The organism is Lacinutrix sp. YIN62 (genome assembly GCF_057219185.1).
Genome location: NZ_JBXVVH010000012.1, coordinates 1 through 57671, shown reverse-complemented (window position 1 = coordinate 57671; position 57671 = coordinate 1). Strand labels below are relative to the sequence as shown.

46 protein-coding genes and 2 tRNA genes (1 of these 48 running past the window's edge) are annotated in these 57671 nt (G+C 33.0%); 22 read left to right on the top strand and 26 right to left on the bottom strand.

Features of this window, described 5'->3' with window-relative positions; all coding sequences use genetic code 11:
• From AC2D8I_RS09605 to porU, 7 genes are all read right to left on the bottom strand, one after another.
• Positions 1-466, bottom strand: partial view of an SDR family NAD(P)-dependent oxidoreductase gene (locus AC2D8I_RS09605; protein ID WP_484705786.1) — the 5' portion only. Its footprint begins 218 nt before the window's first position; only the first 466 of its 684 coding nucleotides appear in the window; its start codon is at positions 464-466; its stop codon lies beyond the left edge, outside the window.
• Positions 459-1412 carry a M28 family metallopeptidase gene (locus tag AC2D8I_RS09600; RefSeq protein WP_484705785.1) on the bottom strand — a complete coding sequence of 318 codons (954 nt, stop codon included), beginning with the start codon at positions 1410-1412 and terminating at the stop codon, positions 459-461. Before AC2D8I_RS09600 ends, AC2D8I_RS09605 begins: the two co-directional genes overlap by 8 nt.
• A gap of 117 nt (positions 1413-1529) precedes the next feature.
• The gene (locus AC2D8I_RS09595; RefSeq protein ID WP_484705784.1) at positions 1530-3128 is read right to left on the bottom strand and encodes a 2-oxo acid dehydrogenase subunit E2; all 1599 of its coding nucleotides are present in this window, start codon (positions 3126-3128) and stop codon (positions 1530-1532) included.
• A 3-nt stretch (positions 3129-3131) separates the two neighbouring features.
• Entirely contained in the window at positions 3132-4130 is a 999-nt protein-coding gene (pdhA, locus tag AC2D8I_RS09590; RefSeq protein ID WP_484705783.1) for a pyruvate dehydrogenase (acetyl-transferring) E1 component subunit alpha, read from the bottom strand.
• Between the two features lie 112 nt (positions 4131-4242).
• The gene (gene cdd / locus AC2D8I_RS09585) at positions 4243-4725 is read right to left on the bottom strand and encodes a cytidine deaminase (RefSeq protein ID WP_484705782.1); all 483 of its coding nucleotides are present in this window, start codon (positions 4723-4725) and stop codon (positions 4243-4245) included.
• Positions 4726-4818: 93 nt separating this feature from the next.
• Positions 4819-6066 carry a type IX secretion system outer membrane channel protein PorV gene (gene porV, locus AC2D8I_RS09580; RefSeq protein WP_484705781.1) on the bottom strand — a complete coding sequence of 416 codons (1248 nt, stop codon included), beginning with the start codon at positions 6064-6066 and terminating at the stop codon, positions 4819-4821.
• Positions 6067-6099: 33 nt separating this feature from the next.
• Positions 6100-9978: a type IX secretion system sortase PorU gene (gene porU, locus AC2D8I_RS09575; RefSeq protein ID WP_484705780.1), complete on the bottom strand. Its 3879-nt coding sequence runs from the start codon at positions 9976-9978 to the stop codon at positions 6100-6102.
• A 609-nt stretch (positions 9979-10587) separates the two neighbouring features.
• Between porU and gldJ the strand changes: the two genes are divergently transcribed.
• The gene (gene gldJ, locus AC2D8I_RS09570) at positions 10588-12270 is read left to right on the top strand and encodes a gliding motility lipoprotein GldJ (protein WP_484705779.1); all 1683 of its coding nucleotides are present in this window, start codon (positions 10588-10590) and stop codon (positions 12268-12270) included.
• 131 nt (positions 12271-12401) lie between these two features.
• A complete protein-coding gene (locus AC2D8I_RS09565) occupies positions 12402-13685 on the top strand; it encodes a UDP-N-acetylmuramoyl-tripeptide--D-alanyl-D-alanine ligase (RefSeq protein ID WP_484705778.1) in 1284 nt (427 codons plus the stop codon).
• A 15-nt stretch (positions 13686-13700) separates the two neighbouring features.
• Here the strand turns inward: AC2D8I_RS09565 and AC2D8I_RS09560 are convergent, their stop codons facing one another.
• Entirely contained in the window at positions 13701-14483 is a 783-nt protein-coding gene (locus AC2D8I_RS09560) for an alpha/beta hydrolase (RefSeq protein WP_484705777.1), read from the bottom strand.
• 709 nt (positions 14484-15192) lie between these two features.
• Here AC2D8I_RS09560 and AC2D8I_RS09555 point away from each other — a divergent pair.
• On the top strand, positions 15193-17949 hold the full coding sequence (locus AC2D8I_RS09555; RefSeq protein WP_484705776.1) for a reprolysin-like metallopeptidase: 2757 nt from the start codon (positions 15193-15195) through the stop codon (positions 17947-17949).
• Positions 17950-18355: 406 nt separating this feature from the next.
• Here the strand turns inward: AC2D8I_RS09555 and mazG are convergent, their stop codons facing one another.
• From mazG to ruvX, 4 genes are all read right to left on the bottom strand, one after another.
• Positions 18356-19129 carry a nucleoside triphosphate pyrophosphohydrolase gene (gene mazG / locus AC2D8I_RS09550; protein WP_484705775.1) on the bottom strand — a complete coding sequence of 258 codons (774 nt, stop codon included), beginning with the start codon at positions 19127-19129 and terminating at the stop codon, positions 18356-18358.
• A 158-nt stretch (positions 19130-19287) separates the two neighbouring features.
• Positions 19288-19710 carry a DUF5606 family protein gene (locus AC2D8I_RS09545; protein ID WP_484705774.1) on the bottom strand — a complete coding sequence of 141 codons (423 nt, stop codon included), beginning with the start codon at positions 19708-19710 and terminating at the stop codon, positions 19288-19290.
• A 55-nt stretch (positions 19711-19765) separates the two neighbouring features.
• Positions 19766-20356 carry a peptide deformylase gene (gene def, locus AC2D8I_RS09540; protein ID WP_484705773.1) on the bottom strand — a complete coding sequence of 197 codons (591 nt, stop codon included), beginning with the start codon at positions 20354-20356 and terminating at the stop codon, positions 19766-19768.
• 12 nt (positions 20357-20368) lie between these two features.
• Positions 20369-20779 carry a Holliday junction resolvase RuvX gene (gene ruvX, locus AC2D8I_RS09535; RefSeq protein ID WP_484705772.1) on the bottom strand — a complete coding sequence of 137 codons (411 nt, stop codon included), beginning with the start codon at positions 20777-20779 and terminating at the stop codon, positions 20369-20371.
• Between the two features lie 312 nt (positions 20780-21091).
• Between ruvX and AC2D8I_RS09530 the strand changes: the two genes are divergently transcribed.
• A complete protein-coding gene (locus tag AC2D8I_RS09530) occupies positions 21092-21907 on the top strand; it encodes a 2,3,4,5-tetrahydropyridine-2,6-dicarboxylate N-succinyltransferase (protein ID WP_484705771.1) in 816 nt (271 codons plus the stop codon).
• Positions 21908-21986: 79 nt separating this feature from the next.
• Here AC2D8I_RS09530 and AC2D8I_RS09525 read toward each other — a convergent pair whose 3' ends face one another.
• A complete protein-coding gene (locus AC2D8I_RS09525; protein WP_484705770.1) occupies positions 21987-22748 on the bottom strand; it encodes a lipopolysaccharide kinase InaA family protein in 762 nt (253 codons plus the stop codon).
• A 125-nt stretch (positions 22749-22873) separates the two neighbouring features.
• Between AC2D8I_RS09525 and AC2D8I_RS09520 the strand changes: the two genes are divergently transcribed.
• Entirely contained in the window at positions 22874-23941 is a 1068-nt protein-coding gene (locus AC2D8I_RS09520) for a glycosyltransferase family 9 protein (protein WP_484705769.1), read from the top strand.
• A gap of 96 nt (positions 23942-24037) precedes the next feature.
• On the opposite strand, the gene AC2D8I_RS09515 is transcribed toward AC2D8I_RS09520, so the two are convergent.
• Positions 24038-24877 carry a glycosyltransferase family 2 protein gene (locus AC2D8I_RS09515; protein WP_484705768.1) on the bottom strand — a complete coding sequence of 280 codons (840 nt, stop codon included), beginning with the start codon at positions 24875-24877 and terminating at the stop codon, positions 24038-24040.
• A gap of 57 nt (positions 24878-24934) precedes the next feature.
• Positions 24935-25540: a glycosyltransferase family protein gene (locus tag AC2D8I_RS09510; protein WP_484705767.1), complete on the bottom strand. Its 606-nt coding sequence runs from the start codon at positions 25538-25540 to the stop codon at positions 24935-24937.
• A gap of 50 nt (positions 25541-25590) precedes the next feature.
• Here AC2D8I_RS09510 and AC2D8I_RS09505 point away from each other — a divergent pair, with 50 nt between their 5' ends.
• The 13 genes from AC2D8I_RS09505 to uvrB all read left to right on the top strand — a co-directional run bounded on the left by AC2D8I_RS09505 (position 25591) and on the right by uvrB (position 45180).
• Positions 25591-26328, top strand: coding sequence for a glycosyltransferase family 2 protein (locus AC2D8I_RS09505; protein ID WP_484705766.1), 738 nt, complete (start codon positions 25591-25593; stop codon positions 26326-26328).
• A gap of 870 nt (positions 26329-27198) precedes the next feature.
• Positions 27199-27945, top strand: coding sequence for a glycosyltransferase family 2 protein (locus AC2D8I_RS09500; RefSeq protein ID WP_484705765.1), 747 nt, complete (start codon positions 27199-27201; stop codon positions 27943-27945).
• Positions 27946-28006: 61 nt separating this feature from the next.
• Positions 28007-29077, top strand: a complete 1071-nt coding sequence (locus AC2D8I_RS09495; protein WP_484705764.1) for a glycosyltransferase family 4 protein — start codon at positions 28007-28009, stop codon at positions 29075-29077.
• A 41-nt stretch (positions 29078-29118) separates the two neighbouring features.
• On the top strand, positions 29119-29679 hold the full coding sequence (locus AC2D8I_RS09490; protein WP_484705763.1) for an L-threonylcarbamoyladenylate synthase: 561 nt from the start codon (positions 29119-29121) through the stop codon (positions 29677-29679).
• A 15-nt stretch (positions 29680-29694) separates the two neighbouring features.
• Positions 29695-31113 (top strand): CCA tRNA nucleotidyltransferase, encoded by a 1419-nt coding sequence (locus AC2D8I_RS09485; protein ID WP_484705762.1) that lies wholly within the window; start codon positions 29695-29697, stop codon positions 31111-31113.
• A gap of 190 nt (positions 31114-31303) precedes the next feature.
• Complete coding sequence (locus AC2D8I_RS09480; protein ID WP_484705761.1) at positions 31304-32320, top strand: COX15/CtaA family protein; 1017 nt, start codon at positions 31304-31306, stop codon at positions 32318-32320.
• A gap of 38 nt (positions 32321-32358) precedes the next feature.
• Positions 32359-32874 (top strand): IS1096 element passenger TnpR family protein, encoded by a 516-nt coding sequence (locus AC2D8I_RS09475; protein WP_484705760.1) that lies wholly within the window; start codon positions 32359-32361, stop codon positions 32872-32874.
• 396 nt (positions 32875-33270) lie between these two features.
• Positions 33271-34170, top strand: coding sequence for an ABC transporter ATP-binding protein (locus AC2D8I_RS09470; RefSeq protein WP_484705759.1), 900 nt, complete (start codon positions 33271-33273; stop codon positions 34168-34170).
• Between the two features lie 29 nt (positions 34171-34199).
• Positions 34200-35036: an ABC transporter permease gene (locus AC2D8I_RS09465; protein WP_484705758.1), complete on the top strand. Its 837-nt coding sequence runs from the start codon at positions 34200-34202 to the stop codon at positions 35034-35036.
• 95 nt (positions 35037-35131) lie between these two features.
• A complete protein-coding gene (locus tag AC2D8I_RS09460; protein ID WP_484705757.1) occupies positions 35132-38470 on the top strand; it encodes a T9SS type B sorting domain-containing protein in 3339 nt (1112 codons plus the stop codon).
• Between the two features lie 373 nt (positions 38471-38843).
• Complete coding sequence (locus tag AC2D8I_RS09455; RefSeq protein ID WP_484705756.1) at positions 38844-40682, top strand: T9SS type B sorting domain-containing protein; 1839 nt, start codon at positions 38844-38846, stop codon at positions 40680-40682.
• A 143-nt stretch (positions 40683-40825) separates the two neighbouring features.
• Entirely contained in the window at positions 40826-43159 is a 2334-nt protein-coding gene (locus AC2D8I_RS09450; protein WP_484705755.1) for a T9SS type B sorting domain-containing protein, read from the top strand.
• Between the two features lie 17 nt (positions 43160-43176).
• On the top strand, positions 43177-45180 hold the full coding sequence (uvrB, locus tag AC2D8I_RS09445; protein WP_484705754.1) for an excinuclease ABC subunit UvrB: 2004 nt from the start codon (positions 43177-43179) through the stop codon (positions 45178-45180).
• Between the two features lie 38 nt (positions 45181-45218).
• On the opposite strand, the gene AC2D8I_RS09440 is transcribed toward uvrB, so the two are convergent.
• Positions 45219-45617, bottom strand: a complete 399-nt coding sequence (locus AC2D8I_RS09440) for a TerB family tellurite resistance protein (protein ID WP_484705753.1) — start codon at positions 45615-45617, stop codon at positions 45219-45221.
• A gap of 174 nt (positions 45618-45791) precedes the next feature.
• On the opposite strand from AC2D8I_RS09440, the gene AC2D8I_RS09435 reads away from it, so the two are divergent.
• A complete protein-coding gene (locus tag AC2D8I_RS09435; protein ID WP_484705752.1) occupies positions 45792-46052 on the top strand; it encodes a DUF1456 family protein in 261 nt (86 codons plus the stop codon).
• Positions 46053-46112: 60 nt separating this feature from the next.
• Here the strand turns inward: AC2D8I_RS09435 and sucC are convergent, their stop codons facing one another.
• The gene (gene sucC / locus AC2D8I_RS09430; protein ID WP_484705751.1) at positions 46113-47306 is read right to left on the bottom strand and encodes an ADP-forming succinate--CoA ligase subunit beta; all 1194 of its coding nucleotides are present in this window, start codon (positions 47304-47306) and stop codon (positions 46113-46115) included.
• Between the two features lie 193 nt (positions 47307-47499).
• On the opposite strand from sucC, the gene lysA reads away from it, so the two are divergent.
• Positions 47500-48732 (top strand): diaminopimelate decarboxylase, encoded by a 1233-nt coding sequence (gene lysA, locus AC2D8I_RS09425; protein WP_484705750.1) that lies wholly within the window; start codon positions 47500-47502, stop codon positions 48730-48732.
• A 188-nt stretch (positions 48733-48920) separates the two neighbouring features.
• On the opposite strand, the gene AC2D8I_RS09420 is transcribed toward lysA, so the two are convergent.
• The 8 genes from AC2D8I_RS09420 to proS all read right to left on the bottom strand — a co-directional run bounded on the left by AC2D8I_RS09420 (position 48921) and on the right by proS (position 54124).
• Positions 48921-49493 carry a hypothetical protein gene (locus AC2D8I_RS09420; RefSeq protein ID WP_484705749.1) on the bottom strand — a complete coding sequence of 191 codons (573 nt, stop codon included), beginning with the start codon at positions 49491-49493 and terminating at the stop codon, positions 48921-48923.
• 442 nt (positions 49494-49935) lie between these two features.
• Positions 49936-50607, bottom strand: coding sequence for a uracil-DNA glycosylase family protein (locus tag AC2D8I_RS09415; RefSeq protein WP_484705748.1), 672 nt, complete (start codon positions 50605-50607; stop codon positions 49936-49938).
• A 26-nt stretch (positions 50608-50633) separates the two neighbouring features.
• Positions 50634-51392: a peroxide stress protein YaaA gene (gene yaaA / locus AC2D8I_RS09410; RefSeq protein ID WP_484705747.1), complete on the bottom strand. Its 759-nt coding sequence runs from the start codon at positions 51390-51392 to the stop codon at positions 50634-50636.
• A gap of 215 nt (positions 51393-51607) precedes the next feature.
• Positions 51608-51859, bottom strand: a complete 252-nt coding sequence (rpsT, locus tag AC2D8I_RS09405) for a 30S ribosomal protein S20 (protein ID WP_484705746.1) — start codon at positions 51857-51859, stop codon at positions 51608-51610.
• A 30-nt stretch (positions 51860-51889) separates the two neighbouring features.
• Positions 51890-51961 (bottom strand) — tRNA-Glu (locus AC2D8I_RS09400).
• 158 nt (positions 51962-52119) lie between these two features.
• Positions 52120-52371 carry a 30S ribosomal protein S20 gene (gene rpsT / locus AC2D8I_RS09395; RefSeq protein ID WP_484705745.1) on the bottom strand — a complete coding sequence of 84 codons (252 nt, stop codon included), beginning with the start codon at positions 52369-52371 and terminating at the stop codon, positions 52120-52122.
• 30 nt (positions 52372-52401) lie between these two features.
• A tRNA-Glu gene (locus tag AC2D8I_RS09390) sits at positions 52402-52473 on the bottom strand.
• Between the two features lie 172 nt (positions 52474-52645).
• On the bottom strand, positions 52646-54124 hold the full coding sequence (gene proS / locus AC2D8I_RS09385) for a proline--tRNA ligase (RefSeq protein ID WP_484705744.1): 1479 nt from the start codon (positions 54122-54124) through the stop codon (positions 52646-52648).
• Positions 54125-54224: 100 nt separating this feature from the next.
• Here proS and AC2D8I_RS09380 point away from each other — a divergent pair, with 100 nt between their 5' ends.
• Complete coding sequence (locus tag AC2D8I_RS09380; protein WP_484705743.1) at positions 54225-55163, top strand: hypothetical protein; 939 nt, start codon at positions 54225-54227, stop codon at positions 55161-55163.
• A gap of 38 nt (positions 55164-55201) precedes the next feature.
• Entirely contained in the window at positions 55202-56719 is a 1518-nt protein-coding gene (locus tag AC2D8I_RS09375) for an OmpP1/FadL family transporter (protein ID WP_484705742.1), read from the top strand.
• A gap of 482 nt (positions 56720-57201) precedes the next feature.
• On the opposite strand, the gene AC2D8I_RS09370 is transcribed toward AC2D8I_RS09375, so the two are convergent.
• On the bottom strand, positions 57202-57671 hold a 470-nt coding region (locus AC2D8I_RS09370), incomplete at its 5' end, for a T9SS type B sorting domain-containing protein (RefSeq protein ID WP_484705741.1).

The following is a 57671-nucleotide window of genomic DNA, read 5'->3' as shown; positions in this document are numbered from 1 at the left end:
AAGTAATAATTGCACCTTTACTGGAACTATAAGATGATAATCCAGGAAATTTCATACTCCCTTGCACACCGCCCATAGAACTTATGGTTACAACATGGCTAGCCTTATTAAAAAAAGGAAGTAAGACTCTTATCATTTCTGCGACCCCAAAAACATTAGTCTTATATACTGTTTCAAAATCTTGCATTGTTGTTTCTGAAAAAGGTTTATTTAATAAGGTCCCTGCGTTGTTGATTAAAACATCAACATGTCCCCACTCTTTTTCAACAAATTGTGTTACGTTCTCATAATCTTTAGTGTTAGATAAATCGAAAGCAAAAGCATATACATTTTTAAGGTTTAAAGCTTCTATTTTCGCCTTATTTCGGGATAGCGCTAATACCTTGTGTCCTTGGCCAGCTAGCAATTGGACTAATTCAAAGCCAATACCTCTGCTTGTTCCCGTTATTACAATATTCTTAGTCATACATCTTAATTTCTCGCGTTGGAGTATTCGTCATTTTTTTAATTGCAGGAATAAGCTTACTTATTACGCTTGCCATATGCTCATAATCTAACTTATCAATCTCATCGTCAACATGGTGATAATACACATAATCATCTGATGTTGAAATTGTTTGTGCTGGCACATTAAACTCTAAATAAAAAGGATAATTGTCTGATCGCTTAAAAAGTTGATAAGTCTCTGCCATTTCATAAAACCCTATAAACTTTGGATCTTTTGTATAATCGTTTAATTTCTCTGACATATTAGACAATTTATGCCCCGTGATATAAGCTTGAAAATCTTTATCTACCATAGGTACGCCTAACATTTCGATATTAAACATTGTATACAAATTCAGGTCTTCGGATTTTAATTTTTTCGCCAAATGTTTAGAGCCCAGCAAGCCCATCTCTTCAGCTGAAAACAGCACAAACATTAAGCTACGTTTATTATTTTTATTTGCCGCAAAATATTTTGCTATTGCTAATACCGCACTTGTTCCCGCAGCATTATCATTAGCACCATTTGCTATTGAATCATTATCAACCGCTTTAGCGTGACCAATATGGTCATAATGCGCTCCAATAATAACAACTTCATTTTTTAACTTTGAATCATTCCCTTCAATGTAACCGACTACATTAAAAGCATCTAAATCTCTTGCTTTAAAGGGGTCACGATAAGTTTCAAAATAAGGTTTTATTCCAAAAGATTTAAATTGTTCTTCTATATATGTTGCAGATTTTTCTATTCCTTGAGAACCTGTTTCTCGCCCTTTTAACTCGTTTGAGGCTAAAAATGCAACTGTTGTTTTTACCTCTAAGGCTGTTAGCGTTACCTCTTTTGACTTTTCAGAACCTTTATTATTAGACGTTTTACATCCAAAAAAGGCTAATGCGATACCTAATACAATTATTTTTTTCATATCTGTTATTATTTTATCCCCTAAAGCAAGGTTCCGTTTATATTTATTTTTTAAAGATAAAATCCCAAGTCAACGAATTGGCTTGGGATTTTTTATAGATTATTATATCTAATTTCATTAGACTAACATTGTTACTGGGTTCTCAATGTATCCTTTCAAGGTTTGCAAAAACTGTGCTCCAGTTGCGCCATCAACTGTTCTATGATCGCAAGCTAAAGTTAATTTCATTGTATTACCTGCAACAACCTGTCCGTTTTTCACTACTGGTTTTTCTACGATTGCACCCACTGATAAAATAGCCGAATTAGGCTGGTTTATAATCGAAGTAAAGCTTTCAATACCAAACATTCCTAAGTTAGAAATCGTAAATGTACTGCCTTCCATTTCTTGAGGGCTTAACTTTTTACTTCTAGATCTCACTGCAAAATCTTTAACAGCTGCTCCAATTTGTGGCAATGTTTGCTCATTTGCAAATTTAACAACAGGAACAACCAAACCATCTTCTACAGCCACAGCTACTCCTATATGCACATGGTTATTTAATTTCATTTTATCTGCCATCCATTGTGAATTAACTTGTGGATGTTGACGTAATGCTAAAGCACATGCTTTAACAATCATATCGTTATACGATATTTTGGTATCTGGTATCGAATTGTATTGTGTTCGGAAAGCTATAGCGTTTTCCATATCGAACTCTACATTCAAATAGTAATGAGGTGCTGTAAATTTAGATTCGGCCAAACGTTTAGCTATTACTTTACGCATTTGCGAATGCTTCACTTCATCAAAATTTTCTTGACCCGATGCTACAAATTTAGCAACCGGTACAACAGATTGACCTGCTGTAGGAACATATCCTTCTATATCACGCTTAATAATTCGCCCATTTTCACCAGAACCTTTAACTTGAGCAAGGTTTATCCCTTTTTCCTCCGCCATTTTTTTAGCTAAAGGCGACACAAATATACGCCCACTAGAGGCATTTGTTGTATCTGGAACATCCACTACTTCTGTACTTACAGGTACTGTTTCCGACACTTTTAAATCTGCTTTAGGGGCTTCCGTTTTTAAATCAGTAGTACCTCCTATTTTGAAGTTTTTAGCAACTGCAGAAACATCGGTTCCTTTAGGGCCTATAATTGCTAAAAGCGCATCTACCTTTGCTGAATCTCCGGCTTCTAATCCTATATGTAATAATGTCCCTGCATTAAAAGATTCAAACTCCATTGTTGCTTTATCGGTTTCGATTTCAGCAAGAATATCTCCTTCTTCAACAGTTTCACCTACTTTTTTTAGCCAAGTTGCGACAGTACCTTCTTCCATTGTATCACTTAATCTTGGCATAGTGATTACAATTACTCCTTCAGGAAGCGCTGTCGTTTCTTGAGTAGGCGTGTTCACCTCATCTTTTTCTTGTGTTTCTATTGTTTCTTCTTTAACAGAATCGCCACTCAATAGTTTAGAAATATCTTCTCCTTCTGCACCTATAATTGCTAAAAGTGTATCTACTTTAGCAGTATCCCCTTCTTCTACACCTATATGAAGTAAAACGCCTTCATTGAAAGACTCAAACTCCATCGTTGCTTTGTCTGTTTCAATTTCGGCTAAAATATCCCCTTCTTCTACTTTGTCTCCTACTTTCTTTAACCAAGAGGCAACGGTTCCTTCTTCCATCGTGTCACTTAGACGCGGCATGTTAATTACTGTAGCCATAATTTATATTTTATGCTGAATGAATGGGTAATCTTCTTGTTCATAGACAGCATCATACATTACATTTTTATCTGGGTAAGGCGATTCTTCTGCAAATTTTTCACATTCTGAAACAAGATCCTTAACACGCTTATCTATTTCTTTAATCTCTTTTTCTGTAGCATATTTCTCCTCAAGTATAACATCTTTTACTTGTTTAATAGGATCAATTTTCTTGTATTCCTCTACTTCTTCTTTGGTTCTGTAATGCTGCGCATCACTCATTGAATGCCCCCTATATCGGTATGTTTTAACCTCCAAAAATGTTGGGCCATCGCCACGGCGTGCTCTAGAAATAGCTTCATCAAACGCTTCAGCTACTTTTATAGGATTCATCCCGTCAACAGGTCCAGAAGGCATTTCATACCCTCTTCCTAGTTTCCATATATCTGTATGATTTGCTGTACGTTCTACCGATGTTCCCATTGCATACCCATTGTTTTCACAAACAAAAACCACAGGTAATTTCCATAACATTGCTAGATTAAATGTCTCATGAAGCGACCCTTGTCTTGCCGCACCATCACCAAAGCAACATATTGTTACTGCATCTTGATCGTGATATTTATCACCAAAGGCTATCCCTGCTCCTAGCGGTATTTGACCTCCAACGATACCATGTCCTCCATAAAAGCGATGTTCTTTAGAGAAAATATGCATAGAACCTCCTAATCCTTTAGATGTCCCTGTTGCTTTTCCGTATAATTCTGCCATTACGCGCTTAGGATCGACTCCCATTCCAATGGGTTGTACGTGATTCCTATACGCAGTTATCATTTTATCTTTAGTCAAATCCATAGCATGCAAAGCTCCTGCTAACACTGCTTCTTGACCATTGTATAAGTGAAGAAATCCTCTTACTTTTTGTTGAATATATACTGCAGCAAGCTTGTCTTCAAACTTTCTCCAGAACAACATATCTTCATACCATTTAAGGTAAGTCTCTTTTGTGATTTTTTGCATTGGTAACGTTTTCTTTAAAAATAAACGAATAACAAAAGTAACACTTTAGTTAGTAATGAAAAAACTGTTATTCGTAAAATTTTAGAAGATTCCTCTTCATTATTTCAAAATATTATAGTGCTGATTTATCAAAAACCAGCGGTAACAAATTTGCTAACGAGTTCGATTTGGCTACTGTTCCTGTTTCTCCCATAAAATAAATCTCTATAGATTCCTCTTGTTTTATCTCGTATTCGGCTATTGCTTGCCTACAAGCGCCACATGGAGGAATTGGCGCTGTTGTTTTTTGATTTTGAGAAGCTGCAGTTATAGCCATTTTAATAATTTGAGCTTTAGGGTAAGTTGCACCCGCATAATAAATAGCTGTTCTTTCTGCGCATAAGCCTGATGGGTAAGACGCGTTCTCTTGATTACTCCCCAAAATCACTTCTCCATTATCTAACAATAAAGCTGCTCCTACATTAAACTTGGAGTAAGGTGCGTATGCTTTATTTCTAGCTTCTACCGCTTTCTTCATTAAATCTCTTACACTTTCTGATAGTTCTCCTATGGAATCATAGACATATAATGTAGATTCTATTTTTACTTCCTTCATAAATCGTTATACCTAATATTTTCTAATACTAATTTAGACAAAAAAACTATTGCTTATCGCAATAGTTTTTAATATTCTTAAAATATTGTGCTTTTAATATTCTGAATACTCTCCTGCCCCTAAGTTAAATGTTAAAGAAAAGCGCAATGTATTTTCCAATGGGCTTTGCACATTAGATGACGAGAATAAATAAGACAAATCAACATTTATCACATTATATTTAAACCCAGCTCCTAAAGCAAAAAATTTACGTGCTCCTTTACTTTCATTTTCATTAAAATACCCTGCTCTAAAAGCAAAAGAATCTTGGTATAAGTACTCTGCGCCTAAGGCATAAGTAAATTCTTTCAACTCTTCGCTAAAACCACCAGGAGCATCTCCAAAGGATTGAAAAACTCCAGAAATAAAACTGACATCAGGATCTTGTCCTTCTATTATTACATCATTATTTACTGTCGCACCTAATTCGTCAACATCTTCATCATAAACGCCATTTCCATTATTATCTACAAATTCCACTTCCGTCCCATATTTTGGAGGTGTAGGTACTAATAATTTAGAAACTTCTGCAGTAACTGCCACTTTATTATATTGATCAAAAATAAAATCAAATCCTGCTCCTATTCGCAAATTAGTAGGTTGAAAATTATCTTCACCGCCTTCATCATACTTAAATTTAGGCCCTAGATTTTGTATTGCAAATCCTGCTCTCCAACGCCCATTAAAATCATTATAAGCTTCTTCCTCACTTTGATAATACCCATTAATATCCACGCCAAAAGTACTCGCTGCACTGATATCTTGATTATCAATATTTAGTTTTAAATCTGAACGTAAGTACCGCATTGCAACCGACATTCCAAACTGATCACTCAACCGCAATGCATAAGAAACATCTAATGCCAGTTCATTGGGTTTTTGGATTAATGGTTCTGAATTTGCCGATTCAACAAATTCAATTTCACCTAAACTAAAATAAGTCAAACTTGCTCCAAAAGCACTTTGCTCATTTAATCTATTAAAATAAGACAAATATCCAATACCGATGTCATTAACTAATTTACTTAAATAAGGCGTATAACTTAAAGACACCCCTGCTTTTGAGGTCGCAAATACATTTTTAGATGAATTCCATTTTTGAGCAAAAGCATCTGGAGAAGTAGCAACTCCCATATCTCCCATTCCTGCAGATCTTGCGTCTGGGGCTATCAATAAAAACGGCATCCCTGTAGTTATCACTCTACTATCCTGATTATTAGGTATTATAGTAGTAGGGGTGGCTTGTGCACTCATTTTTAACACAATAAGTAGCACTATAGCTAATATGATATTATTCTTCATAGATTCATTTTATTTTACAAATATAATTTTTTATTAAAGGATTACAAGTTTCTCAATTTTTTCCACAGTTTTGTTTGTCACACTCGAATGCACTGTTAGCTTATAGACATATGTTCCTTTCCCTATTTTATCACCATAATCATCTCTACCGTCCCATATAATATCCCTAGAGGTTGAACTAAAATCCCCACCTCGAGCCCCAACACTCTGTCCGTTTAAGGTTCTAACTAATTTCCCTGACACTGTAAATATTTGTACAGAAATATCTAAAATCTCCGAGCTATTATGGTTAAACCAAAACTCTGTATAATTAACAAAAGGATTCGGATAATTCAATACATTATCTATTACCAAGTGCTCATTCTCATTAAAAACTACAAACTGTAACTCAGCTGTTGAAGAATTATTATATACATCCCAAGCTTTTACTGTTAAAGTATGTAGCCCTGGCTCTAAATCTCTAAAAGGAAAACTAAGACTTCCTCTAGTATAATCGTCTATTTCTGTAGAATAATAATTATTCAACACAAAGGGATTTACTTCATCTCCATCTAAAATAGCAACAATATCATGCCCTATACCGCTAGCCGTATTGATTCCATTTTCATCTTGAAGCTTAACCAACAAATTTGGAGATTCATTGGTCACTCCTCCAGGCGCAAAATTTTCATCGTTCATAAATAAATTAATAATTGGCCCTATATTATCCTCTGGTGCGTTCTCATTCAGTCCACCAATTTGCAAGGTATTTATTGTAGCTCCTGTTTGATCTGATAATGGAATATCCCTTGAAGCATAAAAACTAGCTTTGCCATACCCAATAGGAATACCAATATCTCTTGGCACTACGAAATCAAATTCAAACTTCCCGTTTACTACAGAAGCTTGCCCTCTAAACACCACCACACCTAAAGTTTCATAATCTAAAATAATAGGACTCCCGCCAGATGTTACATTATCATTCCCTAAAGTTTGACGTTGTATTGGCTTATCATAAATAGTTGTTGTCACAACCCCATTATAATTTGACAATAAATTTCCTTCAAAATCTGTTACTTCTCCAGCTAATTTTGTATAACTCAAAGCTTCCAATACATCTGTAGATTCTGTAACTGGCACATCATTTACCTTTGTTAATCTTACATTTGGTTTCGGAAATGCCAATCGCATTGCTGGATCACCAATAAAAAACACCAAATACTTTTGACTTATTCCAGCAATGGCAGGATCATTTTTCGTTAAACGCAAAGCTTCAGCAATAGTTGGGTATTCATGATCACTATAAGCATCTGTATCGTTAAAAGAAAACAAGTAGCTTTCTAGTACTTTATTAAAGACAATCCCAACACTTACAAATACTTGACGTGTAGTTGTTATTAATGCAACTGCACCTCCATCATTATTCCAATACACTAACTCTCCTGCCGTCTCTTTCAATGGATTATCAAACTTAGTATATTCACATGTTACTGTTACAAAACAACTTAACCTAAATTCATTACGAAGTGCTAACACATCTGGTTTTTGAAAAAATCGTTCGGAAGCAAAACCATCCTCTCCTCCATGTCCAAAATAATTAACCACTAAAGCGCCATTTTCAACAGCATTTGATATTGCTGTTGTTACATCTGGATAACGGTCTCCTCCTGCCGAAGCCTGCTGTTGAAAAGCATCTGAATGAATTTTAACGACATTTATAAATGGCTTTTCTGCCGTTACTTCATCCCCAATCTGATCCGTAGTATTTTGCAAAGAACTCTCCCATGCTTCATCAACATCGTCTGAGATTACTACAAAATTATTCCTCCAACTACCAAAAGCTTCTCTAGAATAATAGGTTGCAACCTTATCTACCGCTTGTTTTGCCTTTAAAGGAGAATCTGCCAAAATTCGCCCAATAGCGATATCTAATTTGTCTGTTGCTTGTAAATTTCCTTCGGTATCATCCATCATTCCATAAAAATCATCGGAAACGAATGAATTTGTTAAATTAAAACTATTGTATGCATTCCATGTAGGTAAATTATAAGTATTTGAAGATATACGGCCTTTATAATCAAAAGAACTATCGCCAAATAAACATAAATATCGCACTCTCTTTTCTGGTGTACTAGCATTATCGTATACGTACTTAACAAAATTTCGAATTGCTGAAATATCCATATTACCGCTGCTAAACTCAGCATAAATAGATTCAACGGTCAAAACTTTTACATTTAAATTATTTTGCACCCTATTTATCGCTGCTAATCGTTTGGCTTGCGCGTAATGAGTAGAAGGCGTTACAATAAGGTAATCAATATCTTGAAAAACGCCTTGGCTATTTTGAAAAACAGTTCCTTTTATATTTTGATTACTTACAGTACTATTTATAGGTTCTAAAGGTTCATAAAAATCTGAACTAGTCACAGCTACAAATGTCTTAAGCTCTCCCAAAGAGGTTTTAAAGCTCATGGATGAAGCACCTCCATTTTCTATTTTTGTAATATTATTCAAATCTGTAATATTCCAAATTTGTGATACACTTGCTGTATTACTTACATTATATTGAGCAATTCCTGCCCCTCCAATTGTAGTTTCATTATTGAACTTAAACTGATTTCCAGCAAAAGCTAAATTCCGTGTTGCTTTAAGTGATATATAATCTAAATAGCCTACTGCACTAGGGTTTCCTAATTTATCATAATCTATTTTTAGTGTTACATTATCTGAAGCTGAATTAACAGTTCCAACAAAAGAGCCTTCAGAAGCAAGGTTAGGATCTAAAGCTGCAGGAATAAAAAAGGTCCCCACAAGCACGTTATTCAAGCGAACCTGCATATTAGAATTATTTGCTGATGTAGATGCTCCAATCACCTTAATATCAACGGGTATTGATGACACTAAATTAGGAAAATTAAACCCGAACGTTTTGCTCGTTTCAACATCAAATTCATCTCCAAACCAACGTCTTCCTACAAAAGCCAAACTCTTCTCATCTACTTCATGATATTGGTAATCTTGAAAAGTGTTAACAACCATATCTACAGAACCAGAAGCTTGTACCATAGGCTGTATGCGCTTCCCAGGCCCGTTTCCTACATTTATATAATAATAAACGGCATCTATATATGGATTTATATTTGTATTTATAGTTATATCATCAACATTCCCTTGTGGCCCTTCACCATAGAACAAAACATAATCCCCATCATTAAACACTCCATCGCTTTCTCCGACCACTGTTATAGCATTTTCAACAGGATCTAAAGGATAATTAATAGCATTGCTATATGGCAACATTTTCCCTCCATTTCCATAAATCCTTATACTTCGTGGATCCAATCCTTCAGTATTTATCCCTAATGCATCCAAATAAGACTTACTTAATTTAAAAACCCCAGATTTATCTATAGCGAACTTATACCATGATCCATTACGTAACACAGAATTAGAAATAGCCATTCGTTGAGTCTGTGAAGCTCTTGAACTTCTATTTGAAGTTTTATAATTAATAGTAAAAGACTCTACTTTTTTAAAAGTGCCTTTACCGTCTTTAATTATGGCAGACACCTTTAACATAGCATATAGCTTATGTCTCGCTTTTGAATTTTTTAAAGAATATTGAATTTCATTAGGAATTGTTTTAGTACTTATCCCTTCTAATTCTAAACTTGATATAGAACTATAAACGACATTACTTATAGCTATAGAACTTTCGTCGATTGGTGTATTCACTACCCACTGTTCTATATATTCTACCCCTTTATCAAGACTGTAATGACAATGTTCTTTAGGAGAGAAAACAGGTACCTTAAAAAGGTAACTTTCTGTAGCTATTGTCTGAGCATCCTCCCATATTAAATTAACCTTTTTTTGCTGAGAAAAAGCAATAGCACAGGTTAGCATTACAAATAATAAATTCTTTTTCATTAACATAAATAACGTAATTATTTAAGTGTTATTATCGGTTTTTATAAAATTATTTAAAAATCGGAGCAAAATTACGACAATAATTCTAATATAAAACAACTCACAACAGCCATAAAATCTTATATTTCACTTTTAATTAAACGACTAAAAACTGAAATGCTTCCCATTGTCTTACTTAGATAAGACACCATAGTCTTTTCAATTTTATAAAACAACGCATCCTAATTATGATGGTTCGCTTTTAAATCTGTGAAAACAATTCCTTTAACCGTATTTTATCTTTAAACTAAAATATACTTTTAAAATTCATTAAAAGTAGGAACTATGCATTTAAACCTGTTATTTTATTATTAATATCAAAGAAACTCACTAATACTTTTAATTTATTTCCTAATTATTTCATAAAATATTTCATAATTATGATACTAAATAATTCTAAAGAGCGTTATCCATTTTAAAGAACGATAAACCACGAAAAACATCGTTATAAAGCAGATAAACAGGATGAAATGCGATTTTTTTTGTTCAAATTTCTCAATTTAACCTTGCAGAGTTACGTATAATTGTTATATTGCAACTCCAAAAAACATAATTAGCTTACTTAAACGTATGAATATGAAAAAAGTAATTGTATCAAGGCTTATTCTAATTTTAGCGATTTCGCTAACCTTGGTAGGTTGTAAAAGATCTGGAGGTGGCTCCAACACATCAAGAGCAACTGGATGGCAAATTAATGCTCAAGAAGGGGGTTTTCAATACAACACCAAATTTAAAGAGCAAGAAACGGCTCCAGGACTAGTATTTGTTGAAGGCGGAACTTTCACTATGGGAAGGGTTCAAGATGATGTTATGCATGACTGGAACAATACTCCAAACCAACAACATGTTCAATCGTTTTATATGGACGAAACAGAAGTTACCAACAAAATGTATATGGAATATCTACATTGGATAAAAACTGTTTATCCACCAGAAGATGAAAACTTCAGAAAAATATATGATGGCGTTGTACCGGATACTTTAGTATGGAGAAATAGATTAGGCTATAATGAAGTTATGACCAATAACTACTTGCGCCACCCAGGTTATGGAGAATACCCTGTTGTTGGTGTAAGCTGGATTCAAGCTGTAGAATTTGCAAACTGGAGAACAGATCGATTTAATGAATTAAGTTTGCAAAAAGAAGGCTATTTAAAAGAAAACAGCCAATATGAAGCAACTGCCGATGCTAATTTTAGCACAGATACCTACATAAATACTCCAACACAAACTTATGGCGGTAATGAAGATATTTTAAGAGGTGGCAACTTAAGACCCCAAGTAGATGCTGATGGAAACGAAATAAATGTTTTTGCATCTAGACAAACAGGAATCATTTCTCCTAAATACAGACTTCCTACTGAAGCTGAATGGGAATATGCCGCTTTAGGTCTTTCTGAAATAAGAAGCTACAATACCTATAGAGGTAGAAAAAAATACCCTTGGAATGGACAATATACACGTTCAGGAAAACGTAAAGTTCGTGGAGATCAATTGGCAAACTTTAAGCAAGGAAAAGGAGATTATGGAGGTATCGCTGGATGGTCCGATGATAATGCCGATATTACAGCCCAAGTAAAAACTTACGCACCAAACTCTTTTGGTTTGTATGATATGGCTGGAAATGTTGCAGAATGGGTTGCCGATGTTTACCGTCCTATAGTAGATGATGACTTTAATGACTTTAATTACTACCGTGGAAATGTTTACACAAAAAACGCCATTAATGATGATGGTACAGTAAAGATTGTAACTACCGAAGATATCGTTTATGACACTTTAGCAAATGGAAAGGTAATTGCAAGAGATTTACCTGGTGAAATTGCTCAAGTTCCTGTAGATATGGATGAAACTTATTTAAGAACAAATTTTGATACTAGTGACAATAGAAACTTTAGAGATGGAGACAAACGTTCTTCACGTTATTACTCTGATAGTTTTGATGAAGAAGAAGGTGCTGAACAAAACCAATCTTCAACTAGAAAAATGTATAACTCTCCTAAACACTCTGTAGAGGTTGATTCAACAGGAAATATGATTAGAGAGTATGACAAATCTGATAAAAGAACCTCTCTTATTAATGATGAAGTACGTGTATATAAAGGAGGATCTTGGAAAGATAGAGAATACTGGTTAGACCCAGCGCAAAGACGTTATTACCCGCAGAATATCGCTACTGATTACATTGGCTTTAGATGTGCAATGTCTAGAGTAGGTTCTAAATCTAAAGGACATAACAAAACTAAAAACTAAGTTTAAATCATATAAATATTTAAAAGTCCTAACAATTAGTTAGGACTTTTTTTTATACATTTATTTTTTCAAACACAATTATTACCCGCTTTCAACACTTTAAAAGCCTTTACTAAACCACTAAAAACGATATGACAATTAAAGCATTACACGCGCTATTTTTACAATGTAATAACGCATCTACAGATACAAGGAAAGTACAAGCTGGTGATATGTTCTTTGCTTTAAAAGGAGAGAATTTTAACGGTAATTTGTTTGCAAATCAAGCGCTAAAAAAAGGCGCCAAATACGTGGTAGTAGATGACGAAAAACACCAATTATCTTCTCAAACCTTATTAGTTAAAGATGTATTACAAACACTTCAAGAATTGTCCGCATATCATCGTGAATACTTAGGTATACCGATACTAAGTTTAACAGGTAGTAATGGCAAAACAACAACCAAAGAACTAATTAACGCTACACTCTCTAAAAAATATAATACAACAGCTACCATTGGCAATTTGAACAACCATATTGGTGTACCACTCACCTTACTTTCTATGAATAAAAACACCGAAATAGGTATTATAGAAATGGGAGCAAATCATTTAAAAGAAATTGAATTCCTCTGTTCTATTGCGAAACCCGACTATGGCTACATCACAAACTTTGGGAAAGCCCATCTTGAAGGCTTTGGAGGAATAGATGGCGTAATAAAAGGAAAAACAGAACTTTATAGCTACCTCAAAACCAACAACAAAATTATTTTTATAAATAGCAATGATGAAAAACAATTAGCACATTCTAAAGGCGCAAAAACAATTACATTTGGCGAAACTTACACAAAAAATGATGTCGTTATAAATTTTATTCAAGCGCAACCTTTTGTAGAGGTGGCATTTAATGATCAAAATATCGAAAGTCAATTAATTGGTGAATATAATTTTAATAATATATCAGCTGCCATTTGTATCGCTAACTATTTTAAAGTAGAAGATTCCGCTATAAAAGCAGCAATAGAAGATTATATTCCAAACAACAATCGCTCTCAAGTTATAAAAAAAGCTTCACATAAAATTATTTTAGACGCTTATAACGCTAACCCTACAAGTATGCAAGCTGCTTTAAACAACTTTTCTAACCTTAAAAGCAAAGTCAAAATTGCTTTTCTAGGCGATATGTTCGAACTTGGAGACGCCGCTAAAAATGAACATCAAAATTTAGTAGAACTGGTTTCATCACTTAACATTGACACTGTGATTTTAATAGGAGAACACTTTAACAAGGTTACAATTAACGCCCCTAACATTCTAAAATACCAATCCTTTGAAGCTCTTAAATCTAATTTTAAAACGATTTCTATAAAGAATGCAACATTACTAATAAAAGGCTCCAGAGGCATGGCATTAGAACGTATTTTAGACCTACTTTAAACGCCCCATTTATTGTTATGATTTCAAAAAAGTCTTGAAAGCCTTCCAATACCCTTCTGTCCCTAATGTTGTATCCCATAGTGCTCTTGAGCCATGAATACCTTTTTCTATAGGCTTATAATGAGTTAGAACCCTACTATTTATTTGGCTTACCAAAACAGATAAAGCAGAGGTTTCGCTCATAGAAGCAGTTACAAATACAGGTTTATTGATACCTTTTATGCGTTCTTGAATATTCACCTCATTAAAATACTCACCAGGGCTAAAAGCGGCTACTTTATTTATTTTATCATTTTTAGTCGCTATTAAAAGTGCTAAAGAAGCAGAATAAGAGCTCCCTAACAAAAGAAAAGGTTTATTTCCATTTACTGAATACACGTAATCAATCGCTGCTTCAATATCTTGTTCTGCATCTAAAAAATCTGTTGGTTTATTTTTAGATTTAGCTAACTTGGCTGTTTCATTCGCAACATTATTAGCTATATTTCCCGAACGTTGATCTATTGCCATAACCGAATATCCCAACTTATTTAACCGTAAAGCCGTATCTATATATTCGCCTCGACTAAATCCTGCTTGATGACATAAAAGAATAGAAATAGGAACATCGTTAACCTTATAAACATCTGCAGTAATCATTATCCCATCTTTGGAAGGAAATTGTATCGTATTCTTTTCAGATAATTTTAAGTTTTGCGCTGTAATTTCAGCACTCTCAATTCCTTTTTTTTCTGAATAAACAACTTCATTACAAAACCAAAAGGTAGCAATAAATAGAGATAATAAAATAATTTTCATATAAATTTTAATTTTATTTTAAAGGTAGTTAATTAACAATAAAAACATGTTAAAAAACTACTAACTCTAGAATCCTAAAGCACACTCCATCATAGCATTATAACATCTTTAATGTAAGGAAATTATTCTAAAAACAATTACGTAAGATTAAATAGCACGTCTGTTTTTTAAATAAAAAAATCTTAAAGCTTTGTTAATGTCATTATCTAAAATGTATGAAGCATCACATACTAAAAGTTAAATTATCCTTATTTATTGTTAAAAAAAAAAATGTGTGAAATATTTTTACTAAGCCTTAAATAATTTTGTCTTATAAAAAATTTAATTATGAAAAGAACAAATAACAAAGACCTAATTGTTAGTCTAACGAAAAAAGTACTCTCCACCAAACGAAGGAGTCTGATAGAAATTTCATCTCACTTATTTAATAATCTAAACCCTTTATATAGCAAATAATTACGTTTACGTTGAACCCCTTAACATAAATTGCAATGCGCATTTTGGTTAAATTAAATCATTTAATTTAACCAATACAAGCAGCCTAAAATTATCTACAGAACCCCAGCAAGGACTTCGTTCAAATAGATTGCATTTATTTAATAAACAGACTTTATTCACAATTAAAGTTTATCTCAAATAACCTTTAAAACAAAATTAAGTCGCTTAGCAAACACAACTATTAATTATAAATTAACTTAATTAAAAAAATATGAAATCACAATTTATATTGATTATGAGTTTACTCATGGTCACAATAGGAATGTCTCAAGAGGCAAACCCTTGGAAAAAAACAAGCAATAAAAGTAGTGTTCTCGAAAAAAATAAGACGAATCTACCTATTAAAAATTTATACAATTTAGACCTTACAGTATTAAAAGCACAAATAAAATCAGCCACATTATATACTAAATCCTCGAAAAATACGGGACTTATAATGCAATTCCCGAATGGTAAAGGAGAAATGAAAACATATCGTGTGTATGAAGCTCCTACTATGAGCCCTAAACTTTCCGCTAAATTCCCTTCTATAAAATCTTATAAAGGGATTCAGGTTGATGGAGAGGCTACCATTAGATTTAGCATCGCTCCAGATGGCTTTCATGGAATGACTACTGCCCCTGGAAAACCAATGAGTTTAATAGATCCTTATAATATAAATAATTCGACATACTCTTCTTATTTAAAAAAGAACTTAGGTAACAAACCCGATTTTATTTGTTCTGTAGAAGGTATTGAATCTAATAATAAAAAAAGAACCAATACACAACAAAGAGAACTTGATAACGATATGCTTAGGACTTACCGTTTAGCAGTAACAGCAACCAGCCGTTACACTAATAGAATCAACTTAATGAATGGAACTGGAGGCTTAAATACAAGTGACGCTGTAAGAAGAGCTGTAACAATGGCAAGTATTAATACACAAATTACACGAGTTAACGGCGTGTACGAAAATGACCTTTCTATACACTTTGAATTAGTAGATAATAATGATCAACTTATTGAACTTAGTCCAGGTATACAAAGCGGCGGTGGTCCATCAGCTTTCAATCTTTCTGGTCAAACGTTTATTAACAACACTATAGGTAATCAAAATTACGATATTGGACATATCTTTGATTCAGATGGTGTTGGCGGACAAGTTAATCGTCTTGGGAGTGTTTGCGACACCGATTTTAAAGGCGCTGCTTTTTCAAGTTTCCAAGGTCAACAAGATTACCCTTTTTTTGCAATTGACTATGTCGCTCATGAAATAGGGCATCAATTTGGCGCCAATCACACCCAAAACAATGGAAACCCTAGTTCTCTTTTTAGTCAAAATTGCCAAAGAAATGATCAAACATCGGTGGAACCTGGTAGTGGATCTACTATTATGGGATACGCTGGCATCTGCAACCCTGATGTGCAACCAAATAGTGACTCCTATTTTAATGTGATAAATATTCAAGAAATAATGGCTTTTGTTAATACTATAGGTTGCGCTACATTAACCCCTACAGGAAATGCAACAGCACCAGACGCTGAAGTGAGATTCCCTAATAGAACCATTCCAGCCTCAACACCTTTCATTCTTTCTGCACGAGAAGGTAGTAATGACAGTTCAACGACTTACACCTTTGAGCAAATGAATAACGAAGTGGCGCCTATGCCTCCACAAGACACCTCTGTAAATGGACCTGCCTTTAGATCTGTATCTCCATCGTCTTCTAGATTCCGCTTTATGCCTAATTTAGAAACTGTAATAGCTGGGAATACTGCTAATCAATGGGAAGTACTTCCCTCTGTTTCTAGAGAATTAGATTTTAGATTAACAGTAAGAGATAACGATCCAAATGGAGGGCGAACTACTTTTGCAGATACTAAGGTTACTGTTAATGCTGATGCTGGACCATTTAGAATAACCTCTCAAAATCCAGATTTAATTCTTGAAAGCGATCAAGTTTTCTGGAGAGCAGGAAATACAGAAACCATTACTTGGGATGTAGCTGGTACTACTGGAAATGGAATTAATACTGCAAATGTTAATATTTTTTTAATACAAAATGGAGACTTTGAAAACAGGATAATTTTAGCTGACAGAACCCCTAATGATGGATCTCAAGATATTACAGTACCATTTAATGATGGTGAAAACTATAGAGTTATGGTACAAGGGCGTGGACATATTTTCTTTGACCTTTCTGATAGAGACATTAGAATTGCTTCCGATTTTTGTGAGCCCTTAACTCAAAATATCATCTTGAATGGAGAACAAAGATCATCGTTTATAAATAAAGTAGAATTAGGGGATATCAATAACTCAACCGAGAATGATGGTTATACTTTTTATAATACGATTACAACCAATGTTACTAAAGGAGTAGAACAATCTTTTAAAGTTAATTTAACAGGCGTTATACAATCATTTTATAGAGTCTTAGTTTATATAGATTTAAATGCTGACGGCATTTTAGATGACAGTCCTAATGCGGGTAATGAATTAATCTTCACAGGTACTCCAGAACCCAATAATGGTGAAGTTACTGGAAGCTTCACAATACCCTTCTCAACTGAAAACGGAGCTATTCGTATGCGAATTGTAACCGATATAAGAGGAGAAGCTCCTTCAGCATGTGGCTTTCCTACTAATTTTTCTCAGGACAATAGACTAAATGAAGTTGAAGATTATAACATTACTATTGTAGACCCTACGGCAGCACGAGAACTAAGCAATATTACTTATACAAAGGCTTTAAATAGTGATTTAAAAATATACCCTATTCCTGCTCAAAATAACTTAACGATTGAAACACCGTTAAAAAACATGAAATATAATCTATATACAATAGCTGGGCAAAAAATAGGATCTGGTGTTATTGAAGGTCGTCAAAAAAACATAGATGTTAGCAGTTTAAACCCATCATTGTATATTATAGAATTTACCAATGATACCAAAACCATTATAAAGAAATTTGTAAAAGAATAATCAGATTTCCACAAAAATTACAATCAATTTGAATTGAACCTTGCAAAAACTAGAATAGAACTTTGATGTAACAGCTTAAATTAATGTTACTGAATCAACAAATTAAAGGTAGTAATTTAAAATTACTACCTTTTTTATTTTATTCTCTTATATTTAAAACCTAATTAAGCTACCGTTATAATAGTTTAAAAAAACCAAATCCTACTTCTTTAATAGAAGTAGGATTTTGGTCCCTAACTAAACTAACCGATTATTTCTTTTTTACTCAATAAGAAATAATTCTATTTTCAAAAAATGACATTTTAAAAATTTATGCTATTATTTTAACTAATTTCTCTAAGATATTATAATGTCATTTTGTTATATATACGCATTAAAATTAGTTTTGGATTTTAATCTTTTAAAATTATAGTTTTTTTGCTTCTTCCCAAACAACATTCATCTCTGCAAGCGTCATATCTTTTAATGCTTTGTTCTTTTTTTTAGCGTTATTTTCCAAATATTGAAAGCGTTTTATAAACTTCTTATTTGTACGTTCCAAAGCATTTTCAGGATTAATCTTTAAAAATCGTGCATAGTTTACCATAGAAAACAGAACATCTCCAAATTCATCCTCCATTGCATCTTTATTTCCGTTATCTATTTCGGTTTTGAATTCTTCCAATTCCTCCTCTACTTTTTCCCATACTTGTTCTGGTTTTTCCCAATCGAAACCAACACCTGCAACCTTATCTTGTATTCTACTTGCTTTTACAAGAGCGGGTAAACTTTTAGGCACACCTTCTAACACGCTCTGTTTTCCTTCTTTAAGTTTGAGTTTCTCCCAATTCTGCTTAACCTCTTCCTCATCTACGACTTTTACGTCTCCATAAATATGAGGATGTCTATATTTTAGTTTATCACAAATACTATTACAAACATCAGCGATATCAAAACTATTGGTTTCACTACCAATCTTCGCATAAAAAACAAGATGTAGCATTAAATCACCAAGTTCTTTTTTCACCTCCTCTAAATCATTATCTAAAATAGCATCTCCAAGCTCATAAGTTTCCTCTATAGTTAAATGTCTTAGGCTTTCCATAGTTTGCTTTTTATCCCAAGGACACTGCGCTCTCAACTCATCCATAATGGTTAATAAACGATCAAAGGCTCGCAATTGATTAGCTCTAGTACTCATAATTCACTGTTGTTTTAATTAAAACACAATGGCTTGTGTTTTGTTTTATTTACTATTCACTTTTAATCTTATAGGCAAAAGATATACAGAAGCTACCTTTAATTCAAAAAAAATCCAGCGCTAAGGCTGGATTTTTTATAATATTAAGGCATTCAATACTATTTTTCTTCTTCCTCTTCTGAAACAACGGTTTCTTCAAGATTTAATAAATCGTTTTTTTGAAGCATATTATACCACTGTAATACTTTTTTAATATCACTAGCATACACTCTATCTTCATCATAATCTGGTAACACCTCTAAAAAATACGCCTCCAATTTACCTTTACCATCTTTATGACTTATGCGCGTTTGCCCACCTTCTTCCTTAGTTTCTATTTTTTTAAACACCGCTCTTAAAGGCACTTCTTCAGTTAAGGTATAAATAGCGATCTCACTTAAGATACTAACATTTTGCTGTATTCCAACAGAAATCTTACGGTTATCTAATAAAGATTCGGCTACAAAACCTGCTCTAGTTTGTGTTACTAATTTATATAACCCAGGTTTCCCTGCTATCGCCAATATTTTATCTAATCCCATATCTATTATTTTTAAGGATGACAAATATCTTGTGTTCACCCCTTTTAAACAAATTTTATCGTTTCTTTTTTTGGTTTGGGAAACGCATTCTATAATCTATTTTTACTTTTCCCTTAGAAATACTTGTTAACTTACTTTTTATCAAGCGCTTTTTTAACGCAGATAACTTATCTGTAAACAACACACCTTCAATATGGTCGTACTCATGCTGAACAACACGCGCTGCTAATCCATCCAATTCCATGATCTGTTTTTTAAAATCGGCGTCGTAATATTCTATTTTAATTTTGGGTTTCCTAAAAACGTCTTCCCTTACATCAGGAATACTTAAACACCCTTCATTAAAAGCCCATTCTTCTCCACTCTCTTCTAATATTGTTGGATTTATAAATGTATGTTTAAATGTTTCTAAGAACGTTCTTTCCTCTTGTTCCAAAGCTTCATCTTCTGCAAAAGGAGACGTGTCGATTACAAACATACGTATTGCTAAGCCTATTTGAGGAGCTGCAATTCCCAAGCCATAAGCCTCATACATAGTCTCATACATATTCGCTATTAACTCCTTTAAATTAGGATAGTCTTTTGTTATCTCTTTGGCCTTTTGTTTTAAAACAGGATCGCCGTAAGCGACAATTGGTAATATCATTTAAATTATAATTTATATATTGTACAGGTAACTTTGTAAAATTATGGTGGCACTAATTTCATCTACCAATGCCTTATTTTGCCTTTGCTTTTTCTTTAGGCCGCCTTCAATCATACTTTGCATTGCTATTTTTGACGTAAAACGCTCATCGATACGCTTTATAGGTATCTGTGGAAAAAAAGTTCTTAACTGACTAACAAATGGTGCTATTAACGCTTCACTTTCACTAACTTGATTATTCATTTGTTTTGGAGCACCTACCAAAAACAATTCTACAGTTTCTTTACGAGTATAGTCTTTCAAAAAATCCAACAAATTATTAGTTGATACAGTCGTAAGTCCCGAAGCTATAATTTGCATATCATCAGTAACAGCAATGCCTGTTCTTACTTTACCATAATCTATTGCCAAAATTTGAGCCATTATTAGTTTTTGTGCAAATTTAAGGTTTAATTAGTAGATAGTTAAATATTATGTCAAATTATAAATTGAAACTATATTTGCGTGAGGGAATTAGATCGTATGCCACCTGTTTATACATAGCATTAACTGTTTTATGTTTATGGTGATTTTGCTCATTTTTTTTGAATTGTTTTTGCGTTACATTATTTAATAAATGTAATTCACAAACACCTCTCATTTTAAAAGAAAGCCATGGAGTAAGCCTTATAGTAATCTGCCCTAATAAATTATGTAATAACAATAATACATCCCTTAAAAGGAAAAAGTTTTTTTATGAAAGAATTACAGCAAACTATTGAAAACGCTTGGAACGACAGAACTTTATTGAATAATGAATCAACTACAACCGCCATTAGGGAAGTTGTACGCTTACTAGATGAAGGTACGCTTCGTGTGGCAGAACCCACCAATAACGGATGGCAAGTAAATGAATGGGTTAAGAAAGCCGTCGTTTTATATTTTCCAATTCAAAAAATGAAAACGCTAGAGGTTGGTATTTTTGAATTCCATGATAAGATCCCTTTAAAAAAAGGATATAAAGAAAAAGGAATTCGTGTAGTCCCTCATGCCGTTGCTAGACATGGCGCTTATATTTCGTCTGGCACCATCTTAATGCCAAGCTATGTAAACATTGGCGCTTATGTAGACGAAGGTACTATGGTAGATACCTGGGCTACTGTTGGTAGTTGTGCTCAAATTGGTAAAAATGTACACTTATCTGGAGGTGTAGGTATTGGCGGTGTTTTAGAACCCTTACAAGCAGCACCTGTTATTATTGAAGACAACGCTTTTATTGGCTCGCGTTGCATTGTTGTAGAAGGGATACGTGTTGAAACCGAAGCTGTTCTTGGGGCAAATGTAGTCTTAACCGCATCTACAAAAATCATAGATGTTACTGGTGAAGAACCTATAGAAATGAAAGGCTATATTCCTGCACGTTCGGTGGTAATCCCTGGAAGTTACACAAAGTCTTTCCCTGCGGGAAATTACAATGTTCCCTGTGCTTTAATTATTGGCAAACGTAAAGAAAGCACTAATAAAAAGACTTCTTTAAACGATGCGCTACGTGAACATAATGTCGCAGTATAGATAAATTTTAAATGATCATCAGTCGCAGTTTTTTACTTTGCCTCTTAAAAGGCTTTATACCTGCGACTGATAATAGATATTATTTATTTTTTTTCAGATACTTACGTTTAAAACGTTTTTTTCTATTTGCTCGTAATTTAAAGCTTTTTGAAGACTCTAATAACATTCTATAGACCTCATCAAAAGGCTCTTTACTTATTCTAGCATATTCTTCTGCAATTATCCTTATCATTTTCTTAGACAACCACAAACGTTTTAAATTTTCCATTCGCTTTTGTAAACTCATAGCTTCAAAACGCATCCTATTTAAATCTATAAGATAGAAATCGTACCCTTGCTCTTTTTTAACGATTAACGTATTCCCTGGCGAATGATCTAAAAAATTCACATTGTTTTTATGGAGCTTGTACGTAAAAGCTGTGAACTGCTTTAAAATAACATCACGCTCCTCATACAGGGGATTATGAATCAAAACTCTAAAATCAAGATCATAATCGATGTGCTTGCTTATATAATAACTAGTTTTAAGACCTATAGCAGATGTATTTTCCATATAAGCTATTGGAAAAGGTGTTAAAACACCTACTTCGGTTAATCGTTTAGCATACTCAAAAGAACGTTTTGCTTTTGATTTTCTAACATTTTTATACACAAAACTATTAAAAGCTTTAGGTGTTTTAAATGCCTTTACGTTTACAACTTCATCATCGACCTTAAAACTTTTTATAATGTTTCGGTCTCCTTTTGTAACATATTTCCCTTCGGTTTCGAAATGTGTAACACACTTCAATAGTTCTGTTTTTAAATGTTTGTATTTGGGGTGAATGTGTACGGTACTCATAGAATCCATCTGTTATTTATCAAATATATGTGAAATTAAATTTTAATAAAAGCTGAAAAAATAATATTTTGCATTTTAATAGATCAAACAAACCTAAAAATTCTCTTTATCTAGGGAAATTGAATATGAAAAACATTCTAGTTATACAAAACAAACGTATTGGAGATGTACTTATAGCTTCAGTAATTGCTAAAAACATGAAAGCAATATACCCTAATAGTTGTATTGATTACTTAGTATATGATTACACCACTGGTGTTATAGAGAACAACCCCAATATAAACAATATCATTGTAATAAACGATAAAGAATTAAAAAAAATCGGAAATCTTTTTACTTTAATAAAAACTTTAAAAAAAAGAAAATACGATATCATATTTGACCCTTATGCTAAACTTCAAAGTCGATTAATTTGCTTATTTTCTAAAGCGCCTATTCGAATTGGCTTTAAAAAGAGAGAAAAAAATCCACCTTTACCTTTTTATACACACAACATTCCTTTTTTAGAAAAAAAATCAAACATTTGCGGAAAAGCTATTGAAGATCGCGTGAATATGGTGAAATCTGTTTTTGATTGCTCAAATATAGCTATAGATTACACTCCTAAGATAAGTTTAACAAAAACCGAAAAACAATACAACAAACTAGATCAGTACGATACCCCTGTTATTATGCTAGGTGTTTTAGGTAGTACACCTCAAAAATCAATGCCTTATGAATATATCGCTAAAATTATAAATGATATAACCAATAACTATGACGTTAAGGTACTTTTCAATTATGCCCCTCACCAAAAAGAAGAAGCTTTAAAAATATACAAACAATGTATAAACAAAAATAATATTGTTATCGACATCTATGAAGATAGTATTCGTGGTTTCATTAAATTAATGAATAAATGTACTTTACTAATTGCGAATGAAGGCGGAATAATACACATAGCAAAGGCTTTAAACAAACCAACTTTTACAATATTTTCACCTTATATATTAAAAGAACATTGGGCTAGTTTTGAAGATGGCACAACACATAATTCAATACATTTATTAGAAGAAAAACCAAATTTATTTTCTACTGAAAAGCAGGTGCGCCGTAAAATTGAAGACGACCCTTCTTATATGTATAAACAATTAACTCCAGAGTTGATCTTACCTAAACTGAATGCTTTTTTAGCATATCATCTAAAAAAATAACTCACTCAAAAATGTTTAATTTGATAAGTCCTAGACGAATTCTCTACCTCTAAAATTATAATATAAAAGACTTTTATTAAAGTTTTAAGTATATTCTTAGTCACCACCTTGAGATTTTAATTTCTCAATACCATAAGGTGTTTTTATAACCTTTTTATTTTTAGTATTTCGTCTAATCGCTAGATTTCTTTCTAAGGACTCCTTTGTTTTGTATCCTCTTGGATGTTCTAAATGCAAACAAATTGCCTTATAACGAATTTGCTTTGTCTTAACCCCTAAATTAACTAAACGCTCCCCAAGCTCTCTATCTGGCCCTCCATATTGCATACGCTCATCGTAACCATTAATGGCTAATAAATCATCCTTCCAAGCGCTAGAATTACAATTATTAAAAGTAGCACCAGTAGGTGTAATAGCATCTAATAAACCTGCCAATTTATTACCAACACTTAACTTTAATTGTTGCTTTTTACCTAAGACACCTTGTTGTTTTAGCCATTTCGGATTAAAACAGCGGCCTGCTTCTATATCCTTTAATGTTATCGCATCACTAGTAGGCTTATCTAACTTACAATAACCTCCTGATAGAAAGACCCCTTTTTCAGCATACTTGGCATGTGTAGATACAAAATCTGGTCGCGCTATACAATCGCCATCTGTCATCAAAATATAATCATACTCTGTTTGGACAATACACTTATTCAACAATTCTTGTCTACGATACCCTTTATCCTCATGCCAAATATGACGTAACTTAACGGGATAATTCACCATAAAACGCTCTATTAACGTTCTAGTGGACTCCCGAGAACCATCATCTGCAACAATGACTTCAAAATTCTTGTAATCTTGAGTTTTATAACTCTCTAAGACTTTACTTAGATAATCTTCAGAATTATACGTACTCACAATTACTGATATAGGCAAATCGTTCATTTAAAACTATTTTTTCATTCCGCCAAAAAGGCAAGGAATCTTAATTTTTTATCATTTTTACTTACTATGCAAATGTACGCATATAAATTTATTCCGCAGTATTCTTGACTTTAGCGAAAGGCTCTTTAAATATAATTTCAATTCATTATTGGAAGTGCTAATAGCAGCAGATTCTATATTCTTAATCTCTTTTTTCCACCCAGAGACATTACAAACGACTAGGCCTTCTTGATTTTTTAAATCTAAACCATTTTCGCGCAACCAATTAATATTAAAACAGTGAGCATTATAAATAACAGCTTTAGTTATTTTCTTAGGTTTATGAAATAATACAGATTCTCCATTTACAAAATAGCCTTCTTCTCGCAATTTTACATGTTGTTCTACAAAATCCTTTCGAGGCAATACATTGGCATTAGAGAAAATAAAATAATTAGTGTGGCAATTATGTAACATTGCTTCTAGAGTTGTTAAATGCACATCAAAAAATACCTCTTTAGCAATCGTTGCAACGTTTTCCTTTAAATCCTCTGAAAGGCGTTCTACAACCATCACAATTTCAAACAAACGATAGGTTTGATTGTTGTATCCATGCAATACAGTTTTAAGATATTCAAAACCGTTTAAACCAGAAAGTATTACTGTAGTGTCTATTTTTGTCATACAGTAAACAAAGATAAAGTTTTTTAGTAAGTTTGTAACTACAAATTATTATGACAAAACTCACTGTAATCATCCCCACCTTCAATGAAGCGCTTTACTTAAAAGATGCGCTATATTCTGTTGAATTTGCCGATGAAATTATCGTTATAGACTCTTTAAGTACCGACAACACTGTTGAAATCGCTAAGTCGTTTGGTTGCAAAGTATTGTCTAGAAAATTTGACAACTTTTCAAATCAAAAAAACCACGCATTACAATACGCTACTGGCAAATGGGTTTTATTTATAGATGGTGATGAACGCATTCCTTATGTGTTAAAACAAGAAATTTTAGAAGCTATAGGTTCTGGAAAACACAGCGGTTATAAACTTAACTTTCCTCATTTTTATATGAATAGATTCTTATATCACCATAGTGACAATGTTACGCGACTAGTCATTAGAGAAGCCTGTCGTTTTGAAGGCAGTGTTCATGAGAAACTTATTATAAATGGCTCTATAGGAAAGCTAAAAAACCCTGTATTGCATTACACCTATAAAGGTTTGATGCATTACATTGGAAAAAAAGACAACTACGCTTGGTTTCAAGCAGAACAAATGCTAAAAAAAGGAAAGAAAGCGACATATTTCCACTTAGCCTTTAAACCTTTCTATCGCTTTTTTAGTAGCTATATACTACGTCGTGGGTTTTTAGATGGCATTCCTGGACTAACTATGGCTACTATAAATGCTTATGGAGTGTTCTCGCGCTATGTAAAATTAATCTTGCTACAAAAGGGTATTAAATAAGCCCTTATTTTTTTAGTTTGTACAAGCCCTTATAATACCCGCATTAAAACGAGGCTTTTCCTTTTTTTATTTTTTTCTTAAAAGTATTCAAGTCATCTTCGCCTTTAACATCTATACGTTCTACTTCATAATTAATTGTTTTTAAAAGGAAATTTATTTCCCCTGTTCCCTATTCGTAAGTCATAGGCTATTCTATTTACATTTAACAAATTAAAAACACCATTTGCAGCTTCCCCATTCGAGAATACTTCCCTTAAGGATAAGCCAATGTATTACTTACGTTTAAATTATGCTCCACAATAAACGCCTTACATTTAATAAAATCTATTTACAAGTCGTCCTTAGACATTTCATTATAGTGGTTATGAGCAAAAGAATATAATCCGTGTTCTACCCTTTTTGGATCTAAAAACTGTAGTTAAGAAACACTCATAGCAGCTTCTGTTCCTACATTCCAATCGTCTACACCTCCCACATACTGAAACGGAATATAAAAACAAGCCTTTAATCCATATTGTTGTAACAAAGGCTAGGCATATTTGAATTGATTCACATATACATCATAAAATACACTAATTACAGTTTTATATAAAAATCTTCTAGAGACTTAAACTTATATAAATTATTAAAATGCAATATCCCCATACCGCTCCTCTAACTTTTATCTAAAAATTGTAACCCATTACTATTTTCAGTATCTGGTAACTTTGCCATTTACTATGGTAGCATATATTGAAATGTTGGTTTTTACTATAAACAACCAGGCATCTATATTTATTAATTCACTCTTTTTTAAATGAGTTTCATTATTTTTGACACAAATATAACAAGGGTATCTTAATTTTTTTTAATAAAAACCAGGTTCTATAAATGATTAGCGCAGTAGCAATAACTTATAACGAAGAAATACACATTGAAAGCTATATAAAAAGCTTATCCTTTGCTGATGAAATCATAATTGTAGATTCATTTAGTACGGACAAAACAATTGAACTGGCTAAAAATTACGACGTAAAGATCATTCAACACCCCTTCGAAAATTTTTCAAAACAAAAAAACTTTGCAATCGATCAAGCAAGTCACAACTGGGTTGTTTTCTTCGATCTTGATGAAGACATTCCAAAGCCTTTAGCCGAAGAAATTATAGCAACCGTTAATACTAATAATCCATTGAAAGCCTATAAAGTTAAACGACACTATCATTTCATGGGAAAACGCATTAAGTACAGTGGTTTTCAAACAGACGTTTCTGTAAGATTGTTTGACAAGAGGTATTGTAGATATAATGACAATCCTGTACACGAATCTATAGAAACTCAAGAAACAGTTGGAATGCTAAAACAGGCTTTAAATCATCAAACCTATAAATCGTTTGATAATTACAACCAAAAGCTAAGTCATTACAGTAAATTACAAGCAAAAGCATTATACAAAAAAAATGTAAGACCAAATCTATACCACTTATTATTTAGACCATGGTATCGTTTTATGCATCAATATTTTTTCCGCTTAGGATTCCTAGATGGTAAAGAAGGTTTTATAATATGCTATGTACATGCCTTTTCGGTATACAAACGGTATATTCAACTTTGGGCTATGTATAGAAATATTGAATAAAAAAACTACGTCCTTATAACTTAGGAAAAATTAATTGCGAATACCCCATCAAACACAATAGATGAAAAACGTTTTTTTAGAATCTCACAATATAAAGAATCCAAACAATGGTTTTGGTCAATTTAACTACCATTTAATTAAAGGGTTGTACCACGCCAATATTCTAGATTTTAAAATAACTTTACATGCCAAAAATACGGCTGTTTTAAAAGAAGAGTTCGGTAATTATTTTAATTATAAGACTTACAAGTCCATCTCAAGGCAACCGCTATTTAGAATTAGAAAAAAATATAACATTTGGCACTCACTAAATCAAAACATTAAAATAGAACCTAACTACAACATTCCTTATATGTTAACGGTTCATGATGTAAACTTTATAGATGAAGTGTCTAATGATTTAAATCATAAAACCAATCAGCGTTTTATAAAAAAATTAAACAGAAGTAACGCAATTACCTACATATCTGAGTACGCAAAAGCATCTACGCATAAATATTTTGACGTTCCTAAAGTTCCTGAATACGTTATATATAACGGTAATCCTATTCGAGAATTACTAGATACTAAAAGCATTTCCATAAAACCACAAACAAATCGTCCTTATCTGTTCTTTATTGGCGCATTAAATGAACGTAAAAATGTGCATGTATTAATAGAAATGTTAGAATTATTACCTGATTTTGACTTGATACTTGCGGGGAATAACTCTAGCAATTATGCCAAGGTAAAATTAGCCCAAACCATTATTAACACAAAAACAAAAAACCGGGTTCACCTAATAGGAACTATAAGTGATATAGAAAAGCAATATTATTTAAAAAACTGTGCCGCCTTTGTATTCCCATCTTTATTAGAAGGGTTTGGAATTCCGCCTATTGAAGCGATGCGTTTTGGAAAGCCTATATTCTTATCTAATTTAACATCACTTCCTGAAATTGGAGGTAAACACGCTTTTTATTGGGAGCATTTTGACCCTGAATACATGAAAGCCATTTTCGAAAACGGGATGCATGCTTATGAGACAAACAAAGAAACATATAAACGTGCTTACATAGAACGAGCCACCAGTTTTAATTGGGATGCTACTGCTTTAGAATACATTAAGGCTTATAAAAAACTATTGTCCTAATTCAAAAACAAATTTCATACATCAATCCTATTAACAAAAAAATGGAAAACGAAATTATAAATGCATTAGAGACCCTAAAAAAAGGAGGACTCATTCTTTATCCCACAGATACCGTATGGGGCATTGGTTGTGATGCAACAAACGCCAAAGCTGTTCAAAAAATATATCTGTTAAAACAAAGGGCCGAATCCAAAACAATGATTTGTTTAGTAAACAATTTTGGAATGCTAGAAAAACATGTTGATAATGTTCCAAACGTGGCATATAATATCATAGAATTAGCAGTAAAACCAACAACCCTTATTTACGATAATCCTGCTGGAATTGCTGAAAATTTAATTGCAAACGACAATACTTTAGGCATACGAATAGTACAACATGATTTTTGTAAAAAATTAATACGAAAACTAAAAAGACCATTAGTGTCGACCTCAGCAAACATTACAGGAAATCCTACACCCAAATCATTTAAAGAAATAGATCAAGCCATTTTAAAAGGTGTGGATTATGTCGTAAATTTGCAAAGCGAAAAAAACGGGGGGACCCCTTCAGCAATTATTAAAGTAAGTAATAATGGAGGCATAAAGATTATTCGCGAGTAAGTTGGTTATAATACAATGAATTACAAAAACGCATTACAAAACGATATATTCAAAATTATTTCTAAATCTGCAGCAGAACTTTCATTAGACTGTTATGTTATAGGTGGCTTTGTTAGAGATCACATATTACAACGTGGTAACGCTAAAGATATTGATATTGTTGCTATTGGTAGCGGTATAGCACTTGCAAAGCAAGTTGCAAAAAACATTCCTAATAAACCAAAAGTTCAGGTTTTTAAAACCTATGGCACAGCAATGTTACGTTACAATGATATTGAAATCGAATTTGTTGGTGCCAGAAAAGAATCCTATAAGACAGACAGTAGAAATCCTATCGTTGAAAACGGAACATTACAAGACGATCAAAACCGACGTGATTTTAGCATCAATGCATTAGCCTTAGATTTATCCGAATCTAACTTTGGTGACCTGCTTGACCCTTTTAACGGTGTTGAAGATTTAACTCATAAAATAATTCGTACACCATTAGACCCAGATATTACCTATAGCGATGATCCATTAAGAATGATGAGAGCCATTCGTTTTGCCTCACAATTAGGATTTATCATAGCTAAAGAGTCCCTTAATGCCATTACCAGAAATAGCAACCGTATTAAAATAATTACCAAAGAACGTATCGTTGTTGAGTTAAATAAAATATTAGAAAGTAAAACACCATCTATTGGTTTTCTTTTATTAGAAGAAACAGGGCTATTACAATATATTTTGCCAGAATTAACCGCCCTAAAAGGGATAGACGAAATTGAAGGTCAAAAACATAAAGATAATTTTTACCACACGTTAGAAGTTGTTGATAATATTTCAATACACACCAATAATGTCTGGCTACGCTGGGCTGCTTTATTACATGATATAGGCAAAGCGCCAACCAAAAAATTCAGTAAAAAAGTAGGCTGGACTTTTCATTCACACGAATTTGAAGGTTCTAAAATGGTATACCGTTTATTCAAGAGGTTAAAAATGCCGCTTAATGATAAAATGAAATTTGTTCAAAAACTGGTATTTATGAGCTCTCGCCCTATTGTATTGGCTCAAGATATTGTTTCCGATTCGGCAGTACGAAGATTGGTTTTTGATGCAGGAGAATATGTTGATGATCTAATGCTGCTTTGTGAAGCAGATATTACAACAAAAAACCCAAGAAAATTCAACAAATACCACAACAATTTTAAAATTGTAAGACAAAAAATAATTGAAGTAGAAGCAAAAGACAGTATTCGTAATTTTCAACCACCAGTCTCTGGAGAAGAAATAATGAAAACATTTAATTTAAAACCTTCTCGTGAGATTGGGCTGATAAAAGAAGCCATAAAAGAAGCTATTTTAGAAGGCGATATCCCTAACGAACATGAAGCTGCTTTTAATTTAATGCTAAAAAAAGGAAAAGCTTTAGGTTTAACAGTTTCTAATTAACCTCTCAATACTTTAAACAAAAAAAAGCTAATTTTAAATCTTTCACTAGCACCGCTATTTAAATAAATACTATTTTATAAGTTTAACCAAATTACAAAAAATTAAAAGCGGCACATTCAAGCCCCAAAATTACAACTAACCTTCTTTTTAGCTAAAGAAAAAAGCAAACCCTTCAAAAAAAATAATAACGATGAAAAAAGACAATAAAAAAGTGATTTACTGGCTACTAACAGGTTGTTTATTAATCTTTATTATGGTTGTTGTGGGAGGCATTACTAGGCTTACACATTCTGGCTTGTCCATTTCCAATTACAAATTAATTTCTGGAACGATCCCTCCAATGAATGACACAGAATGGCATACCGCATTTGATTTATACAAACAATACCCTGAATACAAAAAACTAAATAGTGATTTTACATTACAAGATTTTAAAGATATTTATTTTTGGGAATGGTTGCATCGTGTGATAGGCCGTTTTATTGGCTTAGTTTTTTTCCTTCCTTTCTTATACTTTTTAATTACAAAACAACTCTCTAAAGCCACCATTAAAAAAGCAGCTATTTTATTAGGATTAGGCGCTTTCCAAGGGTTTTTAGGTTGGTATATGGTAAAAAGCGGTTTAGTTGATAGACCAGACGTAAGTCATTACAGGTTAGCAGCTCACTTAACAACCGCATTTATAACCTTTGCCTATACCTTTTGGGTTGCGCTAGATCTAATATTTCCAAACAGAAAACAAGTCAATAAAAAACTTAGAACAATTATCCGATTTGGAATGGCTGTTCTTTTACTTCAAATTATTTACGGCGCTTTTGTTGCGGGTTTAGATGCTGGTTTTATTCATAACCATTGGCCAATGATGAATGAAGGTCATTTTATACATGAAACCGTATATATAGAACAAACACCTGTATACAAGAACTTTATTGAAGGCAGAAGTGGCGTACAATTTACACACCGTATACTAGCCTATCTCGTCGTATTATTAATTGGCTATATATGGTACAACACAAGAAAAATAGTTCTAACTCCTCTTCAAACCAAAGCCGTAAATAGTTTATTAGGCTTAGTTGGGTTACAATTTTTATTAGGGGTTTTAACTTTAATTTTCGCTGTACCAGTTTGGTTAGGTGTTGCCCATCAAGTTGGCGCTTTTTTCTTATTAAGCGCTATGACATTTACGCTACATCGGTTTAGTAAGTAATTGAAAAACGCTTATATTTGTAGTCTTAACTTTTCACAATGATTTACAGATTTAGAGTCATTCTTGACAATGATACCGAAGAAGATATTTTTCGCGATATAGAGATTAGAGAAACCGATACTCTTGAAGATTTACACAATACCATAACACAATCCTTTGGTTTTGATGGCACAGAGATGGCCTCTTTTTATATATGCGACGACGCATGGAATCAAGGAGAGGAAATTTCACTGTTCGATATGAGCGAGGGAATAAATCAAGTTCGTTTAATGAACGAAACACCATTAGATGATACTGTTCATGAAGCACAAACAAAACTCATATACGTTTACGATTTTTTAAACATGTGGACTTTTTATGTTGAACTAGCCGAAATTGCTGAAGAAAATGAAGGTGTAGACTACCCGAATTTAATGTTTGTACAAGGACAGGTTCCCGAAAATGCCCCTGAAAAAATGTTTGAAGCCGATAAAACTGATGACTTTAATGAATTAGATGATGACTTTAATTTAGACGATTATGATAATTTAGATTTTAATGAAAACTGGAATTAATAATCGGTCTTAATTTAAAATACATAACTTAAAAAAACACATACTCTTTTTGTATGTATTTATACAATCCCATTATACTTAATAATGGGATTTTCACTTTCCTTCTATTCTTTTAAACAATCCAGATTATATTAATTGATTCCATTCACGCATTCCATTCTTACAATAATCACTTACAGAAAACATCCGTTTATTAGTCTAAAGTCAAAGCTTAAGTATTTATAACAACACTAGTCGCAATAATTCTAGTATTGCGCATACAAAACAACTGCTTCCCTTATATTTAATTTGCCTTTACCTTAACCGCTAAACATTTAAAATTAAAACTTACTTTTAATTTTGTAACAAATACGGTTACGTATCGTCTTACTTTAAATCAATCAAAATACTTTTATCTTGGAAACCATTCTTACAATTAATAATCTCACAAAAAAATACGGTTACTTAACAGCTGTAAAAGATTTATCATTTACCATAAAAAAAGGTAACGTTTATGGTATTTTAGGGCCAAATGGAAGTGGAAAATCAACCACTTTAGGCATCGCTCTTAATGTCGTTAATAAAACCTCTGGAGATTTCCAATGGTTTGATGGAGACATTACAACCCACAATGCTTTAAAAAAGGTTGGAGCCATTATTGAACGCCCCAACTTCTACCCTTATATGACGGCTTACAAAAATCTGAAATTAGTATGTAAGATCAAAGGAATTGATGATTCAAAAATAGATGAAAAACTCCAAGTCGTGGGCTTACTGGAAAGGAAAGACAGCAAGTTTAAAACGTTTTCTTTGGGAATGAAACAACGTCTAGCCATTGCCTCCGCATTGTTAAATGATCCAGAAATTTTGATTCTGGATGAACCTACCAATGGTTTAGATCCGCAAGGTATTCATCAAATTAGAGAAATTATTAGAAATATTGCGAGTAATGGTACGACTATTTTATTAGCATCACATTTATTAGACGAAGTCGAAAAAGTGTGTTCACATGTTGTGGTGCTTAGAAAAGGAGAAAAACTATATTCTGGCCGTGTAGATGAGATGATTTCAAGTCATGGTTTTTTTGAATTAAAATGTGATGATGATGCTAAATTAATATCCTTTTTAAAAAAGCACGCATCTATAACAGAGATTAAAACAGAAGAACATTTAATTACAGCATTCTTAAACACACCAATGTCTGCCTCAGATTTCAACAAACAACTTGTAGAGCAAGGCATTTACCTCTCTCATTTGGTAATGAGAAAAGAAAGCTTAGAAGAACAGTTTCTTCAACTTACAGACAACCATAAATAAGAATCATCAATCAAAAACCAATCAAAATAATGTTACGACTTTTAAATATAGAATTCATAAAACTATGGAATAATAGAGCCAGTAAAGTATTAATACTGGCCTACTTCATTCTATTAACCTCTATTGCGCTTATTGCTTCAATTAAATTTGATATAGGGCCTATAAAGTTCCATTTAGCCGAACAAGGCATCTTTAACTTTCCATACATCTGGCATTTCAATACGTTTATTGCTTCATTATTAAAATTCTTTTTAGCGATAGTCATCGTATCTATGATGGCAAATGAATATAGCAACAAGACTATAAAACAAAACTTAATTGATGGTTTAAGTAAAAAAGAATTTATACTCTCCAAGTTTATAACCGTAGCTGTTTTTGCTTTAATTTCAACACTTTTCGTCTTTATAGTATCCCTCTTTCTTGGTTATGGTTTTTCAAGTATAACAGAAACTTATCACGTCTTTTCTGATTTGGAATATTTACTTGCTTTCTTTATAAAATTAGTAGGATTCTTTTCATTCTGTTTATTCATAGGGATACTAATAAAACGTTCTGCTTTTGCATTAGGCTTCCTATTTGTATGGTATGTTATTGAAAAAATAGCATATGGTTTAATTACATTTCAATTTGAAAGCACTAAAGACATTGCTGGATATATTACTCAATTTTTCCCATTAGAATCTATGTCCAACCTAATCAAAGAACCTTTTTCCAGGTTAGGAGCAGTAAAAGAGGTCGCAAATCAAATTGGAGAACAATTCAATTTCGATTATGCTGTACATTGGTATCAAATTGCAATTGTTTTGGCTTGGACTGCCATTTTTATATTCTTTTCATACAAGTTGTTAGAAAAACGTGATCTCTAAGTTTTGTTTATTTAAACATTGCTTTTTGGCTACGCGTTAATAAAAAGTGTAGATTTTATAATATATTTGATAACAGCTGGCTATTGCTATTAAATATGAAAAAAATATTATCTACACTAACCCTATTATGTGTTTTACTTGCTTTTCCCCAACAAGAAGCAGCGAACTGGTACTTTGGAAATAATGCTGGGTTAAATTTTAATACAGACACAGGTGCTGTTAATTCACTAACTAATGGAAACTTAGCTACCGTAGAAGGTTGTGCAACAATATCTGATCCTTCTGGAAACTTAGTATTGTATACTGATGGTACTACCGTATATAACGCTAATCATCAACCAATGTCTAATGCCAACACCACGCCCCCTTCTAACGCCCTTCTGGGAGATGAATCTAGCTCTCAATCGGCTATAGTCGTTCCAAAACCAGGAAACCCTAACATCTACTATATTTTTACAGTAGGCTCCAATCAAACCCAAACAGGTTTAAATTATTCTGAAGTCGACCTCACCTTAAATGGCGGCTTGGGAGATGTAACTTTTAATAAAAATATTCCACTACTCGACAAATGTTCCGAAAAAATCTCTGCTGTTTTAAAGGATTGTATAACAGGTAGTATTTGGGTTATTGCGTTTTCCAATGCCACAGGAAGCAATGCGAGTTCTATGAATTCTTTTCACGCGTTTGAAGTTAGTAATACAGGCGTTAATACAAACGCAGTAGTTTCAACCTTTAGCAATTTATCCATATCAGATTCCAGAGGGAATTTAAAATTTTCTCCAAGTGGTACTAAATTAGCTTGTGCTAATGTTAGTTCTGGGTTATTCATTGCCGATTTTGAAAAACAAACTGGAATCGTAAGTAATATAGAAACACTTTCTATCGCTACCCAAAACAGTAATAGGTCTTACGGAGTAGAATTTTCACCCAATAGCCAATTATTATATGTTACGAGCTCTAATGATTATTTCAATCAAACCGACCCGTCTCAAAATGAAAATCCATCAAACCATCAAACTTCATTAATTCAATATAATTTAGAAGCCCCAAACATTTCAAATAGTCAAATAATCATCGATGAGAGGCAACTATATAGAGGCGGCTTACAATTAGGGCCTAACGGTAAAATATATCGTGCATTAAGCATTACTTATGACCAAGGCTTACCTAATTTAGGAGCTATAAACAATCCCAATGAAATAGGAACGGCTTGCAATTATGAGCATTCAGCAATAAACCTATCCAACAAACGCTCTAGACAAGGCTTACCTCCGTTTATACAATCGTTTTTCTCACAACAAATCGACATTATACAAAATGGCATAAGCGCTATTAATTTATCCTTATGCACAGGAGACACCTACACGCTTATGGCAGAAAATATGCCAGGAGCAACTTATAGTTGGTATATGGATGGAAACCTATTGCCTGAGACAAATTTTAATTTAGAAATCTCTGCTCCAGGCGTGTACAATGTTGAAATACTACTTAACAATGGTAATTGTGGTAGTTTAGAAGGAATGGCTACAGTAAATTATTTTGATATTCCTATAGCCTCCCAGCCCAATAATCTTTCCGTTTGTGATGATAATAATGACGGGGTTTCCGAATTTGATCTCACAATGCAAACCAATGCGATATTAAATGGACAAGCCCCATCGCAGTATACTGTAACGTATTTTTCATCGATGATAGATGCTAATACAAATCAAAATGCTATCATAGGAGATTTTCAAAACCTTACAAACCCACAAACCATATATGCTCGAATCGAAAATTCAAATTTTGAAGGTTGCTATGATCTCACCAGTTTTGAGATTCAAGTTTTTGGGATTTCGAACACAGCCAACAACATAACAAATTTCAATTTTTGTGATGCCACTGACAATACAATGGATGGTGTCGCAGCAATAAACCTTCCGCTACTAAACACAGATATTTTAGGAACAATAGACCCCACCTTAGTCACTATATCGTACCATAATTCGCAAAATGATGCAAATAACAATATAAATCCTTTACCTGATTTATACACGAATCTAACTCCGTTTTCTGAAACCCTTTTTGTTAGAATAGAAAACAAAACCTTTACAGATTGTTTTTCTGCCTACGCTATATTATTAAACATAAATCCTACCCCAGAAGCTTTTAATGGAAATTTATATCAATGTGATGTAAACGATAATATAGATGGTCTAACCACTTTTAATCTAACAGAAGCAAATGAATTATTAACAGGGAATACACCTAACCGTACCACACAATTCTATTTGTCGCTAAACCATGCTCAGAATAATATAAACCCACTCAATGCAATGGCTTACAACAACACATCAAACCCTCAAACTATTTTTGTTAGGGTTACCAATAATATAACAGGCTGTGTAAACTATAGTCAATTAACACTAGAAGTAAGCGCAACTCAAATAAATGATTACATCGCTCCAGCAGTTTGTGACACCCTGAACTCCGAGGATGGTATACATACCTTTAACCTCAACGCTTTTTCTTCAGACATTTTAAACGGACTGCCTAATACTTTAAGTTTAAACTACTACGCATCTTATAATGACGCCTTATTAGAACTAAATCCATTAAGTAATAATTACAGTAATACCACGCCATACTCTCAAACCATTTTCGTTAGAGCAGAAAACAACAATGCATGTTATGGCATAAGCGAAGTATTACTAACCATAAACCCACTACCACTTCTAGAAAATGATGACACGCTTTATTATTGCTTAAATGACTTTCCTTCAACTATAACTTTAGATGCCCTCTCCTTAGGCACATCAAATAATTACTCATACAACTGGTCTAATAATGCAACTTCGCCAACGATAAACGTTAACGAAACTGGCGTATATACTGTTACAGTAACCAACAACTTAACAGGTTGCTCTAAGACACGAACAATTACAGTAGAAGCATCTAATATCGCTTCAATTGAAAATATAGAAATTATAGACGGTAGTTTAAATACGAATCAAATTACTGTTTTAGTTTCTGGGGAAGGTGAGTATCAATATGCATTAACAAGTCAAGCAGGGAACAGTACACCCTATCAATCTATTCCTATTTTTATTCAAGTAAAACCAGGAATATATACCGTATCCATAAGGGATATAAAAAATTATTGTGGTATAATAGATACGATGATTTCTGTTATAGGCTTTCCATTGTATTTTACCCCAAATGAAGACGGTTACAATGATACTTGGCAGATTTATGGAGCCTCTTCTGTATTTCAAGCCAATAGTATCGTTTCTATTTTTGACCGTTATGGCAAACTTATCACCCAAATGAAAGCTTCTAGCAAAGGCTGGGATGGCACTTTAAACGGAGCGCCTTTACCTAGTAATGACTATTGGTTTTCTATAACACTAAAAAATGGAAAAACATATAAAGACCATTTTACCTTAAAACGATAATCTAAATAATAGTAGTTCTAAAAAAAAGCCTCAAAAGATTAAAAAACAATTATACTTTTTAATCTTTTAGCGAAACTAAGCTAATAGCCTTTCAACGTAAAACACCTTATAAACACCTGTTTTTAAACGAATTAAAACAATAAAAACTATCAGTGATTAAAAATCTGTAAATGCTTGAATACTAATAAAAAAATATTAGAGATACATTTTGCATTCAAATGGTAAGTAATTTGTATTTTTAGGCATAAGTCCCTAAATACAAATAGAATATAGTTTTAAAACCACAAAATACTTTTCTTAAAAATATAATGCCCAAATATAGCTAGATCTATTATACATTTTAAAGAAAATTATTAAACCAATCGTTTTTTAAATGAGTAAGAAATTAGTATTAATATTAATCATTTTTGCACATACTAAAAGCTTTAGTCAAGAGATTACTCTTTTTAACCAATTCAATGGTCACTACGATTACTTAGCTATTGGAAACACCTTAAATTTAGCCGAGAATAATTTAAATTCCGTCATTTGTGAAACCTTACCCTCATCACAAGCAACATTAAATGTAAATGCATCTTCTACCATTATAGCTGCCTATCTTTATTGGGCTGGTTCAGGAACAGGGGATTTAGATGTAACATTAAATAGCACCAATATTATTGCTGAAGATGTATATACTGTTAACTACAACTCCGCTTTTCATGGTTTATTAACTTATTTTTCTTGCTATGCAGATGTTACAGAACAGGTTATAACAGAAGGGAACACGGTCTATGAGCTTTCCAATTTAGATATTTCCGAAACACTAATCAATATGCCAGGTTATTGTTCTGGTAGCACTAATTTTGCCGGTTGGAGCCTCTACGTTATTTTTGAAAATGAGGCCCTACCTTTAAATCAAGTCAATTTATTTCAAGGTTTGGAAATCATCAATCAAAACGTACAAGAAAAAACGATTCTCCTTAACAACCTAAACGTCTTAGATAATAATAATGCTAAAATTGGTTTTCTAGCATGGGAAGGTGATAATGCATTAAATTTTGGGGAAAGCATATCCATAAATGGAAATATTATTTCTAATCCCCCATTAAACTTAGCCAATAATGCCTTTAATGGCACTAATAGTTTTACAAACGCAACCAATTTTTATAATTGTGACTTAGACGTATATAGTATTGAAAACAATATAGATATTGGAGACACTCAAGTCGAAATAAAACTAACAACGGGAGGTATAGATCCAAGTACCAATACATTTAGGGCAGATCTTATTATAATTAATAATATTATAACAGTACTAAATAGCCAATTACCAGATGCAACTATAGCCCTAGATGCGTACTTTCTTAACTGTGGAAACCGAACAATAATTCTTGAATATACCGTTTCTAATAATAATAGTACAGCTCCATTACCTTCAAATACAATTATTTCTTTTTATGCCGAAGGACAACTAGTAGGTAGTGCAGAAACACTAGATATTATTGATATAAACAGTTCTGAATCTGGTTCAATAACATTAGAGATCCCTAATGAAATCCCTAATAACTTCCTACTTACAATAATTGTAGACGATGATGGCAATGGCAATGGAAATGTTATAGAAATTATTGAAACAAATAATACAACATCAGAAACAATTATGCTTATTCCGCTTCCTGAAATACAAGCTTTATCACCTTTATATACTTGCGATGTTGGATTTAATACAGCTGTTTTTAATTTAACTTATGTGCTAAGCGAAATCAACACTGATGATTATCTTGATTTATCCTTTTACAGTGAAATTGAAGATTTACAATTAGATAACAATGAAATTTTAATTCTAGAGCATTATCAATCCTCAACAACTCCCCAAACTATTTTTATAAAAGCAGAAAACGACATTTGCTTTGACATCTTTAGTTTTCAACTCTTTACCCAAAATTGCCCGCCTCATATTCCTGAAGGGTTTTCTCCTAATAATGATGCTTTTAATGATTACTTTAATATTCAAGGCTTATATGATATTTTTGAAAACCATCAACTATTAATATATAACCGCTATGGGACACTTATTTTTGAAGGTAATAATGAGTTAAAATGGTACGGAAAAGCAAATAGAGGGGCCAATAAAGGCAATATAGTCCCAACAGGCACCTATTATTATGTACTTTACTTAAACGACCCAAATTTCAAAACTCAAACAGGCTGGGTTTATCTTAATAAATAAAAAAACATTCTTAGCAAGAATAACAAAAATGTACAATTTAATATATAATGTATTTGGCATCATAGTTCTAGGGTTTCACTTTAACATTTTTTGTACTATTATATAGTAACGCCTTATCTATATTTGTATTCAAATTGAGATTAATGAAGGCTTCCCTTTTTTTTTTATTGTTCTTGTGTTTTCTATCTACTACTGCTCAGAATATTTCTGTAGATAGTCAAAGCTACACCCCACAACAACTTGTTGAAGATATTTTAATAGACAGCAATTGTATTTCTAACGTTCTAGTAACCAATGTCGTTGGCGGGGATTTTAATAGTACAGATCAGAGTTATGGTTTTTTTGATGCCTCTGGTACTTCTTTTCCTTTTCAGAGCGGCATTATATTAAGTACAGGAAAATTAGAAAATGCTGAAGGCCCTAATACTTCTTTAAGTGATGACGACGCCACAAACTGGGTTGGAGATACCGATCTGGAAAATGCGCTTCAGGAAAGCAATACCACTAATGCAACTATTTTAGAATTTGACTTTACATCCATTGCTAATCAAATTAGTTTCAGGTACATTTTTGCCTCTGAAGAATACCAAGAAAACAACCCTAACACTTGTCAGTTTTCCGATTTATTTGGTTTTTTAATTCGCCCTGCTTCTAGCCAAAACTATGAGAACATAGCATTAGTTCCAGGCACACAAACCCCTGTAAAAGTAACGACTGTTCACCCCGAAATACCTAATGGTTGCGCAGCAGAAAACGAAATCTATTTCGAAAGTTTTAATGGTAATGTATCACCCATAAATTTTAATGGGCAAACCAAAATATTAACGGCCATTGCAGATATTATACCCAATGAAACATATCACGTAAAACTGGTTATTGCCGATGAACAAAATTTCCGCTATGACTCTGCTGTATTCTTAGAAGCAGGAAGCTTTGAACTAAATACAGATTTAGGCCCTGATAGACTATTAGCCAACCAAAACCCTGTTTGCGAAAATGATATAATTAGTCTAGATGCTTCTCAACCCAACGTTACTAGCTATAAATGGTTTAGAGATAACATAGAGCTAATCACCGAAACCAATCCTACACTATTGGTGTCTCAAGCAGGAATTTATACTGTAGAAGCAACGCTAAACAATAGTTGTATTTCTTATGGGAAAATTGTTATTGAATATGCTCAAAACCCTATCGTTTTTAATACAACACTAACTACCTGCGACATTGATTTAGATGGGTTTACAACTTATAATCTTTTAAATTCAACTCAAGACATTACCAATAATAACAGCAACTTAAGCATCTCAAATTTTTACACAACTCTTGCAGATGCACAAATGGATAATAATGCAATTATACAACCTAGTGCGTATAATAATACAAGTCCGCTTCAAGTTGTATATGCTAGAGTAACGAGTCTAACAACTAGTTGTAGTGCTATTGCTGAAATAACTTTAGATATTTCAACCAATACCCTTACGCTTCATGATATAAATACATGTGATGATGCCGTAATTGATGGTTTAACGACTTTTAACTTAAATAATATTAGCGCTCAAATACTCCCATTGGTTCCTAATAATGCTACCATTACATTTTTTACCACACTTAATGATGCCTTTTCAGATCATAATCCCATTAATGGAGACTACACTAATACAACAGCTTATTCTGAAACTATATTTGTAAAGATTACCACAAACACAAACCAATGCTATGCCATTACCACATTAACACTAAATGTACTCCCTACTCCTGAATTACTAGCAGACAGCTCTATTTTATACTGTACAAATTACTTTCCTGAAACAAAAACACTAAATGCAGGAGTTACAAATAACACAACACTAAACTACACATACGAATGGCTATTTAATGGCATGAGTACAACTATTAACACCGCTGTTATTGACGCTAATCAAGTGGGTGTATATACTGCTATAGTAACACATCCTAATGGCTGCTCCAACACAAGAAATATCACACTTATTGCATCTAGCCCACCAATAATTGAAGGTATAGAATATACAGAACTCACATCGAATAATACCGCCACAGTCACTGTCTCTGGAGAGGGTGCCTACGCGTTTGCTCTAGACAATGAATATGGCACTTATCAAGATGCTAATACGTTCAATAATTTAAAACCAGGCTTACATACAATCTATGTAAGAGACAAAAACGGGTGTGGTATGGCTTCCATTCCTTTTTCAATTTTAGGTTTTCCTCAGTATTTTACCCCGAACGGAGATACATTTCATGATTTATGGAAACCTTATGGTGCAGATCAACAATTCAATTCTAATTTAAAAATTCAAATTTTTAATCGCTATGGAAAGCTTATTAGTGCTATTACACCTTATATTGGATGGGATGGAACATTAAATGGCCTGCCATTACCAAGTGACGACTATTGGTTTCTTATGCGCCACCCTAATGGGAAAGAATACCGAGGGCATTTTGCTCTCATTAGGTAAAGCCTTAAATTTACAGTATGCGTTTTAAAATTGAATCGGAATTTAGTCCTACAGGAGATCAACCCACTGCAATTAAGCAATTAGTAGCGGGTATAGACTCTAAAGAAAAATACCAAACACTATTAGGTGTTACAGGCTCTGGAAAAACATTTACAGTAGCCAACGTCATAGAAACAGTGCAACGTCCAACTCTCGTTTTAGCTCACAATAAAACCTTAGCTGCACAATTATATTCTGAGTTCAAACAGTTTTTCCCTAACAATGCAGTGGAATATTTTGTCTCCTATTATGATTATTATCAGCCAGAAGCTTATATTCCAACCTCTGGAGTTTATATAGAAAAAGACTTATCTATAAATGAAGAGATAGAAAAGATGCGTTTAAGTACAACGTCTTCCCTACTCTCTGGACGTAGAGACGTTATCGTTATTGCCTCGGTGTCTTGTTTATATGGTATTGGAAATCCTGTAGAATTTCAAAAAAATGTTATTACATTAGAAAAAGATCAAGAAATTTCTAGAACAGCATTATTACACAGTCTTGTACAAAGTTTATATTCTAGAACTGAAGCAGATTTTAAACATGGAAATTTTAGAATAAAAGGTGATACTGTTGATATTTTTCCTAGTTATGCAGATGATGCCTTTAGGATTCATTTTTTTGGAGACGAAATAGAAGACATAGAAGCCTTTAATATTCAAACCAATGCTATTGTTGAAAAATACGATAGACTAACCATATATCCTGCAAATATGTTTGTAACATCGCCTGATGTATTACAAAATGCGATTAAAAACATTCAGGAAGACTTAGTAAAGCAATATGATTATTTTAAAGAAACGGGGAAACACCTAGAAGCGAAACGCCTGAAAGAACGAACCGAATTTGATTTAGAAATGATTCGTGAATTAGGATATTGTTCCGGTATCGAAAATTATTCGCGTTATTTAGACGGAAGACTACCAGGAACCAGACCCTTTTGCTTATTAGACTATTTTCCTGATGATTTTTTGATGGTTGTAGATGAAAGTCATGTTACCGTTTCTCAAGTACATGCAATGTACGGCGGCGATAGAAGTCGAAAAGAAAACCTAGTAGAATATGGTTTTAGATTGCCTGCAGCTATGGACAACCGGCCTTTAAAATTTGAAGAATTTGAGCTTTTACAAAATCAAGTCATTTATGTAAGTGCAACTCCGGCCGACTATGAGCTTCAAAAAACAGATGGCGTTTATGTTGAACAAGTCATTAGACCTACTGGTTTATTGGATCCTATTATTGAAGTACGCCCTAGCCTTAATCAAATTGATGACCTGATTGAAGAAATTCAACAACGTGTTGAAAAAGACGAACGCACCTTGGTTACAACTTTAACCAAACGTATGGCTGAAGAGTTAACAAAATACTTAACTCGTATAAATATGCGCGTACGTTACATTCATAGCGATGTAGATACTTTAGAACGTGTTGAAATTATGCAAGATTTACGTAAAGGGCTTTTTGATATTTTAGTAGGTGTTAATCTACTTCGTGAAGGCTTGGACCTCCCAGAAGTATCTCTTGTTGCTATTTTAGATGCCGATAAGGAGGGCTTTTTACGATCTGCCCGCTCTTTAACACAAACGGTTGGTAGAGCTGCCAGACACCTAAATGGTAAAGCGATTATGTATGCAGACAAGATTACAAAAAGCATGCAGAAAACGATTGACGAAACAGAATACAGACGCGAAAAACAAATAGCATACAATACAAAGCACAACCTCGTTCCAAAGGCATTAAACAAAAGTCTAGACAATTCTCTTACAAAAAACTCTGTAAGTACTTATAGCTATGAATTAGAAGCTGCAAAAGCAGCAGAACCAGAAAGTGAATACCTCAACAAATCGGAATTAGAAAAGAAAATACGAGAAAAACGTAAATTAATGGAAGCCGCAGCAAAAGCCTTAGATTTTATCATAGCAGCTCAATTTCGTGATGAAATTAAAGCGTATCAAGAAAAATTAGAAGCCTTAAAAACTTAATCCTACGACATACTGCAACTTTTAATGACACTACAGACTTAATTATATTGTACCTTAAAAATTTCAATAAGAAGGTCTGGAGGAACAATATTATCAGGAAACTCTTCCATTAAGTATAATACTTGCGTTATGGATTCTTGGCTCAAGCCCTTTCTTAAACCAAAATTATAAAGTTTAATAATTTCTTGTTGCGTTCTCCTATTTCCTATGTTCATTAACAACACCAACCGATGAAATTGTACAATACGTTCACTATGCGAATTGTGGTGGATACAATTAATAGGATGTGCTATTAGGTCATTAAAGTCGTCTATCGAAACACTCAACTGCTCAGCAATACTACGAAGAAAGTTGTATTCAAGTGGTTTTATAGCATCTTCACATTTCGCAAAGGCTATCATTTCAGACAATAAGCTTAATTTTTCAACTCGATTCATAACAGTTTACATCTCATAACAAGCATATTATAAATTTACAAACATTCGTTATTTTATAATCGTATAAAGCACGTATCTTATCGAAAAATGAGTAGATTTACATTATGTTTCATTATAATAACGCTCTAGATTGAGCTAGCAAACGGACTTAAAATTAACAATCGTATTTTACAAATGACAAACAACGACATATTTAAAAAACTAAGAGTAGCACATCAATTGCGTGATGATGATATTATTAAAATTCTATCACTTGTAGATTTTAGAATTTCAAAAAGTGAGTTAGGTGCATTATTTCGACGAGAAGATCATCCCAAATATATGGAATGTGGAGATCAAATTCTTCGTAATTTCCTAAATGGATTGGTTATTCATCTACGTGGTCCTATGCCTCCTAAACAGAAAAATAAACAACAAAAAAAGAGCAACGATTAACGTTGCTCTTTTTTTATAATATAAGACGCTTTACTTTTGAAATGATATCATCTCTCTGAATTAAGCCAATACTGCTTGTACTTTATCTGCTGCTTCTTGGAATTCTGTAGCACTCATAACATCTAAACCAGAACCATCAATTAGTTCCTTTGCTATGTCTGCATTAGTACCTTGTAAACGTACAATAATAGGAACATTAATTGCATCTCCCATATTTTTATATGCATCTACAACACCTTGTGCCACACGGTCACAACGTACAATCCCTCCAAAAATATTTATTAAAATAGCTTTTACAGCTGGATCTTTTAATATAATTCTAAATGCGGCTTCTACACGTGCTGCATCTGCTGTACCACCTACATCTAAAAAGTTTGCGGGCTCACCACCTGCTTGCTTTATTAAATCCATAGTAGCCATCGCTAAACCAGCTCCATTAACCATACAACCTACATTACCATCTAAATCAACATAGTTTAAGCCTAATGCGCCTGCTTCTACTTCTATAGGACTTTCTTCACGTAAATCACGTAATTCAGCTAAATCCTTATGTCTGTACAATGCATTATCGTCTATGGTCACTTTGGCATCTACAGCCATGATTTTATGGTCACTCGTTTTTAAAACTGGATTGATTTCAAATAAAGAAGAATCCGATTTCACATAAGCAGTATACAAAGACGTCACGAATTTCGTCATCTCCTTAAACGCTAAACCAGACAACCCTAAATTAAAAGCTACTTTTCTAGCTTGAAAAGGTAAGATTCCAGTAGCAGGGTCTATTTCTTCAGTAAAAATTAAATGCGGTGTCTCTTCTGCTACAGTTTCAATATCCATGCCCCCTTCGGTAGAATACATAATCATATTACGTCCTGTCCCACGGTTTAATAAAACAGACATATAAAACTCACTAGTTTCAGTCTCTCCTGGGTAATAAACATCTTCTGCGACCAATACTTGGTGTACACGTTTACCTTCGGCAGAGGTTTGTGGTGTTACCAAATCCATTCCTATGATTTGGTCTGCTATGGTTTTTACTTCGTCCAAGTTCTTTGCAAGTTTAACACCGCCTCCTTTTCCACGACCACCAGCGTGAACTTGTGCTTTAATTACGTGCCAACCTGTACCTGTATCTTCAGTTAGTTTCTTAGCTGCAGCAACTGCTTCGTCTGCATTTTGAGCAACAATTCCACGTTGAATACGTACGCCAAAGCTGCTTAATAATTCTTTTCCTTGATATTCGTGTAAATTCATCTTTTTTGAAAGTAAAATTTTAGAGTCACAAAAGTAAATAATCACAAGAACTTACCCTAATATTTAATTATGAAAAAAAACATTCTGCAAAGCATCATTGTTAAATAATTAACAATATGTTTAAATCATGTAATATTATAATCTATTACTTTTTATCTTCTTTGAAAGAAATATCTTTGATAAAATTTCTGTTATGCAAAACGATCAATTATTAAAAATAGTCGAAGACTTTGGGAGTCCTATTTACGTATACAATTCTGAAACGATTACAAAGCAATACAAACGTTTAACAGCTGCTTTTAATAACGTCAAACATTTAAAGGTAAATTATGCCGTAAAAGCGCTCTCTAATATTTCTATATTAAAGTTAATGCATACTCTTGGTGCTAGTTTGGACACCGTTTCTATTCAAGAAGTACAATTAGGCTTAACTGCTGGATTTCCTGCAGAAAAAATAATTTTCACACCTAATGGTGTTTCCTTAGAAGAAATTGAAACCGTAGCAAAGCTTGGAGCACAAATAAATATTGATAATTTATCTATACTAGAACAATTTGGCACGCGGCATCCTAACGTTCCTGTTTGTATTCGTATAAATCCTCATGTTATGGCTGGAGGAAACACTAATATTTCTGTAGGCCATATTGATAGTAAGTTTGGAATTTCAATACACCAAATCCCACACATACTCCGTATCGTTAAAAACACAGGTATGATTATCAATGGAATTCATATGCATACAGGAAGTGACATTCTAGATATTGATGTGTTTTTATATGCCAGCGAAATTCTTTTTGATACGGCTTTAAATTTTACGAACTTGGATTTTATAGATTTTGGTTCTGGATTTAAAGTTCCTTACAAAACGGGAGATATAGAAACTAATATTGAAGAACTGGGAGAGAAATTAACAACACGATTCAATTCTTTTTGTTTAGATTATGGTAAAGAACTAACTCTAGCATTTGAACCTGGGAAATTTCTAGTGAGTGAGGCGGGTCAATTTTTAGCAAAAGTAAATGTTATAAAACAAACAACTTCGACTGTTTTTGCTCAAATAGATTCTGGTTTTAATCACTTAATACGCCCGATGCTTTATGGCGCTCAACACCAAATAAAAAACATATCTAATATTAACGGACGCGAGCGTTTTTATTCGGTTGTAGGCTATATCTGTGAAACCGATACATTCGCCAATAATAGGCGTATTTCAGAAATAAAAGAAGGTGATATTATTACGTTTAAAAATGCTGGTGCTTATTGCTATTCTATGGCCAGCAACTATAATTCTCGTTATCGCCCTGCCGAAATATTATGGCATAATGGCAAAGCGCATTTAATTAGAAAAAGAGAAACTTTTGATGATCTCTTAAAAAATCAAATTGAAGTGGTTTTAGAATCCAAAAAAATAAAAGTGAATACCTAATTACTAAAAAAGGACTTCTTAATTAAGAAGTCCTTTGTCTACATATGCTTTAAAATTCGTTATTTTAAAGCCTGATAAAAGGTTAATCCGTTATTATAAAGATCAAAACATCTTTTACTGGTAGAATGGGATCTATTCGATATAAACATCCTTTTTCCATATTCTAAACTTTAGTTTTATAAACTCATTTACTGCTTTACCGTACCTAAAAAATGGTTCACTTTAGGGTTTATTGGATTGCCTGTTATACGTCTAAAAGAAGCTATTTGTCCAGAATGCCAAATAGCATCTGCTATTGGACCATTTATATTGTTCCAAAAAGGAATCTCTTTAGTTCCAAAAATAATTTTAAATTGAGTCAAGTCTTCACTCGCTCTTAAAATATCCGCTGCTTGTTTAAGGTTAAGTAGTGTTTGCTTACGCAAATCTTGGAAAGAGAACTCTGACAACTCCGTTTTTACATTTGCCTGCTTTAATGTCGAATTTAAAACAATTAAAGATAGCTCATAAATGTGTTTTACTGTTTCTCTTGTAGACCTTACACTATCATTAGGTTTGTAATTTAAATCTACTTCTGTTAATCCTTGCGTTGCCCAATAGAAACGAAACCCTAAACCATCTACCTGTCTTGCCGCTACTGTTCCTACTGTATACGTATCTGAATATTCAGGAATTTGAAAATACGGTAATTCATTTTCCTGTGCTTGTATCATAGTATATGTTGCTAATAAAAAGGTGAAGCTAAATATGTAATGTCTCATAATGTTATTGTATTTAATTCTATTCGTTTAATGATTGCATATAGCCTGATCTTTTAAACTTATAGTAATATTATAAATTGCAAACTTATCTTTTTTCACACTTATTAACGAGAGTTAGTACTATTATACCATCTAATATTTTTATTATTTATGAGTGTGCTTAGTATTCGATTAAAAAAGATGTAATCTACAATCCCTATGGCAAACAAATAAGAGCTTGACTTATTTTTTTTATAATTATCTAAAATCTCTTTCAAATTAAAACAACACTTGCCAACAGTTTGTCCGAACATACCTTCATTAATTGACCAAAATAAAAATCTATAGCAAAGGTAAAAACGCTATATCGTTTTTTACTATTTATGATTTATCCATTAGCTCGCCTTACAAACGAAACCGCATTTTAGTGCTTTTCATTTTATACAAATTGCCTGATTCCTTTTTAAAAAAAAGCACTGTACTGCAGCACTCTAAAATCAAAGGTATTAAAATTGGAATGTTTAGCTTTAAGTTGTTGGTATAATGGCATACTTCCAATAGCCCTATTTGCTGCTCCAGAAGCCGATGTCAATGAAATGGTTTTTATTATTCTCTCATTTACATCATTTGTTTTTGGTATTTTAAATTGATGTACTCTTGGAATATCATTAGAAACCAACTCCAATTTTAAATGGTAATCTTTTAAATGTTTTCTAAAAAAATACTCTGGTCCATTCTTACTATTTCCGCCAGTAAATAATAACGTATCAATATTAGGGTATTCTTTTAAATAGCCTATAACATCTCGCAACTTAATGTTTTGCATTCCTAAATCTGATGCATCCACTTTTTCACGCTCGCAACTTCCTACAATGTCACATACTCCTATCTTTCTTTCTACTAAAAAAGCTTTTCGCTGCTCTATAGCTTCAAGAGAATTATCGTACCGTAAATTCAAATGGTGTATTTTATCTATAAACAACCATAGACTATTATAATAACTACCATAACAAAAATCAACATCTTTGTCTAATAAATTTCCTGTAGAAAACCTTGGAGGAGGCAAAGTACCAACGATTAGTTTTTTTGCATCTTTCTTTATAAATGGTTTATAGGGGTGCTTATGTAAAAACATCAATTTTATACGTAGAGATTAAATTATTAACGTGTAAAAACCAATTCTTTTGCTGTTGAAAGTTGATCACTAAACCCATAACGCTCATAATTAAACCCTTTAACATCGTCTATAGTTTTAGCGTTGGTATCTATTACATAACGAGACATTAAACCTCTTGCTCGTTTTGCAAAAACAGCAATGTTCTTATACGCTCCATTTTTAAATTCTTTAAAACTGGCGCTTATAACTGGTACTTTTAAACTGTTCACATCTATTGCTTTGAAATATTCTACGCTTGCCAAGTTTAAAAACAACTCATCATCTTCCAGCTCTTCATTTAGTGCTTTAGTGATGTCCTGCTTCCAAAATTCATAAAGGTTTTTATTTTTACCTACAGGAAACTTAGTTCCCATTTCTAATCGGTAGGCCTGTATTAGATCCATAGGTTTTAATATTCCATACAGACCAGACAAGATGCGCACTGTATTTTGTAGTGTTTCTAATCTTTCGGAGGAAATGGTATACGCATCTACCCCTCTATAGACATCGCCGTTGAAGGCATAAATGGCTGGTCTTGCATTTTCTGTATTAAAAGGTAAATGCCAATCTTGATTTCGCTCATAATTTAATTGTCCTAAAGCATCACTTATGCGCATCAATTTAGATAAACTCTTAGCCGATTTCTTTTTTAAAAGTGTATTTAATCGCTCGGATTGTTTTAAGAATTGAGATTCGGTTGCTTTTACTGTTGGTAATTTACGATCAAAGTCTAGTGATTTTGCTGGAGATATTACTAATTTCATTCAAGTTGTATTTGCTTTTCACCTAATAGTTACCTTAAAAAGTATCATAGGTAAACATCTTATCATTAATGTTTACTAAATTACAATTTTTTAAGACTCGATTATTCATGTTTACATTAAAAAGAAAATCTTTTACGCTTTTATAAACCAGAATATAGAGCAAAAAAAAAGTCTATCAATTAATTGATAGACTTTAATATTATATAGTATTAAGCTTATATTCCAGCAACGTACTTTGTTAATCCTGATTTTAGGTTTGCTGCTTTATTAGCATGTATCACGTTTTTCTTCGCTAATTTATCCAACATAGAAACAACATTTGGCAATAAAGCTTCTGCTTCTTTTTTATCAGTTAGCTCACGTAATCTCTTAATAGCGTTACGCGTTGTCTTGTGCTGATACTTATTTCTTAAACGCTTAGCTTCGTTACTTCTAATTCTTTTTAACGCTGACTTATGATTTGCCATTTGTTTTATTCTTTCTTTATTAAAAAATTGTAGCCCGTAGGGGAATCGAACCCCTCTTACCAGGATGAAAACCTGGCGTCCTAGCCGATAGACGAACGGGCCATTTGCTTTTGAGTTTGCAAATATATATTTTATTTTTAATCTAGCAATAAACTAAAAAGAAAATTTATAATTCTTTTCAAAAAATAAAAGACAGTATTATATAAACAAAAAAAGTCTATCAATTAATTGATAGACTTTAATATGGTATAGTATTAAGCTTATATCCCAGCAACGTGCTTTGTTAAACCTGATTTTAGGTTTGCCGCTTTGTTAGCATGTATTACGTTTTTCTTCGCTAATTTATCTAACATAGACACTACTGATGGCAATAAAGCTTCTGCTTCTTTTTTATCAGTTAGCTCACGCAATCTCTTAATAGCGTTACGCGTTGTCTTGTGCTGATACTTATTTCTTAAACGCTTAGCTTCGTTACTTCTAATTCTTTTTAACGCTGACTTATGATTTGCCATTTGTTTTATTCTTTCTTTATTAAAAAATTGTAGCCCGTAGGGGAATCGAACCCCTCTTACCAGGATGAAAACCTGGCGTCCTAGCCGATAGACGAACGGGCCATTTATTTTTGAGTTTGCAAATATAAATATTATTTCAAATCTAGCAAAAGATTTTTAAACTTTTTTTTAACTCACAATACTTTTCAAATAACTTACAACGTCTTCGTTGCGGGTGCAAAAATACAACTATTTTTGACTGTTGCAAGAACTTAATAAAAAAAAACAAAAAAAATTAATACGCTTTAGCAAATAAGACTCTACGTTTAGAAACTTCCCCTGAATAAACACAAACACCATCCTCTTGTTTCCCTTCTAATGGAATACAACGAATTGTTGCTTTAGTAATCTCCTTTATCTTATCTTCTGTTTCTATTGTACCATCCCAATGCGCAGATATAAAGCCTCCTTTTTCTTCTAAAACCGCTTTAAATTCATCAAAATTTTCTACTTCTGTAATATGTGTATTTCTATAATTTAGAGCTTTATTGAATAAAGCCTCCTGAATCTCGGTCATTAATCCCTCAACTTTATCTGTTAAATGATCTAACGCTATCGTTTCTTTTGTTAAGGTATCCCGTCGTGCAAGTTCTACAGTTCCTTTTTCTAAATCTTTAGGCCCTATAGCTATTCTTAAAGGCACACCTTGCAACTCGTGTTGTGCGAATTTTGCCCCTGGACGATGTGTTGTTCTACTATCGAACTTAACAGTAATCTGTTTACCTCTTAAGCTACTCATAATATCGTTAGCAACTGTTGTAATCGCCTCTAACTGTTCTTCTGACTTGTAAATAGGCACAATTACGACCTGATTAGGTGCTAAATTCGGAGGTAACACCAAACCATGATCATCACTATGTGTCATGATAAGCGCTCCCATTAAACGTGTAGAAACGCCCCAAGAAGTTGCCCATACATGTTCCTGCTTTCCTTCTTTAGTTGCAAACTTCACATCAAATGCCTTTGCAAAATTTTGACCTAAAAAATGAGAAGTACCTGCTTGTAATGCTTTTCCATCTTGCATTAACGCTTCAATACAATATGTTTCTTCTGCTCCTGCAAAACGTTCACTCTCGGTCTTTACCCCTTGTATTACAGGTATAGCCATAAAATCTTCAACAAAATTAGCATAAACTGTATTCATTTGCTCTGCTTCTAACACGGCTTCCTTTTTAGTTTCATGCGCTGTATGTCCTTCTTGCCATAAAAATTCTGCTGTACGTAAAAATAATCTTGTACGCATTTCCCATCGCACAACATTTGCCCATTGATTAATCAATAAAGGCAAGTCTCTATAAGATTGAATCCATCCTTTATAAGTACTCCAAATAATGGCTTCACTTGTTGGCCTTACAACAAGTTCTTCTTCTAATTTAGCTTCAGGATCCACTCTAAGCTTCCCTTCTTTATCTGGATCATTTTGTAATCTATAATGCGTAACAACCGCACACTCTTTTGCAAAGCCTTCTGCGTTTTTTTCTTCTGCTTCAAAAAGGCTTTTTGGAACAAAAAGAGGAAAATAGGCATTTTGATGCCCTGTTTCCTTAAACATGCGATCTAATTCCCCTTGCATTTTCTCCCAAATTGCGTAACCATAAGGTTTTATAACCATACAACCTCTAACTGCTGAATTCTCAGCTAAATCAGCTTTTACAACGAGTTCGTTATACCATTTTGAGTAATCCTCTGCTCTACTCGTAAGTTTTTTGCTCATACATAATGTTTTGGCACAAATATTGTGACTATGTTAAAAAAATAAATAGTTCGACAAAACTAACTATTTTTGTTATGTTCAACAATTAAAATAAAGAGATATGCGATTAATTAACTACTTCCGAACTAAAGTATCAGCAATCGCTGTTATTGGATTAACTTTAACAATCTCATCATGTAGCTCTTATCAATATGTTGGACAAGACAATGACGGTATTTATGACTCTTCGAAACGTACCGTTGAAAAAACAGAAGTTGTTAACAACAAATCCACTTCTTCTAATGAATATTACCAAAATTACTTCAAAGAAAAATCAAATGAACTAGAGCTAGAAGCTCAAGAATCTGAAATTTTCACAGACATAGATTCGTATGAAGGCGATTATGAAGAAAAAGAAGTTGTTGAGATAAATAGTGGTTATGCTGGATGGGGACAAGAAAGCGATAATGTAACCATTAATGTACATTATCCCAACAACTATGGTTATTACAGCTATTGGAATGCGCCCTATTACGGTTGGAGCATAGGATACGCTTATAACTCCTTTTGGTGTCCGCCTTATTATGGGTATTATGGCGGATATTATGGCTACTACCCTAGTTATAGATATCCTTATAACAATTATGTATATCATAATAGAGGTTATAATTATTATTCTCCTAGAGCAGTCACCTACAACTCTGCTAGAAGAGGGACATTAAGCAGTAGACAATCTGTATTGAATAGAAGATCTGCAATTAATACTAGAACAAGATACAATACTGCCATTAGGACTAGAACAAGAACAACTTCCCCATCTACAAGAGCAAAAAGGGTAAAGAGTTCTACTGTTACAAATCCAAGAACAAGACCGAATAGACCAAACACCTCTACACCAAGGGTAAAACGTAATACATCTAGAGCAAAAACTAATTATTCCCCACAAAGAACGAGAACGCGAGCCACATCTACTCCTCGATCTAACAGGTCTTTTAGCACTCCAAGAAGCTCAAGCCCTTCTAGATCTTATTCAAGAGGCGGTTCTTCTCGAAGAAGATAAATTACAATAATTTATAGAAATTAAAATTAAAAAGCAATATGAAAAAGTTAGTATTACTATTCATAGGTATGCTATTTACACCTATAATCACTGCTCAAGACATTAATGATGCATTACGTTTTGATAATGGAGAAATACAAGGAACAGCTCGTTTTAGAGCTTTAAGTGGTGCTTTTGGCGCCCTTGGAGGAGACTTAAGTGCCGTAAGTTTAAACCCTGCTGGTTCTGCTGTATTTAGTAATAGCCATGCTTCTATTTCTTTTTCTAACAATAGTAATGACAATGAAACCTCTTTCTTAGGAGAAAAAAACACTAATTCTAATTCAGATATATCCTTTCATCAAGCTGGCGGTGTTTTTGTTTTTAAAAATTATGATAAAAATTCAAATTGGAATAAAATAGCATTCAGCATAGCTTATGATAACACAAAAAATTACGAAGACAATTGGCTTGCTTCTGGAACAAACACAAACTCTATAGATCGTTATTTTTTAAACAACGCACAAGGCTTAAGATTAGATGAAATATCAGCGTTACCTGGAGAAACAACTTCAGAAGCTTATGCAGAAATTGGCAGAGCTTATGGCTACACTAATCAACAAGCCTATCTCGGGTATGATTCTTTCATATTAGAACCAGACACTTATGAGGATGATAACACAATATACACCTCTAATATAGCGCCTGGAACTTTTAACCAAGAGTATAATTATTCTGCGACAGGCTATAACGGCAAAGTATCTTTCAATCTTGGAGCGCAATACGGAGATAATTTATATCTAGGTGCAAACTTAAATTCTCACTTCTTAAATTATGAACGTTCGACTTTCTTATACGAGGATAATAACAATACGGGCTCTATAGTTAATCAAGTCGGTTTTGAAAATAATATTATAACTAACGGAAATGGATTTTCGTTTCAACTAGGTAGTATTTTCAAAATTTCTAATCAGCTAAGAATAGGATTAATATACGACTCCCCAACGTGGTTGACAATTGAGGAAGAGACAACACAATATATTGAAACCGTTAGAAACGAAGGTACTGGTGATTTATTGCAAATTGTAAACCCTCTTATCATAAATATTTTTCCTGAATATAAATTACAAACTCCAGGAAAAATTACGGCCAGTGTAGCTTATGTTTTTGGAGAGAAAGGCCTAATTAGTTTTGATTATGCTGTAAAAGACTATAGCAAAACAAGATTCAAACCAACATCTGATGCTTATTTTGCGAGTCAAAACACTATTATAAGTAATACTTTAACAACTGCTGCTACATATAGAATTGGAGGTGAATATAAAATCAAAAAAATAAGTCTTAGAGGTGGCTATCGCCTCCAAGAAAGCCCCTATAAAGATGAAACAACAATCGAAGACTTAACAGGTTACTCTTTAGGTTTAGGTTATAACTTCGGAAACATTAAATTAGACTTAACTTTCGATCATTCCGAACAAACTTCGGATTATCAATTGTACAAAACAGGCTTAACAGATATAACCACTATTGACAATAGTAACTCTAATATAACTTTATCTCTAGGATTCCGGTTATAATAAGAAAAAACAGAGAATAGAAAGGATATAATTCAATTTATTCCCTTTTTACTTTTGTCTTTGTTTTAACAGTTAAAACTCCCTATATATAAAATAATAGTAGACTTAAAAAAGTGCTTTTAACCCAATTGACTACAAACTAAAACACAATAATTTTATTCTACAGAAGCTTAGATTACTTCAATGCTTTAAAATCACAGCTCAAAGCATGTTTCCTCTTTCTATTTGCCCTTTACCATGCGTTTTAAGACCTGACCTTTCACTTCTAATCACCAATTACAAACACATATTCTTGAGTATAAACACCTGTTTAAATCTTTAATTTTATAATCTGAAATAATGAAAACCTTCATAATTAAACCTCACTAAACAACTTTTCACTCCCCCCTTATTTAAAGACGAAACATATTTACATAAAAAAACCAGAACATTAAATGTTCTGGTTTTTTCATGTAAACTTTTTAGTTTTTACAATGCCATCGTTATCGTTTTAAAGCAAAATGTGCTTTAAACATTTTCTTATCATTGGTACTAGGTTCTCTGTAATCTATAGAGAACCAATACGTACTATTAGGCATTGGGCTACCATTATAGGTACCATCCCATCCATCGCCTGTAGGACTAAGCTGTTTTAAGAGCTTCCCATAACGATCAAAGATATAAATCACGGCATCGGCTTGATTGGCTAGTCCATAAATATTCCATGTATCATGGAACCCATCGCCATTTGGTGTGAAATAATGTGGATAATCCATCACTGAAACCGTCACGGTAGTTTCCCCACAGCCATTAATATCTCTAACGCTTACTCTGTGTTCTCCAGCCCCTACATTATTAAAAGTAAAGCTATCGCTATCTGCTGCTGCTGTCTCCCATGTGCCGCCGTCTAAGCTAAACTCATAAACGGATATAGAATTCGCTGCTGAAGAACTCGCGGTTACGACTATATTGT

Coding starts and splice junctions, on each gene's coding strand:
- AC2D8I_RS09515 (WP_484705768.1), bottom strand. CDS start 24,877: ATGAACGATTTGCCTATATCAGTAATTGTGAGTACGTATAATTCTGAA.
- AC2D8I_RS09460 (WP_484705757.1), top strand. CDS start 35,132: ATGAAAAAAATATTATCTACACTAACCCTATTATGTGTTTTACTTGCT.
- AC2D8I_RS09500 (WP_484705765.1), top strand. CDS start 27,199: ATGATTAGCGCAGTAGCAATAACTTATAACGAAGAAATACACATTGAA.
- AC2D8I_RS09495 (WP_484705764.1), top strand. CDS start 28,007: ATGAAAAACGTTTTTTTAGAATCTCACAATATAAAGAATCCAAACAAT.
- porV (WP_484705781.1), bottom strand. CDS start 6,066: ATGAAGAATAATATCATATTAGCTATAGTGCTACTTATTGTGTTAAAA.
- AC2D8I_RS09380 (WP_484705743.1), top strand. CDS start 54,225: ATGCGATTAATTAACTACTTCCGAACTAAAGTATCAGCAATCGCTGTT.
- AC2D8I_RS09525 (WP_484705770.1), bottom strand. CDS start 22,748: ATGAGTACCGTACACATTCACCCCAAATACAAACATTTAAAAACAGAA.
- AC2D8I_RS09440 (WP_484705753.1), bottom strand. CDS start 45,617: ATGAATCGAGTTGAAAAATTAAGCTTATTGTCTGAAATGATAGCCTTT.
- AC2D8I_RS09375 (WP_484705742.1), top strand. CDS start 55,202: ATGAAAAAGTTAGTATTACTATTCATAGGTATGCTATTTACACCTATA.
- AC2D8I_RS09520 (WP_484705769.1), top strand. CDS start 22,874: ATGAAAAACATTCTAGTTATACAAAACAAACGTATTGGAGATGTACTT.
- AC2D8I_RS09490 (WP_484705763.1), top strand. CDS start 29,119: ATGGAAAACGAAATTATAAATGCATTAGAGACCCTAAAAAAAGGAGGA.
- AC2D8I_RS09565 (WP_484705778.1), top strand. CDS start 12,402: ATGACAATTAAAGCATTACACGCGCTATTTTTACAATGTAATAACGCA.
- AC2D8I_RS09510 (WP_484705767.1), bottom strand. CDS start 25,540: ATGACAAAAATAGACACTACAGTAATACTTTCTGGTTTAAACGGTTTT.
- porU (WP_484705780.1), bottom strand. CDS start 9,978: ATGAAAAAGAATTTATTATTTGTAATGCTAACCTGTGCTATTGCTTTT.
- rpsT (WP_484705745.1), bottom strand. CDS start 52,371: ATGGCAAATCATAAGTCAGCGTTAAAAAGAATTAGAAGTAACGAAGCT.
- lysA (WP_484705750.1), top strand. CDS start 47,500: ATGCAAAACGATCAATTATTAAAAATAGTCGAAGACTTTGGGAGTCCT.
- def (WP_484705773.1), bottom strand. CDS start 20,356: ATGATATTACCAATTGTCGCTTACGGCGATCCTGTTTTAAAACAAAAG.
- ruvX (WP_484705772.1), bottom strand. CDS start 20,779: ATGGCTCAAATTTTGGCAATAGATTATGGTAAAGTAAGAACAGGCATT.
- pdhA (WP_484705783.1), bottom strand. CDS start 4,130: ATGCAAAAAATCACAAAAGAGACTTACCTTAAATGGTATGAAGATATG.
- gldJ (WP_484705779.1), top strand. CDS start 10,588: ATGAATATGAAAAAAGTAATTGTATCAAGGCTTATTCTAATTTTAGCG.
- uvrB (WP_484705754.1), top strand. CDS start 43,177: ATGCGTTTTAAAATTGAATCGGAATTTAGTCCTACAGGAGATCAACCC.
- AC2D8I_RS09555 (WP_484705776.1), top strand. CDS start 15,193: ATGAAATCACAATTTATATTGATTATGAGTTTACTCATGGTCACAATA.
- AC2D8I_RS09530 (WP_484705771.1), top strand. CDS start 21,092: ATGAAAGAATTACAGCAAACTATTGAAAACGCTTGGAACGACAGAACT.
- AC2D8I_RS09415 (WP_484705748.1), bottom strand. CDS start 50,607: ATGTTTTTACATAAGCACCCCTATAAACCATTTATAAAGAAAGATGCA.
- AC2D8I_RS09485 (WP_484705762.1), top strand. CDS start 29,695: ATGAATTACAAAAACGCATTACAAAACGATATATTCAAAATTATTTCT.
- AC2D8I_RS09465 (WP_484705758.1), top strand. CDS start 34,200: ATGTTACGACTTTTAAATATAGAATTCATAAAACTATGGAATAATAGA.
- AC2D8I_RS09560 (WP_484705777.1), bottom strand. CDS start 14,483: ATGAAAATTATTTTATTATCTCTATTTATTGCTACCTTTTGGTTTTGT.
- sucC (WP_484705751.1), bottom strand. CDS start 47,306: ATGAATTTACACGAATATCAAGGAAAAGAATTATTAAGCAGCTTTGGC.
- mazG (WP_484705775.1), bottom strand. CDS start 19,129: ATGAGTACTAGAGCTAATCAATTGCGAGCCTTTGATCGTTTATTAACC.
- AC2D8I_RS09480 (WP_484705761.1), top strand. CDS start 31,304: ATGAAAAAAGACAATAAAAAAGTGATTTACTGGCTACTAACAGGTTGT.
- AC2D8I_RS09420 (WP_484705749.1), bottom strand. CDS start 49,493: ATGAGACATTACATATTTAGCTTCACCTTTTTATTAGCAACATATACT.
- AC2D8I_RS09435 (WP_484705752.1), top strand. CDS start 45,792: ATGACAAACAACGACATATTTAAAAAACTAAGAGTAGCACATCAATTG.
- AC2D8I_RS09600 (WP_484705785.1), bottom strand. CDS start 1,412: ATGAAAAAAATAATTGTATTAGGTATCGCATTAGCCTTTTTTGGATGT.
- AC2D8I_RS09545 (WP_484705774.1), bottom strand. CDS start 19,710: ATGGGATTAGATAAAATATTGGCGATAGCAGGGAAACCTGGGTTATAT.
- AC2D8I_RS09505 (WP_484705766.1), top strand. CDS start 25,591: ATGACAAAACTCACTGTAATCATCCCCACCTTCAATGAAGCGCTTTAC.
- AC2D8I_RS09455 (WP_484705756.1), top strand. CDS start 38,844: ATGAGTAAGAAATTAGTATTAATATTAATCATTTTTGCACATACTAAA.
- AC2D8I_RS09595 (WP_484705784.1), bottom strand. CDS start 3,128: ATGGCTACAGTAATTAACATGCCGCGTCTAAGTGACACGATGGAAGAA.
- AC2D8I_RS09475 (WP_484705760.1), top strand. CDS start 32,359: ATGATTTACAGATTTAGAGTCATTCTTGACAATGATACCGAAGAAGAT.
- cdd (WP_484705782.1), bottom strand. CDS start 4,725: ATGAAGGAAGTAAAAATAGAATCTACATTATATGTCTATGATTCCATA.
- yaaA (WP_484705747.1), bottom strand. CDS start 51,392: ATGAAATTAGTAATATCTCCAGCAAAATCACTAGACTTTGATCGTAAA.
- rpsT (WP_484705746.1), bottom strand. CDS start 51,859: ATGGCAAATCATAAGTCAGCGTTAAAAAGAATTAGAAGTAACGAAGCT.
- AC2D8I_RS09450 (WP_484705755.1), top strand. CDS start 40,826: ATGAAGGCTTCCCTTTTTTTTTTATTGTTCTTGTGTTTTCTATCTACT.
- proS (WP_484705744.1), bottom strand. CDS start 54,124: ATGAGCAAAAAACTTACGAGTAGAGCAGAGGATTACTCAAAATGGTAT.